The 56713-nt window shown below is 72.8% G+C and carries 56 protein-coding genes and 2 riboswitches (2 of these 58 only partly in view); of the genes, 28 read left to right on the forward strand and 28 right to left on the reverse strand.

Annotation, left to right across the window (positions count from 1 at the left end):
- Both FJQ56_RS08500 and FJQ56_RS08505 read left to right on the forward strand, forming a co-directional pair.
- Window positions 1-149: the 3' end of an ABC transporter ATP-binding protein gene (locus FJQ56_RS08500; protein ID WP_140008901.1), read on the forward strand. 730 nt of this gene lie to the left of the window's left edge; only the last 149 of its 879 coding nucleotides appear in the window; the start codon falls outside the window, past its left edge; it ends in the stop codon at window positions 147-149.
- Entirely contained in the window at window positions 146-1375 is a 1230-nt protein-coding gene (locus FJQ56_RS08505; protein WP_140008903.1) for an ABC transporter permease, read from the forward strand. The genes FJQ56_RS08500 and FJQ56_RS08505 overlap by 4 nt, the downstream gene beginning before the upstream one ends.
- 30 nt (window positions 1376-1405) lie before the next feature.
- Here FJQ56_RS08505 and FJQ56_RS08510 read toward each other — a convergent pair whose 3' ends face one another.
- The 8 genes from FJQ56_RS08510 to FJQ56_RS08545 all read right to left on the reverse strand — a co-directional run bounded on the left by FJQ56_RS08510 (window position 1406) and on the right by FJQ56_RS08545 (window position 8848).
- Complete coding sequence (locus FJQ56_RS08510; RefSeq protein WP_140008905.1) at window positions 1406-1837, reverse strand: organic hydroperoxide resistance protein; 432 nt, start codon at window positions 1835-1837, stop codon at window positions 1406-1408.
- 84 nt (window positions 1838-1921) lie between these two features.
- On the reverse strand, window positions 1922-3310 hold the full coding sequence (locus FJQ56_RS08515) for an NAD(P)(+) transhydrogenase (Re/Si-specific) subunit beta (protein WP_140008907.1): 1389 nt from the start codon (window positions 3308-3310) through the stop codon (window positions 1922-1924).
- Window positions 3310-3648, reverse strand: coding sequence for an NAD(P) transhydrogenase subunit alpha part 2 (locus tag FJQ56_RS08520; RefSeq protein ID WP_140008909.1), 339 nt, complete (start codon window positions 3646-3648; stop codon window positions 3310-3312). The genes FJQ56_RS08515 and FJQ56_RS08520 overlap by 1 nt, the downstream gene beginning before the upstream one ends.
- On the reverse strand, window positions 3638-4780 hold the full coding sequence (locus tag FJQ56_RS08525; protein ID WP_140008911.1) for an NAD(P) transhydrogenase subunit alpha: 1143 nt from the start codon (window positions 4778-4780) through the stop codon (window positions 3638-3640). The genes FJQ56_RS08520 and FJQ56_RS08525 overlap by 11 nt, the downstream gene beginning before the upstream one ends.
- A 9-nt stretch (window positions 4781-4789) precedes the next feature.
- Window positions 4790-5359, reverse strand: coding sequence for an RNA 2',3'-cyclic phosphodiesterase (gene thpR, locus FJQ56_RS08530; RefSeq protein WP_246084120.1), 570 nt, complete (start codon window positions 5357-5359; stop codon window positions 4790-4792).
- Window positions 5360-5450: 91 nt separating this feature from the next.
- Window positions 5451-6185 (reverse strand): VIT1/CCC1 transporter family protein, encoded by a 735-nt coding sequence (locus FJQ56_RS08535; RefSeq protein ID WP_140008915.1) that lies wholly within the window; start codon window positions 6183-6185, stop codon window positions 5451-5453.
- The gene (locus FJQ56_RS08540) at window positions 6182-6883 is read right to left on the reverse strand and encodes a hypothetical protein (protein WP_140008917.1); all 702 of its coding nucleotides are present in this window, start codon (window positions 6881-6883) and stop codon (window positions 6182-6184) included. The genes FJQ56_RS08535 and FJQ56_RS08540 overlap by 4 nt, the downstream gene beginning before the upstream one ends.
- Window positions 6884-7033: 150 nt before the next feature.
- On the reverse strand, window positions 7034-8848 hold the full coding sequence (locus FJQ56_RS08545) for a serine/threonine-protein kinase (protein WP_170215320.1): 1815 nt from the start codon (window positions 8846-8848) through the stop codon (window positions 7034-7036).
- 74 nt (window positions 8849-8922) lie between these two features.
- Between FJQ56_RS08545 and glgX the strand changes: the two genes are divergently transcribed.
- From glgX to treZ, 3 genes are read left to right on the forward strand one after another with little or no spacing between them, the layout of a single operon-like run.
- Window positions 8923-11163: a glycogen debranching protein GlgX gene (gene glgX / locus FJQ56_RS08550; protein WP_140008921.1), complete on the forward strand. Its 2241-nt coding sequence runs from the start codon at window positions 8923-8925 to the stop codon at window positions 11161-11163.
- 3 nt (window positions 11164-11166) lie between these two features.
- Entirely contained in the window at window positions 11167-13392 is a 2226-nt protein-coding gene (gene treY, locus FJQ56_RS08555) for a malto-oligosyltrehalose synthase (RefSeq protein ID WP_140008923.1), read from the forward strand.
- Between the two features lies 1 nt (window position 13393).
- Window positions 13394-15154 carry a malto-oligosyltrehalose trehalohydrolase gene (treZ, locus tag FJQ56_RS08560; RefSeq protein ID WP_140008925.1) on the forward strand — a complete coding sequence of 587 codons (1761 nt, stop codon included), beginning with the start codon at window positions 13394-13396 and terminating at the stop codon, window positions 15152-15154.
- A gap of 4 nt (window positions 15155-15158) precedes the next feature.
- On the opposite strand, the gene FJQ56_RS08565 is transcribed toward treZ, so the two are convergent.
- From FJQ56_RS08565 to FJQ56_RS08585, 5 genes are all read right to left on the reverse strand, one after another.
- Window positions 15159-15560 (reverse strand): PLD nuclease N-terminal domain-containing protein, encoded by a 402-nt coding sequence (locus FJQ56_RS08565; protein WP_140008927.1) that lies wholly within the window; start codon window positions 15558-15560, stop codon window positions 15159-15161.
- A 58-nt stretch (window positions 15561-15618) separates the two neighbouring features.
- On the reverse strand, window positions 15619-16149 hold the full coding sequence (locus FJQ56_RS08570) for a hypothetical protein (RefSeq protein WP_140008929.1): 531 nt from the start codon (window positions 16147-16149) through the stop codon (window positions 15619-15621).
- 68 nt (window positions 16150-16217) lie between these two features.
- Window positions 16218-16919: an NAD-dependent deacylase gene (locus FJQ56_RS08575; protein ID WP_140008931.1), complete on the reverse strand. Its 702-nt coding sequence runs from the start codon at window positions 16917-16919 to the stop codon at window positions 16218-16220.
- Between the two features lie 4 nt (window positions 16920-16923).
- On the reverse strand, window positions 16924-17559 hold the full coding sequence (locus FJQ56_RS08580) for a class I SAM-dependent methyltransferase (RefSeq protein ID WP_211350794.1): 636 nt from the start codon (window positions 17557-17559) through the stop codon (window positions 16924-16926).
- Window positions 17556-18134, reverse strand: coding sequence for a hypothetical protein (locus FJQ56_RS08585; RefSeq protein WP_140008933.1), 579 nt, complete (start codon window positions 18132-18134; stop codon window positions 17556-17558). Before FJQ56_RS08585 ends, FJQ56_RS08580 begins: the two co-directional genes overlap by 4 nt.
- A gap of 159 nt (window positions 18135-18293) precedes the next feature.
- Here FJQ56_RS08585 and FJQ56_RS08590 point away from each other — a divergent pair, with 159 nt between their 5' ends.
- Complete coding sequence (locus FJQ56_RS08590; RefSeq protein ID WP_170215321.1) at window positions 18294-18710, forward strand: BLUF domain-containing protein; 417 nt, start codon at window positions 18294-18296, stop codon at window positions 18708-18710.
- Between the two features lie 85 nt (window positions 18711-18795).
- Window positions 18796-19233 (forward strand): SRPBCC family protein, encoded by a 438-nt coding sequence (locus FJQ56_RS08595; protein WP_140008937.1) that lies wholly within the window; start codon window positions 18796-18798, stop codon window positions 19231-19233.
- 49 nt (window positions 19234-19282) lie between these two features.
- Here the strand turns inward: FJQ56_RS08595 and FJQ56_RS08600 are convergent, their stop codons facing one another.
- Window positions 19283-20119: a hypothetical protein gene (locus FJQ56_RS08600; protein ID WP_140008939.1), complete on the reverse strand. Its 837-nt coding sequence runs from the start codon at window positions 20117-20119 to the stop codon at window positions 19283-19285.
- Window positions 20119-21072, reverse strand: coding sequence for a hypothetical protein (locus FJQ56_RS08605; RefSeq protein ID WP_140008941.1), 954 nt, complete (start codon window positions 21070-21072; stop codon window positions 20119-20121). Before FJQ56_RS08605 ends, FJQ56_RS08600 begins: the two co-directional genes overlap by 1 nt.
- Window positions 21073-21551: 479 nt before the next feature.
- Between FJQ56_RS08605 and FJQ56_RS08610 the strand changes: the two genes are divergently transcribed.
- Window positions 21552-23018: an MFS transporter gene (locus tag FJQ56_RS08610; RefSeq protein ID WP_140008943.1), complete on the forward strand. Its 1467-nt coding sequence runs from the start codon at window positions 21552-21554 to the stop codon at window positions 23016-23018.
- Between the two features lie 184 nt (window positions 23019-23202).
- Here FJQ56_RS08610 and FJQ56_RS08615 read toward each other — a convergent pair whose 3' ends face one another.
- Window positions 23203-24066, reverse strand: coding sequence for a 3-hydroxybutyryl-CoA dehydrogenase (locus FJQ56_RS08615; protein ID WP_140008945.1), 864 nt, complete (start codon window positions 24064-24066; stop codon window positions 23203-23205).
- 42 nt (window positions 24067-24108) lie between these two features.
- Between FJQ56_RS08615 and FJQ56_RS08620 the strand changes: the two genes are divergently transcribed.
- From FJQ56_RS08620 to FJQ56_RS08635, 4 genes are all read left to right on the forward strand, one after another.
- A complete protein-coding gene (locus tag FJQ56_RS08620) occupies window positions 24109-24906 on the forward strand; it encodes a thioesterase family protein (protein ID WP_140008947.1) in 798 nt (265 codons plus the stop codon).
- A gap of 8 nt (window positions 24907-24914) precedes the next feature.
- A complete protein-coding gene (locus FJQ56_RS08625) occupies window positions 24915-25913 on the forward strand; it encodes an aldo/keto reductase (protein WP_140009775.1) in 999 nt (332 codons plus the stop codon).
- A 186-nt stretch (window positions 25914-26099) separates the two neighbouring features.
- The gene (locus tag FJQ56_RS08630) at window positions 26100-26792 is read left to right on the forward strand and encodes a PaaI family thioesterase (protein WP_140008949.1); all 693 of its coding nucleotides are present in this window, start codon (window positions 26100-26102) and stop codon (window positions 26790-26792) included.
- 125 nt (window positions 26793-26917) lie between these two features.
- On the forward strand, window positions 26918-30148 hold the full coding sequence (locus tag FJQ56_RS08635) for a PAS domain-containing hybrid sensor histidine kinase/response regulator (protein WP_170215322.1): 3231 nt from the start codon (window positions 26918-26920) through the stop codon (window positions 30146-30148).
- A 67-nt stretch (window positions 30149-30215) separates the two neighbouring features.
- Here FJQ56_RS08635 and FJQ56_RS08640 read toward each other — a convergent pair whose 3' ends face one another.
- Window positions 30216-30947, reverse strand: coding sequence for an SGNH/GDSL hydrolase family protein (locus tag FJQ56_RS08640; protein WP_246084043.1), 732 nt, complete (start codon window positions 30945-30947; stop codon window positions 30216-30218).
- A 195-nt stretch (window positions 30948-31142) separates the two neighbouring features.
- Window positions 31143-31349, forward strand: a riboswitch (cobalamin riboswitch).
- 52 nt (window positions 31350-31401) lie between these two features.
- Here FJQ56_RS08640 and FJQ56_RS08645 point away from each other — a divergent pair.
- From FJQ56_RS08645 to FJQ56_RS08660, 4 genes are all read left to right on the forward strand, one after another.
- On the forward strand, window positions 31402-32274 hold the full coding sequence (locus FJQ56_RS08645) for a nitrite reductase (protein ID WP_140008955.1): 873 nt from the start codon (window positions 31402-31404) through the stop codon (window positions 32272-32274).
- Window positions 32271-32936, forward strand: a complete 666-nt coding sequence (locus FJQ56_RS08650) for a precorrin-8X methylmutase (RefSeq protein ID WP_140008957.1) — start codon at window positions 32271-32273, stop codon at window positions 32934-32936. The genes FJQ56_RS08645 and FJQ56_RS08650 overlap by 4 nt, the downstream gene beginning before the upstream one ends.
- Window positions 32933-34447, forward strand: a complete 1515-nt coding sequence (locus FJQ56_RS08655) for a precorrin-2 C(20)-methyltransferase (RefSeq protein ID WP_140008959.1) — start codon at window positions 32933-32935, stop codon at window positions 34445-34447. The genes FJQ56_RS08650 and FJQ56_RS08655 overlap by 4 nt, the downstream gene beginning before the upstream one ends.
- 90 nt (window positions 34448-34537) lie before the next feature.
- Window positions 34538-34816: a hypothetical protein gene (locus FJQ56_RS08660; protein ID WP_140008961.1), complete on the forward strand. Its 279-nt coding sequence runs from the start codon at window positions 34538-34540 to the stop codon at window positions 34814-34816.
- Window positions 34817-34828: 12 nt separating this feature from the next.
- Here FJQ56_RS08660 and FJQ56_RS08665 read toward each other — a convergent pair whose 3' ends face one another.
- The 3 genes from FJQ56_RS08665 to FJQ56_RS08675 all read right to left on the reverse strand — a co-directional run bounded on the left by FJQ56_RS08665 (window position 34829) and on the right by FJQ56_RS08675 (window position 36383).
- Window positions 34829-35263, reverse strand: coding sequence for a hypothetical protein (locus FJQ56_RS08665; protein ID WP_140008963.1), 435 nt, complete (start codon window positions 35261-35263; stop codon window positions 34829-34831).
- A gap of 143 nt (window positions 35264-35406) precedes the next feature.
- Entirely contained in the window at window positions 35407-35898 is a 492-nt protein-coding gene (locus FJQ56_RS08670; protein ID WP_140008965.1) for an HAD domain-containing protein, read from the reverse strand.
- Window positions 35899-36002: 104 nt separating this feature from the next.
- Window positions 36003-36383, reverse strand: coding sequence for a hypothetical protein (locus tag FJQ56_RS08675; RefSeq protein ID WP_140008967.1), 381 nt, complete (start codon window positions 36381-36383; stop codon window positions 36003-36005).
- A gap of 157 nt (window positions 36384-36540) precedes the next feature.
- Here FJQ56_RS08675 and FJQ56_RS08680 point away from each other — a divergent pair, with 157 nt between their 5' ends.
- Window positions 36541-36939, forward strand: a complete 399-nt coding sequence (locus FJQ56_RS08680) for a hypothetical protein (protein ID WP_211350795.1) — start codon at window positions 36541-36543, stop codon at window positions 36937-36939.
- A gap of 219 nt (window positions 36940-37158) precedes the next feature.
- Window positions 37159-37359 carry a DUF2283 domain-containing protein gene (locus FJQ56_RS08685; RefSeq protein ID WP_211350796.1) on the forward strand — a complete coding sequence of 67 codons (201 nt, stop codon included), beginning with the start codon at window positions 37159-37161 and terminating at the stop codon, window positions 37357-37359.
- Window positions 37360-37466: 107 nt separating this feature from the next.
- On the opposite strand, the gene FJQ56_RS08690 is transcribed toward FJQ56_RS08685, so the two are convergent.
- From FJQ56_RS08690 to cbiE, 3 genes are all read right to left on the reverse strand, one after another.
- Entirely contained in the window at window positions 37467-38702 is a 1236-nt protein-coding gene (locus FJQ56_RS08690; RefSeq protein WP_140008973.1) for an HNH endonuclease signature motif containing protein, read from the reverse strand.
- A 330-nt stretch (window positions 38703-39032) separates the two neighbouring features.
- A complete protein-coding gene (cobM, locus tag FJQ56_RS08695; protein ID WP_211350797.1) occupies window positions 39033-39776 on the reverse strand; it encodes a precorrin-4 C(11)-methyltransferase in 744 nt (247 codons plus the stop codon).
- Complete coding sequence (cbiE, locus tag FJQ56_RS08700; RefSeq protein WP_246084044.1) at window positions 39773-40981, reverse strand: precorrin-6y C5,15-methyltransferase (decarboxylating) subunit CbiE; 1209 nt, start codon at window positions 40979-40981, stop codon at window positions 39773-39775. Before cbiE ends, cobM begins: the two co-directional genes overlap by 4 nt.
- A gap of 16 nt (window positions 40982-40997) precedes the next feature.
- A riboswitch (cobalamin riboswitch) is annotated at window positions 40998-41142 on the forward strand.
- A gap of 23 nt (window positions 41143-41165) precedes the next feature.
- On the opposite strand from cbiE, the gene FJQ56_RS08705 reads away from it, so the two are divergent.
- From FJQ56_RS08705 to FJQ56_RS08740, 9 genes are all read left to right on the forward strand, one after another.
- Complete coding sequence (locus tag FJQ56_RS08705) at window positions 41166-43208, forward strand: VWA domain-containing protein (RefSeq protein WP_140008977.1); 2043 nt, start codon at window positions 41166-41168, stop codon at window positions 43206-43208.
- On the forward strand, window positions 43205-43843 hold the full coding sequence (gene bluB, locus FJQ56_RS08710; RefSeq protein ID WP_140008979.1) for a 5,6-dimethylbenzimidazole synthase: 639 nt from the start codon (window positions 43205-43207) through the stop codon (window positions 43841-43843). The genes FJQ56_RS08705 and bluB overlap by 4 nt, the downstream gene beginning before the upstream one ends.
- On the forward strand, window positions 43843-44457 hold the full coding sequence (gene cobO, locus FJQ56_RS08715; RefSeq protein WP_140008981.1) for a cob(I)yrinic acid a,c-diamide adenosyltransferase: 615 nt from the start codon (window positions 43843-43845) through the stop codon (window positions 44455-44457). Before bluB ends, cobO begins: the two co-directional genes overlap by 1 nt.
- The gene (locus FJQ56_RS23100) at window positions 44451-45794 is read left to right on the forward strand and encodes a cobyrinic acid a,c-diamide synthase CobB (protein WP_246084045.1); all 1344 of its coding nucleotides are present in this window, start codon (window positions 44451-44453) and stop codon (window positions 45792-45794) included. Before cobO ends, FJQ56_RS23100 begins: the two co-directional genes overlap by 7 nt.
- A complete protein-coding gene (gene cobC, locus FJQ56_RS23105; RefSeq protein WP_246084046.1) occupies window positions 45787-46782 on the forward strand; it encodes an Rv2231c family histidinol phosphate aminotransferase CobC in 996 nt (331 codons plus the stop codon). Before FJQ56_RS23100 ends, cobC begins: the two co-directional genes overlap by 8 nt.
- 150 nt (window positions 46783-46932) lie before the next feature.
- Window positions 46933-47124 (forward strand): CbtB domain-containing protein, encoded by a 192-nt coding sequence (locus FJQ56_RS08725; RefSeq protein WP_140008983.1) that lies wholly within the window; start codon window positions 46933-46935, stop codon window positions 47122-47124.
- 1 nt (window position 47125) lies between these two features.
- Window positions 47126-47902, forward strand: a complete 777-nt coding sequence (locus FJQ56_RS08730; RefSeq protein WP_140008985.1) for a CbtA family protein — start codon at window positions 47126-47128, stop codon at window positions 47900-47902.
- Entirely contained in the window at window positions 47899-48918 is a 1020-nt protein-coding gene (cobT, locus tag FJQ56_RS08735) for a nicotinate-nucleotide--dimethylbenzimidazole phosphoribosyltransferase (protein ID WP_140008987.1), read from the forward strand. The genes FJQ56_RS08730 and cobT overlap by 4 nt, the downstream gene beginning before the upstream one ends.
- Window positions 48915-49613, forward strand: a complete 699-nt coding sequence (locus tag FJQ56_RS08740) for an adenosylcobinamide-GDP ribazoletransferase (protein ID WP_140008989.1) — start codon at window positions 48915-48917, stop codon at window positions 49611-49613. The genes cobT and FJQ56_RS08740 overlap by 4 nt, the downstream gene beginning before the upstream one ends.
- A 5-nt stretch (window positions 49614-49618) precedes the next feature.
- Here the strand turns inward: FJQ56_RS08740 and FJQ56_RS08745 are convergent, their stop codons facing one another.
- On the reverse strand, window positions 49619-50134 hold the full coding sequence (locus FJQ56_RS08745; RefSeq protein WP_140008991.1) for a bifunctional adenosylcobinamide kinase/adenosylcobinamide-phosphate guanylyltransferase: 516 nt from the start codon (window positions 50132-50134) through the stop codon (window positions 49619-49621).
- A gap of 2 nt (window positions 50135-50136) precedes the next feature.
- Between FJQ56_RS08745 and FJQ56_RS08750 the strand changes: the two genes are divergently transcribed.
- The gene (locus tag FJQ56_RS08750) at window positions 50137-51042 is read left to right on the forward strand and encodes a cobalamin biosynthesis protein (protein WP_140008993.1); all 906 of its coding nucleotides are present in this window, start codon (window positions 50137-50139) and stop codon (window positions 51040-51042) included.
- Here FJQ56_RS08750 and FJQ56_RS08755 read toward each other — a convergent pair.
- The 4 genes from FJQ56_RS08755 to cobN form a co-directional block, all read right to left on the reverse strand.
- The gene (locus FJQ56_RS08755) at window positions 50945-51718 is read right to left on the reverse strand and encodes a cobalt-precorrin-6A reductase (RefSeq protein WP_140008995.1); all 774 of its coding nucleotides are present in this window, start codon (window positions 51716-51718) and stop codon (window positions 50945-50947) included. The genes FJQ56_RS08750 and FJQ56_RS08755 overlap by 98 nt on opposite strands.
- On the reverse strand, window positions 51715-53109 hold the full coding sequence (locus FJQ56_RS08760; RefSeq protein WP_140008997.1) for a cobyric acid synthase: 1395 nt from the start codon (window positions 53107-53109) through the stop codon (window positions 51715-51717). The genes FJQ56_RS08755 and FJQ56_RS08760 overlap by 4 nt, the downstream gene beginning before the upstream one ends.
- A gap of 231 nt (window positions 53110-53340) precedes the next feature.
- Complete coding sequence (cobF, locus tag FJQ56_RS08765) at window positions 53341-54189, reverse strand: precorrin-6A synthase (deacetylating) (RefSeq protein WP_211350798.1); 849 nt, start codon at window positions 54187-54189, stop codon at window positions 53341-53343.
- A gap of 1 nt (window position 54190) precedes the next feature.
- Window positions 54191-56713, reverse strand: partial view of a cobaltochelatase subunit CobN gene (gene cobN, locus FJQ56_RS08770; protein ID WP_140008999.1) — the 3' portion only. The gene runs 1143 nt beyond the window's last position; the window shows 2523 of its 3666 coding nt (coding positions 1144-3666); its start codon lies off the right edge, out of view — the gene reads right to left on this strand; its stop codon occupies window positions 54191-54193.

Here is a 56713-nt window from a genome sequence, read left to right on the forward strand (position 1 = left end):
ACGACGTCGACGGACCGGTCGCCCTGGTCACCCTCGACACCATGCCGCCGTCCGAGCTCGTCGCGACGGCGGTGGCCCGCGGGCCGGTCGTCGAGGTCGCCAGGATCCGCCAACCCCTGTCCGAGATCTTCCGGGAGGTCAGCCGATGAGCACCACCGACGAGCGCACCGACAAGCGCGCCGACAGGGCCACCGACAGGGGCGGGCTCTGGAAGGTCGTCGCGCAGCGCGAGATCACCACCCAGCTGCGCAGCAAGTCGTTCCTGATCTCGGGCGCGGTGCTCGTGCTCGGCCTGGTCGTGATGGTCGTCGTGCTGACCCTCACGTCGGGCCGCGAGACGACGTACGACGTCGCGGTGGTCGACGCCACCGGCACCTCCGCCGCCGAGGCCGGCACCGCGATCGCCGACCGGATCGACGACGGCACCAAGCTCAAGGCGAAGCAGTACGACGACGCGGCCGCTGCCGAGAAGGCCGTGCGAGACGGCGACGTCGACGCGGCGCTGCTGCCGGCCGCGGACGGCGACGGCTACGAGGTCGTCGGCGACGACGACGTCGACCCGACCCTGTCGAGCGCGCTGAGCAGCGCCGTGTCGGCGGTCGTGACGGGCGCCAACGCCGACGCGCAGAACGTCGACCTCGAGGCACTGGCCCGGGGCTCGCAGGTGCAGGAGCGCCTGCTCGACGCCGACGCCGACGACCGGGGCCTGCGCCAGGTCGCGTCGTTCGTGTTCGTGCTGCTCTTCTACATCACCGCGCTCGGCTTCGGCATGCAGATCGCCGCGACCGTCACGCAGGAGAAGGAGAGCCGGGTCGTGGAGATCCTGGCCGCCGCGCTGCCGATCCGGATGCTGCTGTGGGGCAAGGTGATCGGCACCAGCGTGCTGGCCATCGGGCAGACGGTGGTGCTGGCCGCGGTGGGGGCGATCGCCCTCGTGCTCACCGGTAACGGCGACGCCCTCTCGATCCTCGGGCCGGCGATCCTCTGGTACGTGCTGTTCTTCGTGATCGGGTTCGTCGCACTGGCCAGCTTCTGGTCGGTGGCCGGGTCGCTGGCCGGACGCCAGCAGGACCTCCAGGCGACGACCGCGCCGCTCCAGCTGGTCCTGTTCGCGCCGTACATCGTCGCGGTGACGGCCGGCGAGGGCGTCAAGACGGTCGTCTCGATGCTGCCGATCGTGTCGACGATGATGATGCCGTCGCGCCTGGCCGAGGGCGACGTCCCGCTGTGGCAGCTGGCCGTCGCCATCACCACGACCCTGGTCGCCTCGATCCTGCTGGTGCGACTCGCCGCCCGGGTCTACGAGCGCACCCTGCTGCAGACCGGTCGCCGGATCACCTTCGGAGAGGCGTTCCGGGCCCGGTCCGCCGACTGAGGGCGGCCCGGGCCGGCGGTCCGGCGAGGCTCAGGCGCCCTTGCCGACCACGGACACCGGGACGTTGCCGCGGGTGGCCTTGGAGTAGGGGCAGACCTGGTGCGCGGCGTCGACGAGCTGCTGGGCCTGGACGTCGTCGACGCCCGGGATGGTCGCGGTGATGTCGGCGGTGATGGCGAACGAGTCACCCTCGGGGCCGAAGCCCACGGCCACGTCGACGACGGAGCGCGATGCGTCGACACCGGCCTGCTTGGCGACCATCGTCAGCGCACCCTGGAAGCAGGCGCCGTAGCCGACGGCGAACAGCTGCTCGGGGTTGGTGCCGGTGCCGGGCCCGCCGGTCTCCTTGGGCGCGGTGAGGTCGAGGTCGAGGACGCCGTCCTCCGACGTGGCGTGTCCGGCGCGACCGCCGGTGACGGAGGCGCGGGCGGTGTAGACGATCTTCGTGGGTGTGTTGGTCATACCGGTCTCAACCGGATGGGCCGAGCGGGTGTTCCGTGCAGGAGGGTGAACGATCTCGCACCCGGCCCGCCTGCCCCGCCCGCCCTAGAGCGACTTGACCGCCGTGAGCAGCTTGCCGAGCGTGTCCTTGGCGTCGCCGAAGAGCAGGGTGGTCTGCGGCTCGAAGAGCAGCTCGTTCTCGATGCCGGCGAAGCCGGGGCGCATCGAGCGCTTGAGGAAGACGACCTGGCGGGCCTGGTCGACGTCGAGGATCGGCATGCCGTAGATCGGGGCGCTGGGCGTGGTCCGGGCGGCCGGGTTGACCACGTCGTTGGCGCCGACGACGAGGACGACGTCGGTCTGGCGGAAGTCGCCGTTGATGTCGTCCATCTCCTTGAGCTGCTCGTAGGGCACCTGGGCCTCGGCGAGCAGGACGTTCATGTGTCCGGGCATCCGGCCGGCGACGGGGTGGATCGCGTAGTCGACCTCGGTGCCGCGGGCGCCGAGCACCTCGACCAGCTCGCGCAGGGTGTGCTGGGCCTGGGCGACGGCGAGGCCGTAGCCGGGGACGACGATGACCCTCTCGGCGTAGCCCAGCAGGATCGCGACGTCCTCGGGGGTCGCGCTGCGCACCGGACGGTCGGAGGCCTCGCCCGAGCCGAGGGTCGAGCCGCCCTTGAGCGCGCCGAACAGGATGTTGGCCACCGATCGGCCCATCGCGCCGGCCATGAGGAGCGTGAGGAACGTGCCGGAGGCGCCGACGAGGGTGCCGGCGACGAGGAGCACGGTGTTCTGCAGGACGTAGCCGCCGGCCGCGACCGTGAGGCCGGTGAAGGCGTTGAGCAGCGAGATGACGATCGGTACGTCGGCGCCGCCGACCGGCAGCACCAGCAGCACGCCCAGCAGCAGGCCCACCAGCGCGAGCGCCACCCCGACCCACACGACCGGCTCGTCGATGAGCACCCCGGCCAGCACCAGCGCCGCCAGGAGGCTGCCGGCGAAGGCGAACGCCAGTCCCGGCGGCACCACGGGCCGCGAGGTCATCAGCTCCTGCAGCTTGGCGAAGGTGACCACGGAGCCGGAGAACGAGACCGCGCCGACGAGGATGGTGAAGGCCGTCGCGACCAGGTAGGCCGCGGGTACGTCGACCCCGACGTCGGTCGCGTCGGCGAAGTGCTCGAGCTCGAGCAGCGCGACCAGCGCCGCGGCGCCGCCGCCGACGCCGTTGAACAGCGCGACCAGCTGGGGCATCTGGGTCATCTGCACGCGCTGCGCACCGACCGCGCCGATCGCCGTACCGATGACGATGGCCACGAGGATCAGCGCGACGTGGTCGAGGTCGGCGTAGAAGAACGGGACGACGCACGCGACGACGGCCGCGCCGGCGCCGACGAGGTTGCCGACGCGGGCGGTCCTGGGCCCCGAGAGCCCCTTGAGGGCCAGGATGAACCCGACCGCGCAGAGCAGGAAGACCAGCTCGGCCCAGGTCGGCATCAGACGTCGCCCGTCGGCGTTCGCGCGGAGCCCGACCTCGGTGGTCGAGCCTGTCGGGACCCCGGCTTGCGGGTGAACATCTGCAGCATCCGGTCGGTGACCACGAACCCGCCGACCATGTTGACCGCGGCCAGCACGACGGCGACCAGCGCGATGGCCAGCGCGATGCCGTCGGCGTCACCGGCCACGAGGATCGCGCCGAGCAGGATCACGCCGTGGATGGCGTTGGCGCCCGACATCAGCGGGGTGTGCAGCGTCGAGGAGACCTTGGCGATCACCTCGATGCCGACGAAGACGCTGAGGACGAAGTAGGTCAGCCAGGTGACGTCACTGCTCATGCGGGCCCTCCAGGGCGAGGCGGCTGGGCTCGTGGCGTACGACGCCCTCGTGGGTCACGCAGGCGCCGGCGACGATCTCGTCGTCGAAGTCGGGGTCGAGCGACCGCACGCCGTCGGTCTCGGGCGTGAGCAGGGTGACCAGGTTGAGGACGTTCTGGGCGTAGAGGCGCGAGGCCGGGCCCGGCATCTGGGCCGGCACGTTGCGCCCGCCCCACACCTGGGCGTGGCCGATGCGGACGACCTCGCCCGCCACGACGCCCTCGACGTTGCCGCCGCTGTCGGCGGCCAGGTCGACGACGACCGAGCCGGGCCCCATCTGCTCGACCATCGCGGCGGTCACCAGCACCGGGGCCCGACGCCCGGGGACCGCGGCGGTGGTGATGAGGGCGTCGGCCCGGGCGACGAAGGGCGTCAGCAGCTCGCGCTGGAGCGCCGCGCGGTCCTCGGTCATCTCGCGGGCGTAGCCACCGGCGCCGTCGAGCGTCGGCAGGTCGAGCTCGATGGCCTTGGCGCCCATCGACCGGATCTCCTCGGCGGCGGCCGCGCGCACGTCGTAGGCGCGCACGACGGCGCCCAGGCGCTTGGACGTCGCGATCGCCTGCAGACCGGCGACCCCGGCGCCGAGCACGACGACCTCGGCCGGCTGCACCGTGCCGGCCGCGGTCATGTTGAGCGGGAAGAACCGGCGCAGCAGCCCGGCCGCGACGATCGCGCAGCGGTAGCCGCTGACCAGGCTCTGCGAGCTGAGCGCGTCCATCGACTGCGCCCGCGAGATGCGCGGCACGAGCTCCATGGCCAGCGCGGTCACCCCGGCGTCGCGCAGGTCGGCGACCAGGCCGAGCTCCTGGGTGGCCGGGAGGAACGAGACGGTGAGCGCGCCGCGGCGCAACCGGCGTACGGCGTGGGCGTCGAGCGGCTGCACCGCCACCACGAGGTCGGCCGACTCGAGGGCCTGGTCGTGGACGATCGCTCCGGCCGCCGTGTAGTCGTCGTCGGTGATCAGGGCGCCTCGTCCGGCCCCGGGCTCGACCAGCACCTGGTAGCCGAGCGCGCTCAGCCTGGCGACGAGCTCGGGCACCATCGCCACCCGGGTCTCGCCCTCTCGGGTCTCCCTCGCCACCGCCAGTCTCACGCCGTGAACCTAGCCCGTGCCCCGGCCGAGGGTGACGACGGTCACGACCTCGTGTCGCGGGCGGCGCCGGGGACCCTCACCGAGGTGCGACTCGACGAGCGCGACCCGGTCGACGGTCCACGTTGGTCCGACGTAGCCGTCGAGGAGCCGGACCCAGCGGGTCACCTCCTGCGGACGGCCGGTGCGCGCCAGCGTGAGGTGCGGCCGGAAGCGCTGGCCGTCGACGGCGACCCCGGCGCGGCCGGCAGCCGCCCGCGCGCCGGTCGCGAGCCGGTCGAGCTCGCTGCGCGCGTCGAGGGTGAGGTCCAGGCCGGCGTAGACGACCTTGGCGTGGGACGGGTCGGGGAACGCGCCGCCGCCGGCGACCCGGGCCGCGAACGGCTCGCGCCGCCCGGCCGCCCGCTCGAGGCCCTCGACCAGCGCGTCGAGCGAGCGGTCGGGCACGTCGTCCATGAAGGCGAGAGTGACGTGGAGCTGGTCGGCCGGGGCCCAGCGGAAGGCACCGTGCTCGCGGCGGGGCTCGAGGAACTCGTCGAGGTGGTCGACGACCTCCGGGGGCGGGATGACGGCTACGAACATGCGCACGGGGCGCGACGCTAGCCGAGCGGACGCCTCGACCGCGGCGGGTTTGTCGCCGTCAGCGCCCCTCGAGGCCCGCCCGCTCGCGTGGTCACACCAGGCGCGCACCCAGGGCCGCACCGACGGCGTACGTCACCAGCATCGCGAACAGCCCGCCACCGACGTTGCGTACGACGGCCCGCCCGGGAGGCGCGAACCCCAGCCGGGCGCTGGCGAACCCGGTCAGCGCGAGCGCCACGGCGACCGCGGCCACGGTGACCGCGACCCGGGCGGACGCGGTCGCGAGCAGGATCGTGAGCAGCGGCAGCGCGGCCCCCACCGTGAACGACAGCATCGAGGCGAAGGCCGCCCGCCACGGGCTGGTCAGGTCGTCGGGGTCGATGCCGAGCTCGACCTCGGCGTGCGCGGCGAGCGCGTCCTTGGCGCTCAGCTGCCGGGCGACCTCGAGCGCGAGGTCGTCGTCGAGCCCGCGCTCGACGTAGAGGCCGGCCAGCTCGGCGAGCTCGTCCTCGGGGTCGTCGCGCAGCTCGCGCTCCTCCTTGCGCAGCAGGGCGAGCTCGGAGTCACGCTGGGTGGAGACGGAGACGTACTCGCCGGTGGCCATGCTCAGCGCGCCCGCGACGAGGCCCGCCATCCCGGCCACGGCGATGGCGCTGCGCTCGGACGTCGCGCCCGCGACGCCGACGACGATGCCGGCGGTCGAGACGATGCCGTCGTTGGCGCCCAGCACCGCGGCCCGCAGCCAGCTCAGCCGCTGGGCGAACCCGCGGTGGTGCTCCCGAGGCTCGCCGTCGTGCGCTCCGGCGTGGGGGCCGGTCGTCGTCATGTCCTGGCGCCCTCGAGGAAGTCCGTCGTCCGCAGATAGCCGGCCTCGACCAGGAGCAGCTCGCGCATCAGGTCGTCGGTCCGCTGCGGCACGACCGCGACGGTCGCCCCGCGCTCGGCGGCCTCGGCCTCGATCGCGGCCAGGGCCGCGGCCGTCTCGACGTCGGCCACCAGCAGCACCGGACCGCCCGGGGAGTAGATCGGCGGCGCCGGCACCAGCCGGCCGCGCGCGCCCACCGTGCTGAGCTCGACGCGCTCACCCTCGCCGCGGACCTGGACGAGCGGGAGGTCGTGGTGCCACCACGTCTCGACCGGCCGGAGCCCGAGCGCCTCGGCCGTCGTACGGCGCTCCGGCTCGGCGACCGGGGCGACGAACCGGACCGTCGTGGTCGTGGCCAGGACGGCCCGCAGCAGGGCGGCCCCCTCGTCGGCCCACGCGGGCGCCGCGACGGCCATGTCGTCGACGACGCGACGGGAGTCGTCACCCAGCGCCATCACGTAGCCGTGGTCGGTGCGCAGGGTCAGGGTCGCCGGGTCGGCGATCAACCGGTCCAGGAAGTCGCGGTGGCGCGCGGTCGCGTCGGAGGCCGGTCGCCAGAACCGCGGGGCGTGCGGGGCGAGCTCCTCACGGCGCGCGGCCGCGGTCTCGACGACCCAGTCGAGGTCGTCGGCCGTCAACGGGCGGGGTGCGTGGCTCACGCCTCCGATCGTCGCAGGCCACGGTCGGCCGAGGTGGGAGGAGCCCCCGGCGACGGCCCTCGAGAACACCGCGGGGTCGGGTCGGGTACGCCGGCTGCGGGGGTCTCGAGGCTCAGGCCTGGCGGCCTTCGCACCTCGACCGACGTGTCGTCAGGGGGTGTAGACGTCGCTCGCGGGCGGCGCCGCGACGGTGAACTCCTCGTCGAACTTCGAGAACACGAAGACCCCGTCGTCCTCGGCCTGCTCGACCTTGAGCAGGTAGTGCGGGTCGTCCACCGCGACGTACGCCGTGACGTCGCCGCCGGTCTGGTCGATGGCGATGGCCGGGCGACCGTCGACGTCGGTGACCTCGCCCTTGGTGTAGACCGGGTCGCCGCCGGTGGACCCGCTCCCGACGAGCTCGTCGATGTCGCAGAGCTGGTCGAAACCCTCGGCGTCGCCCTCGTCGCCCTTGATCCAGCGGTCGCCGATCTGGCCCAGCACGAGGTCGAGCTGGGTGCCGCTCAGCCCGGCGCTCGCCTCGAAGAACGCCCGGTCGGGCTTGAGGTAGGCGATGCCGTCGACGCGCCGCATCTCGGCGGTGCCGCCAGCGAGGCCGACCTTGCCGGCGCAGTCGCCGGACGAGGTGATGGTGAAGTCGAAGGTGCCGGGCTTGCCGTCGCTCTCGATGGTGCCGGAGAGGGTGACCGAGTCCAGCACGCTCATCTCCTTCTCGGCCGCGGCGACGATGTCGGCGGCCTCGCCGTCGGCGAACGACGTGGTGCCCGTGGGGTCGCCGGTGGGGTCGGCGGTCGAGCCGGTCCGGCCGTCGGTGGGGCCGGCGGTCGGGTCGCCGTCCGGGTCGTCGCCGCCGGCGTTGAGGGCGAGCGCGGTCCCGCCACCGATCGCCAGCAGGGCCAGTCCGGCCGCGACGCCGATGAGCAGGCCCTTGCGGGAGCGCGGCGGGACGGGCTGGGGGAAGGGCGGATACGCCGGCTGGTGGGTCGGCTGGTGGGTCGGCTGGTAGCTCGGCGGCGGGCCGGTCGGCCCCGCGGGCGTCGGGGTCGGCGTGTGCGCGCCCGGCAGCCGGGTGGGCTCCAGCGCCGCGGAGGCCGTGACGGCGGGCTGCAGGTAGTCGGGGGCGTCGGTCATCCGGCCGATCTCGCGCAGGTCGTCGCGCAGGTCGAGCGCGGCGCGGTAGCGGTGACCGGGCTCCTTGGCCATCGAGATGCGCAGGACCCGGTTGACCGCCTCGACGAGCGGGGTGCTCCCGGCGAGCTGCGGGACCGGGCGGGAGACGTGGCCGGTGATGATCTCGAACTCGGTGCTGCCGGCGTACGGCGCCTGCCCGGTGAGCACCACCCAGAGCAGGCAGCCCACGGCGTAGATGTCGGTGGTGACGTTGGCCGTGACCCCCTGGTGGAGCTCGGGGGCCATGGAGGACGGCGTGCCGATGGCGGTCCCGACGCGGGTGGCCTCGGCGTCGACGCGACGGGCGATCCCGAAGTCGCCGAGGTAGGCGTGCACGGTCGCGCTGCCGCGCCGGCGGACGAGCACGTTGGCCGGCTTGATGTCGCGGTGGACCAGGCCGGCGGCGTGGGCGTCGGCCAGGCCGCTGGCGACCTGCTCGATGAGCTCGGCGGCCTTGCCCAGCGGCGGCGGCCCCCACCGGGTGATCATCCGGCCCAGGTCGCCGTCGGGCACGAGCTGGGTGGCGATGTAGAGGTAGCCGTCCTCCTCGCCGTGGGCGTAGACCTGGACGACGTGGGGTGAGTCGAGGGAGGCCAGCGCGCGGGCCTCGCTGATGAACCGGCCGCGGAAGTCGGGGTCACCGGCGTACATCGGCGAGATGACCTTGAGCGCGACGCGTCGCTCGAGGTTGACCTCGAGGGCGTCGTAGACGACGCCCATGCCACCCGCCCCCAGCTGGGCGAGCACACGGAAGCGCCCGATCATCTCGCCGGGGGACGGAAACGGTGCGCTCACGTGCATGTTCTACCCGACGTGCTCCCCCCTACGTAGGATCCGCGGGTGCCGTTCCGTGTGCTTGGATCGATCCAATGAGCAGCGAACAGATCGATCCGCGTCCGCCGGCCGTCGAGGCACCGTCCGTCTGGCCCGGCCACGCCTACCCGTTGGGCGCCACGTTCGACGGCACCGGCACCAACTTCGCGCTGTTCAGCGAGGTGGCCGAGCGCGTCGAGCTGTGCCTGTTCACCCCCGACGACGACGGCGGCTTCGTCGAGACGCGCGTCGAGGTGACCGAGGTCGACGCCTACATCTGGCACTGCTACCTCCCCCTCGTGCAGCCCGGCCAGCGCTACGGCTACCGCGTCCACGGCCCCTGGGACCCCGCGCAGGGGCTGCGCTGCAACCCCACCAAGCTGCTGCTCGACCCCTACGCCAAGGCGACCGCCGGTGAGATCGACTGGGACCAGAGCCTGTTCAGCTACAACTTCGGCGACGAGGACTCGCGCAACGACGACGACTCCGCCGCCCACATGACCCACGGCGTGGTGATCAACCCCTTCTTCGACTGGGAGGGCGACCGTCGGCTCAACTACCCCTACAACGAGACGGTCATCTACGAGGCCCACGTCAAGGGCATGACCCAGCTGCACCCCGAGGTGCCCGAGGAGCTGCGCGGCACGTACGCCGGCCTGGCCCACCCGGCCGTGACCGAGCACCTGACCCGGCTCGGCATCACCGCGATCGAGCTGATGCCGGTGCACCAGTTCATCCAGGACTCCACGCTGCTCGACAAGGGGCTGCGCAACTACTGGGGCTACAACACCCTCGGCTTCTTCGCCCCGCACGCCGACTACGCCGCCACCGGCGGCCCGGGCCAGCGTGAGCAGATCGGCCAGCAGGTCCAGGAGTTCAAGGCGATGGTCAAGGCCATGCACGCCGCCGGCATCGAGGTCATCCTCGACGTGGTCTACAACCACACCTCCGAGGGCAACCACATGGGCCCCACGCTCAGCATGCGTGGCATCGACAACCACGCCTACTACCGGACGGTCGAGGACGACCAGAAGTTCTACATGGACTACACCGGCACCGGGAACTCCCTCAACGTCGGCAACCCCCACGCCCTGCAGCTGATCATGGACTCGCTGCGCTACTGGGTCACCGAGATGCACGTCGACGGCTTCCGCTTCGACCTCGCCTCGACGCTGGCGCGCGAGTTCTACGAGGTCGACCGGCTCGCGGCGTTCTTCGAGCTCGTGCAGCAGGACCCGGTCGTCTCGCAGGTCAAGCTCATCGCCGAGCCCTGGGACATCGGTCCGGGTGGCTACCAGGTCGGCGGCTTCCCGCCGCAGTGGACCGAGTGGAACGGCGCCTACCGCGACGTCGTACGCGACTTCTGGCGCGGCGAGCCCGCGCTCGGCGAGTTCGCCTCCCGCGTGGCGGGGTCCTCCGACCTCTACGAGCACTCCGGTCGTCGTCCGGTCGCCAGCATCAACTTCATCACCGCCCACGACGGCTTCACCATGCGCGACCTGGTCTCCTACAACGAGAAGCACAACGAGGCCAACGGCGAGGACAGCAACGACGGCGAGAGCCACAACCGGTCCAACAACCACGGGGCCGAGGGGCCGACCGACGACCCCGAGATCCTGGCGGCGCGCTCGCGGGCGCAGCGCAACATGCTGGCCACCCTGCTGCTGAGCCAGGGCGTCCCGATGATCCTGCACGGCGACGAGTGGGGTCGCACCCAGCACGGCAACAACAACACCTACGCCCAGGACTCCGAGATCGCCTGGATGGACTGGGTCGACGTCGACCAGCCGCTGATGGACTTCACCTCGGCCCTGGTGCGGCTGCGGCGCGACCACCCGACGTTCCGCCGCAAGCGCTTCTTCACCGGCGGCGAGGTCCGCATCGGCGAGACCGGCGAGGACCGGCTCAACGACATCGTCTGGCTCCACCTCGACGGCCGGCCGATGGAGGACGGCGACTGGAACGGCGGTTCGCAGGCGATCGGGATGTACCTCAACGGCAACGGCATCGCCGGCAAGGACGAGCGCGGCGCCACCATCACCGACGAGCACTTCCTGCTCTACTTCAACGCCGACGGGCCGGCCGACCTGACCCTGCCGCCCGAGGAGTACTCCGAGGCCTGGGACGTCATCGTCAACACCGGTGGCTCGGCCGACGCGTCCGAGACCTGCCCGGCGGGATCGACCTTCCACCTCGAGAGCACCAGCGTGCTCGTGCTGCGCCAGCACCGTGAGCCCGAGGCCGAGCCCGACCACTCGGTCGCGGCATCGGTGGCGGCGCAGACCCGGGTCGGCTGACCCGTGGCCGTCGTCCCGTCCAAGGTCCCCACCAACACCTACCGGCTGCAGATCCGGGAGTCCTTCGACCTCCACGAGGCCGCCGGACGGCTGGCCTACCTGCACGACCTCGGGGTCGACTGGGTCTACCTGTCGCCGCTGCTCGAGGCCGAGCCCGGCTCCGACCACGGCTACGACGTCGTGCGGCACGACCGGATCGACCCCGCTCGTGGCGGCCGCGAGGGCTTCGACGTCTTCGTCGCCGAGGCGCGTCGGCTCGGGCTCGGTGTGCTCGTCGACATCGTGCCCAACCACGTCGGCGTCGCCACTCCCCGCCTCAACGCCTGGTGGTGGGACCTGCTCGACCAGGGCCGTGGGTCGCGCTACGCCGAGGCGTTCGACGTCGACTGGGAGTTCGGCGACGGGCGGGTGCGGGTGCCCGTGGTCGGCGACGGCGACGAGGGTTCGGTGCAGCGCACCGACGAGGGCGTCAGCTACCACGACCACCGCTTCCCGGCGGGCGACGGCTACGAGCTCGTCTCGTGGCGTGCGGCCGACGACCGGCTCAACTGGCGGCGCTTCTTCGCCGTCAACACCCTGGCCGGCATCCGCGTCGAGGAGCCCTGGGTCTTCGACGAGAGCCACGTCGAGATCGCGCGCTGGTTCGCCGAGGGACTCGTCGACGGCCTGCGCGTCGACCACCCCGACGGGCTGCGCCACCCCGAGGCCTACCTGCGCGACCTCGCGACCCTCACCGGTGGCGCCTACGTGCTCGTCGAGAAGATCCTCGAGCCCGGCGAGGAGCTGCCGTCGTCGTGGGCGACCGCCGGCACCACCGGCTACGACGTCCTGGGCCTGGTCGACCGCGTGCTGACCGACCCCGCCGCGGCGCACGCGCTGCCCGGCAGCGACCTCGACTACGTCGAGATGATCCACGACACCAAGCGCGCGACGGCCGACGGCATCCTCGGCTCGGAGGTACGCCGGGTCGTGCGCGAGCTGCCGCCGCTCGACATCGCCGACGACGTGCTCGTCGACGCGGTCGCCGAGCTCGTCGCGTGCTTCCCGGTCTACCGGTCCTACGCACCCGAGGGCCTCGAGCACCTCGACACCGCGGTGGCCGACGCCCGGGCGCGGCGGCCCGACCTGGCCGAGGCGATCGCGACCGTCTCAGCGGTGCTGCGCGACGCCACCCAGCCGGCCGCGCCGCGCTTCGAGCAGACCAGCGGTGCCGTGATGGCCAAGGGCGTCGAGGACTGCGCGTTCTACCGCTACAACCGACTCACGTCACTCAACGAGGTGGGCGGTGACCCCGGGCACTTCTCGGTGGGCGTCGACGGGTTCCACGATGCCATGGCCCGGCGACAGTCCTCGTGGCCGCACGCGATGACCACGCTGTCGACCCACGACACCAAGCGCGGCGAGGACGTGCGCGCCCGGATCACCGCGCTCGCCGAGGTGCCGCAGCAGTGGACCGAGGCCCTCGGGCGGCTCCAGGCCGCCGCGCCGCTGTCCTCCGAGGCGTTCGCGTCGCTGCTGTGGCAGGCCGTGCTCGGCGCGTGGGACGGCGACGACCCCGACCTGCGCCCACGGCTGCACGCCTACGCCGAGAAGGCGATGCGCGAGGCCGGCGACCACACCACGTGGACCGCGCCCGACGCCGCCTTCGAGGACTCCGTCCACGTCGCGGTCGACGCGGCCTTCGACGACCCCGCCGTGCGCGAGGTGCTCGACGAGCTGCTCGCCAAGACCGTCGGGCCCGGCTTCTCCAACGCGCTCGCCGCCAAGCTCGTCGCCCTGACCGCACCGGGAGTGCCCGACGTCTACCAGGGCTCCGAGCTCTGGGAGCAGTCGCTGGTCGACCCCGACAACCGGCGCCCGGTCGACTTCGACCTGCGTGCGGCCCTGCTCGCCGACGTCTCGCTCGAGCACCCCGCCAAGGCCAAGCTGCTGGCGACCACGACCGCGTTGCGCCTGCGTCGCGACCGGCCCGAGCTGTTCACGACGTACACCGGCGTCGAGGCCGACGGCGACTCCGCCGACCACGTCCTCGCCTTCGACCGGGGCGGGGTCATCACGGTGGTCACGCGCCTGCCGCTGGGTCTCGCGGCCCGGGGCGGCTGGGGCGACACGACCCTCCGGCTGCCACCGGGCGAGTGGCGCGACCTGCTGACCGACTGGCCGACCGACGGGGCGCTGTCACAGCTGCTCACGACCTACCCGGTGGCCCTGCTCGTCAAGGAGGACTGACATGACGCTCCCTCGCCGCGGACCGTTCGACGTGTGGGCTCCCCGCGCGACCCGCCTGCGACTGTCGGTGGCCGATGCCATCGTCGACATGCACCAGACGGACGGCGGGTGGTGGACCCCGTCCGGGACCACTCCCGACCCGACGACGGGAGACGTCGACTACGGCTACCTGATCGACGACGCGGACGCGCCCCGACCCGACCCCCGGTCGCGGCGCCAGCCCGAGGGCGTCCACCAACGCTCTCGAACCCACCGCCCCGAGTCCTTCTCGTGGAGCGACGACACGTGGACGGGCCGGCAGCTGGCCGGCGCGGTCGTCTACGAGCTGCACCTCGGTACCTTCACCCCCGAGGGCACCCTCGACGCCGCACTGGGCAGGCTCGACCACCTCCGCTCGATCGGCGTCGACCTCGTCGAGCTGATGCCGGTCAACTCCTTCAACGGCACCCACAACTGGGGCTACGACGGCGTCGCCTGGTACGCCGTCGACGAGACCTACGGCGGGCCCGAGGCCTACCAGCGGTTCGTCGACGGGTGCCACGCCGCCGGGCTCGGCGTCGTGCAGGACGTCGTCTACAACCACCTCGGACCCTCGGGCAACTACCTGCCCCTGTTCGGGCCCTACCTCAAGGACGGGCGCAACACCTGGGGCGACCTGGTGAACCTCGACGGCGAGGGCTCGGCCGAGGTGCGTCGCTACGTCATCGACAACGCGCTGATGTGGTTCGCCGACTTCCACGTCGACGCGCTGCGGCTCGACGCCGTGCACGCGCTGCACGACGAGTCGCCGACCCACCTGCTGGAGGAGCTGGCGATCGAGGTCGCCGCGCTCTCGGCCCACCTGGGCCGGCCGCTGACCCTGATCGCCGAGTCCGACCTCAACGACCCGCGACTGATCACCCCCCGCGAGGCGCACGGCTACGGCCTCGACGCCCAGTGGAGCGACGACTTCCACCACGCGGTCCACGTGGCCCTGACCCGCGAGACCACCGGCTACTACGCCGACTTCGAGCCGCTGGCCGCCCTGGCCAAGGTGGTCGAGAAGGGCTTCTTCCACGACGGCACGTTCAGCTCGTTCCGCGGGAGCAACCACGGTGCCGCCGTCGACACCGCGGCCATGCCGACCTGGCGCCTGGTCGTCTGCAGCCAGAACCACGACCAGATCGGCAACCGCGCCGTCGGCGACCGGATCACCGACGTGCTCGACGACGACCAGCTGGCCTGCGCCGCGCTGCTCACCCTGGCCGGCCCGTTCACGCCCATGCTGTTCCAGGGCGAGGAGTGGGCCGCCCGGACTCCGTTCCAGTTCTTCACCTCCCACACCGAGCCCGAGCTGGGCAAGGCGACGGCCGAGGGTCGGATCGCGGAGTTCGCGCAGATGGGCTGGGACCCCGCGGTCGTGCCCGACCCGCAGGACCCCGCGACCTTCGAGCGCTCCAAGCTCGACTGGTCCGAGCTCGACGAGCCGCGCGGGGCGCGGATGCTGCAGGTCTACCGCGACCTGGCCCGGCTACGACGCGAGCTGCCCGAGCTCACCGACCCGTCCTTCGCGCGCACGTCGTGCGAGGTCGACGAGGAGACCCGGTTCTTCACGATGCGTCGCGGCGGGCTCGACGTGCTGGTCAACTTCGGCGACACCGAGGTCACGGCCCCGATCGGGCCCGCCACGCTGCTCTTCGAGACCGAGTCGGGGGTCGGGCTCACCGAGGGCGGGATCCGGCTCCCGGCTCACGCCGGGGCCCTGGTCCGCCTCACCCCCTAGTGGCTCAGGCTTCCTCGGAGCCCTCGGCGGCCGGCGGGGCCTCCTGCCCTCGGGCCCGACGCTCCTGGTCGTAGCGCCGGCGCTGCTGCTCGGCGCGCTCCCGCACCTGGCGCAGGAAGTCGTCGTCCCGTTCGGGGTCGACGGCGGCGGCGCGACCCGGGCGGTCGTACTCCGGGAAGTGCGGCGCGTGCCGCTCGTACGCCGCAGCCCTCCGCGGCCCGCTCTCCGGACGTCCGGCGACCAGCCACGCGACGGACCCGACGAACGGGAAGAACAGCACCAGCAGCAGCCAGACGACCTTGGGCAGGTTGCGCATGGCGATCTCCGGGGTCTGGATGACCTCGACCAGGCAGTAGACGAACAGGCAGAACGTCACCACACCGAAGAGCAGCTCGACTTTGATCACGCGCACAGTCTGGAGGGCCCGACCTCCGCTGTCTCCCTCTTGCGCGAACTCGCGGGTCTCAGGGGACGATCACGTAGAACGGCTGGTCGGAGCGCTCGAGACTGGTGCTCGACCCGTAGGTGCGCAGCATCGTGTTGACGCCGACCTGGTTGTACGTGCAGGCCTGCTGGTAGAAGCCGGTCTCGACGAAGGCCTGCGGCTGGTCGGGAGCCAGCACGGTGCCGCTGCTGCGGAAGTTCAGCGAGGCGACCGGGGCCGACGTACGGCCGTCGACGCCCGGCACCGTGAGGCAGTAGGTGCCGAGGAGGTCGGTGGACTTGGTGACCTTGACGCCGGGCGAGGACGCCTGGATGGTCCCGTCGGCGTCGACCGCGGCCCAGCCGTGCACCGTGCGCAGCGACCGGACCGCACCGGAGGACAGGTCGCCCTGGCCGAGCGAGCCGTTCTTGACGTCGACACCGGTGACCGTGCCGTCCTTGATCTGGGCTCCGGTGATCACCGTGGCGGCGACCGAGCCACCGGCTACGGCGAGCACGACGGCGGCGGACACGAGCGCGACGCTCGGCAGGGACGGGCGGGGGATGCTCACGGGGGTTCCTCTCGACGGGGTGTGAGCACCAGCCTGCGCCGAGGGGTTCGGGATCGGTTCGAGAATCCTTAGCCCGGTCCGACCGAGCCGAGCACCTCGTCGACCCAGGTCGGCACGAGGAGGCCGGCCGGACCCTGGCGCGACTCGTGGAAGAACGACGTGCCCTCGCTCGGCTGCAGGTTGAGCTCGAGCGTGCGGGCGCCGTGCCGGGCGGCGTACTGGACGAACCCGGCCGCCGGGTAGACCGCCCCGGAGGTGCCGATCGACACGAACAGCTCGGCGCGGCGCAGCACGCCGAGGATGGTGTCCATCTCGTAGGGGATCTCGCCGAACCACACCACGTCGGGGCGCAGCTCGGTCACCCCGCAGCCCGGGCAGGGCGGGAAGTCGACCAGGTCGCCGGTCCACTCGGTGCGCATGCCGCAGGCACGGCACAGCGCCGAGCGCAGCTCGCCGTGCATGTGGTGCACCCGCGACGAGCCGCCGCGCTCGTGGAGGTCGTCGATGTTCTGGGTGACGAGGTAGAAGTCGTCGCCGAGCACCTCCTCGAGCCGACCCAGCGCGACGTGGGCGGGGTTGGGCTCGACGGCCGTCAGCGCCGCACGGCGGGCGTCGTAGAACTGCTGGACGACCGTGGGCTGGGCGTCGAAGGCCTCCGGTGTCGCGACGTCCTCGACCCGGTGGCCCTCCCACAGGCCGTCGGCGTCGCGGAACGTCGGCACCCCGCTCTCGGCGGAGATCCCGGCACCGGTGAGGACGACGACACGCACCCCGTCACCCTGCCAGACCGAGGAGGACGACGACGTAGCCGCCCGTGTCGCTCCAGGGGTCGCCCGCCCACGTCCCCCACCGGGCGACCTCCTCGAGCCCGGCCGCCCCGGCAGCGGCGACGACGGTGTCGAGGTCGGTGACCGGGCACCCGTCGGGCAGGTGGTCGGCGTCGGTCCCGAAGCCGCAGACGAGAAGGCCGTCGGGTGCGAGGTGCTCGGCCACGCGGTGGCAGGTCTGGTCGAGGGTGCCGTCCTCGAGCAACGGGACCACGTTGCCCGCGAGCAGCACCACGTCGAACGTCTCGCCCAGGTCGAGCGTCGTCAGGTCGGCGACCCGCCAGTCCAGGCCGGGCGCCTCGGCCCGCGCCACCTCGACCATCGAGGCGTCGACGTCGCAGCCCACGACGTCGTACCCCAGCTCGTGCAGACGTACGGCGACCCGGCCGGTCCCGCACCCGGCGTCGAGCACCTGCGCCGGTGGGGCCTGGTGGGTCGGGTCGAGCGGCCGCAGCCTCGCCACCATGCCCGCCTCGCCGTGCACGTCGGCGCCCTCGGCGGCGAGCCGACGGAACCGCTCGGCGTACGCCGCGGCGTAGTCGTCGCCGTCGTGGGCGCTGGCGACCTCGGTCCACCGGGTCACGGGCTGGTGCCCCGCGTCGGGGTCGGGCTCCGGGGCGGTCCGGGGGTGGGGGTCGGCGACACCACGCCCGAGTAGCCGTCGTCGGCGAACCGGATGCTGGCGCGGTCGGCCTTACGGCCCCCGATGCCCGCGACGCACGACCGGCCGTCGCGGCTCTCCACGAAGACCCGGAAGGTGCGCTGCTCGTCCTTCAGGGCGCGGTCGTCGGGGCTGACGCGGAGCAGGAACGACCCGGTCGGTCCGTCGTCGACCTCGCTCACCCGCGCGGTCACCGTGGGCGCCGGTGAGCCGGACATCGTCTGCCACCGGATGATCGTCGACTCGACGGCCATCTTGTAGAGCTCGATGGGCTCGTCGCACAGCAGGTCGAGCCCACTGTCGACGTCGAGCTCCTCGGCGATGACCTGCGCCATGTCGGCCACGTCGCGCACCGAGTCGGCCTCGGTCGGCTCGTCGGCCCCGACTGCGAGCCGGACGACGGCCACCCCGGCCAGGGCCACCATGACGACGCCGACGACGAGCCACGGCAGCACCGTGACCAGCTGCCGTCGGCGTCCGTCCGGGCCGTGCGTCATACGACCAGTGAAGCAGCCGCGCCGGGACGGCTCCCGCGGAGGGCGAGAGGGCGCCCAGTTCGCCGCCGATGCCGCCCTCGGCGACGATCGGCGACGTGGCGGCGAGTGGCGACCTAGGCTTGGCGTGCCCGCACTCCCCAGAGCCCAAGGCGGCCCCTGTTGTTGTCCCTGACCTACGTCAGCTCCGCCACCGACCTCCTGGAGGTCCCGACCCTGATGAGGCTCCTGGTCGACTGGCGAGTCACCAACCACGCTCGCGAGCTGAGCGGGATGCTCCTCTACAGCGGCGGCAACATCATCCAGGCCCTCGAGGGTCCCGATCAGGCCGTCGTGACGATGTTCGACACGATCGGTGCCGATGCCCGCCACCACGACGTGATCGAGATCCTGCGGGACCCGATCGACGAGCGAGCCTTCCCCGACTGGTCGATGGGCTTCCGCCACGTCAGCCCGGACCAGATCGAGGCGACCGAGGGCTTCAACCCGTTCCTGCAGCAGGCGACCGGCGCCGAGGCCGGCGCGTCCGACAGCTCGGCCTACCGGCTGATGTCGATGTTCAAGAAGAACATCCGCTGACCCCGACGACGTCCGACCGCCAGCGGTCCGGCGACACCCGCTCGCTACCGTCGATCACGACAACCGAGCCCGAGGAGCACAGCTGATGGCCCAGGTCACCGCCACCACCGAGACCACCCTGTCGGTCGCCCCGACCGTCGCGCTCGCCGCGCTCGCCGACTACGCCGACACCCGGCCCGCGATCCTCACCGAGGCCTACACCGACTACGCCGTCGAGTCCGGCGGGGTCGGCAGCGGCACCGTCGCGACCTGGCGGCTGCACGCCACCAAGAAGCGCGTGCGCCACGTCGTCGCCGACGTGGTCGTCGACGCCTCCCGCGTGATCGAGACCGACCGCAACTCCTCCATGGTCACGACGTACGCCGTGGTGCCCGACGGCGCCACCGGGACCCGGGTCGTGGTGACGACGACCTGGGACGGCGCCGGCGGCGTCGGGGGGTTCTTCGAGCGCACCTTCGCACCGAAGGGCCTGGCCCGTATCCACGACGGCGTGCTCGCCAACCTCGCCCAGCGCCTGGGCTGACCCGCGCAGCCGCGTCCCTGGTGGGCGTTCGAACGCGCGCTTCACGTGGTCAGGAGATCGTCCCGCTGGCCCAGGCCTGAAGTAGCTCAGCCACCAGTGCGGCGAGACTTGCCGATATCGTCGGGTCGTCTCCCGCCGCTTGTGCGGCGAGCCGAGGGATGTCCGCTTCAGCGCTGGCGGCCCGCTCTGTGAGGATGCCCATCGCTCGTTCGACCTCGGCAGACGCGGCAGACCCGCCGGGGTGCACAGACAGGCCCTCGACCAGCACCTGAGTCTCGATGCTCTGCAGGAGTCGAAGGAGGTCCAGCGCATCCTTGTCGACGATGCGCCCCGTCTTCCCGGCGGCAGCGTCCGCGAGGCGGTCGTCGATCTTGATCGCCTTGGCGACCACGAGCGCCGCCGGCCCGGCGACCCTGATCACATGGACGCGGTCATCTCCAGCAACCAGGGCCCCCACGTCCCGAGGTTCGTTGTCCGTGAGGGCGGCCGCCAGTCCGGGGGCGACCCTAGCCACCTTCTTGTCGTGCGGTGCGAGATCAGCAGCTCGCTTCCCTTCAGGACGATTGGCCTGGTGCGGTGCGACCATGAGGTCGACTGCGATCCCCTGAACGTTCTCCCAGTGGCCAGGCTGGCCGACAGTGAAGCCAGCCGCGGACAGCGCGGTCGCTATCTCGGGGTCGTCCGCGAGGAGGTCGGCATCCAACGCAAGGTCCGCGTCGGTCGTCATGGGCGGCACCATCGAGGTGGTGGGAACGGCATGCATGTAGACGGCTTGAGCGCCGATCAGGATCATGCTCGATCGGTGGTCCTCCAAGGCGTCCAAGACGTCCAACAGCGTTCGTCGCGCAGCCACGTACTCGGCTGGATGGTCGTCGTGAGTGCTCATCAAGTCCTCCATAGCGGGTCTTCCAGCTCGAGTTGGTCCATCAGTTGATCCGCCAAGGACGTCTCCCGCCCGGGAAGCGTCAACAGGTCGGCGAGGACCTGTCCTCTCGGGGCGAGCGGAAGGCTGCTGCGCCCCTTCCTCGGAGCCAGGAGAATGCGAAGGTCCTTCGGTCGCGCGACGATCACGTTGCTCACGGCACGGTCGACACGAACCAGTCCGACACCTCTCGCCCACGCCCCTCCATCCTCCGCGTAGACCGTGAGACGGGTTGTCGGCACGACTGGCACGAGACCATCGCGGAGATAGTCGCGAGCAGCTATCCCCCCCGTGACGCAGATCGACGGGGTCGATCTGATCTGGTCGAGCACGCCGTCGAGTCCCCGCGGAGCCAGGAAGTCCAGCACGACCCCGTTGCCGCTGAGGAAGGAGTAGTCCTGGACCCATCTCTCGAGAAGCAGCCGGCGCCTGATGTCGACCACCCGGCCGGCCGAATCGCGAGAGATCGCATTGGCCGCAGCCAACGTCGGTAGCAACTTGGAGACAGACCCGGGGCTGGACACACCGGCTCGAGTTGCCAACTCGCGGACGCCAAGCGGTGGGTCGACCTCGAGAAGAGTCTCGATCGTTCGCGAGACGGCGACGCCGTTCAGCCTGACGACCTCACTGCTGACACGCGGCGCGCGCCCGGCGGTCCCCTCGGTGCGGATGAAGACGACGGGATCCTCCAGGTTGAGGAAGGACCATCCGCCCTCGTCCAGATAGCCCATGCCCAGCTTCTCGCAGACATCGCGTAGGGGCTTGCTCGTGTAGTCCGTGAGCAGCAACACGGGTCGGGATGTCCGGTCCTGCAGACGGCTCAACACTCCGACGACCGCTCCCGTGGGGGCTGTCGACCACAGCTTGACGGCGACTGCCAACTCGACGTTTGACCCGTCGGGCGCTGTCAGGATCAACGTTGCATCGAAGGGCGCAGACGCAGGTGCGACATGGACACGCCAGGCTGAGGGCAGTGCGTGACGCAGCATCGCCGCGGCCGACTCGATGCGCGTTTCCTTGATCGGCTCGTTTCCCATACCGAGAAACAGGTTAGATCGAGAAACGGGGGATGGGAAGCGCCGGACACCCCCAACTCGTCGCACCCATGCAGTGTTTCCCAAACTTGAGTGTTTCTCAGTCCGAGAAACTAGCAGGTTGAGGAAACGAAGCCTCTTCAGAACCGGCCGTCGCGTGGGACTCGGTGGCTCGCGTCACCCATGGAGACAGGTCCACAACCTGCTGGACACCCGCGAAAGTAGTTGTCCGAGTCAACCGATGTGACGTACCTCTCGGAATAGCCAACCGGGCATGGGCGCTTCTCTCGTGCCGAGCTCGTCATCGTCGACTGCTGGCACCACGCGACACAGCGCACCCGACGTACCCGAGGAGCACCGCCATGGCAGGCACCGACCAGCGCACCGACTACCGCGTGACCTTCCTGGTCCTCTGTGCGGGGGTGGCGTCCTTCTCGCTGCTGCAGTCGATGGTCAACCCGGTGCTGCCGACCATCGAGGCCGCCCTCGACACCGACCAGGCCACGGTGACGTGGGTGCTGACCGCCTACCTGCTGTCGGCCTCGGTCTTCACCCCGATCATCGGACGGATCGGCGACAAGGTCGGCAAGGAGCGGATGCTCGTCGTCGCCCTCGTCGCCCTCGCGGTCGGCTCCCTGCTCGCCGCGCTCGCCCCGTCGATCGGTGTGCTCATCGCCGCCCGCGCGATCCAGGGCATCGGCGGCGGCGTCCTGCCGCTGACGTTCGGCATCATCCGCGACGAGTTCCCGCGCGACAAGGTCGCCGGCGCCGTCGGTACGTCGGCCGCCCTCCTCGCCGTGGGCGGCGGCATCGGCCTCGTCCTGGCCGGGCCCATCGTCGACGTCCTGAGCTACCACTGGCTGTTCTGGATCCCGATGGTGATGACGGTCCTCGCAGCCCTGGCCGCCTACTTCTTCGTGCCCGAGTCGCCCGAGCGCACCGCCGGCCGGATCAACGTGTCCTCCGCGCTGCTGATGTCGTCGTGGCTGGTGACGCTGCTGCTCGCGGTGAGCCAGGGCCACAGCTGGGGCTGGGGCTCCCCGATCACGGTCGGCCTGTTCGTGGCCACCGCCGTCCTGCTCCCGGTGTGGGTGCGGGCCGAGGCGCGCAGCGACAGCCCGCTGATTGACATGCGGATGATGCGGATCCCGACCGTGTGGACCGTCAACCTCGTCTCCCTGCTCTTCGGCATGGGGATGTACTCGATGTTCGCCTTCCTCCCCCAGTTCCTGCAGACCCCCGACGACGTGACCGGCTACGGCTTCGGTGCCTCGGTCACGCAGTCGGGTCTCATGCTCCTGGGACAGACGGTCGCCACCTTCCTGGCGGGCATCTACTCCGGTCGCCTCGCGGCCCGCTTCGGCTCCAAGGCCGTCCTGGTCGTCGGCGCCACGCTCACCGCGTTCGGCACCCTCGGGCTCGTCGTGGCCCACGACCAGCTGTGGATGGTGCTCGCGGAGACCACCGTCCTCGGCCTGGGCTTCGGCCTCTCCTTCGCCGCGATGTCCAACCTGATCGTCGACGCCGTCCCGCAGTCCCAGACCGGCGTCGCCAGCGGCATGAACGCCAACATCCGCACCGTCGGCGGTGCCCTCGGCAGCGCCGTGCTCGCCAGCGTGGTGACCGCCAACGCACGTCCCGACGGCCTGCCCGTCGAGGCCGGCTACACCCACGGGTTCGGCGTGCTCGTCGTGACCTCGACCCTCGCCGCCCTGGTCGCCGTCTTCGTGCCGGTGATCAAGGCCCGCACCCACGTCGTACCCGGCCCGCAGACCGAGGCCGAGGCTGCTGAGCACGCCGCGGCTGCCGAGGTCACCGCGGTTCGCTGACCGCACGTCGGTCGAGGTGCGAAGGCCGCCAGGCCTGAGCCTCGAGACCCCCGCAGCCGAGGCACCCGACCCGACCGGAGTCCGATCCGCGAGAAGACGTCGCTGCCGACCACAGGACGCTGCGGGGGTCTCGAGGCTCGGCGCTAGCGCGCCTCACGCCTCGACCGACGCGGTCTGCCGCGGGTCAGCGGTCGTAGGTGTAGAAGCCACGACCGGTCTTGCGGCCCAGCAGCCCGGCGTCGACCATCCGCGCCAGCAGCGGCGGGGCGGCGTACAGCGGCTCCTTGAACTCCTCGTACAACGACTCCGCCACCGCCTTGGTGGTGTCCAGGCCGATCAGGTCGGCCAACGCCAGCGGACCCTGGGGGTGTGCCGCGCCCAGCACCAGACCACGGTCGATGTCCTCGGCCGTGGCGAAGCCCGACTCGAGCATCCGGATCGCCGACAGGATGAACGGGATCAGCAGGGCGTTGACGACGAACCCCGCGCGGTCCTGGCAGTCGATCGCCTTCTTGGCCAGCGACCCCTCCACCCATTCCCGCGAACGGGCCGTGGTCTCGGTCGAGGTCAGCAGCGACGGCACCAGCTCGACCAGCTGCAGCACCGGCACCGGGTTGAAGAAGTGGATGCCGATGACCTGCTGCGGGCGGCTCGTCACCACGCCCAGCTTCATGATCGGGATCGAGGAGGTGTTGGAGGCCAGGATCGCGTCCGGCGAGGTCACGATGTCGTCCAGCGCCTTGAACAGCGCCACCTTCGCGGCCTCGTTCTCCACGATCGCCTCGACCACCACGTCGCGGTCGGCCACCGCGCCCAGGTCGGTCTCGACCCGGATCCGGCCGAGCACCTGCTCGGCGGTCGTCCCGCCGGCACCGTCGAGCTTGCCCTTGCTCTCGGCACGGCTCAGCGACTTCTCCAACCGACCCAGTGCAGCCTTGGCCGCCTCCTCGGAGGACTCCACGACCACCACGTCGAGACCGGCCCGCGCCGACACCTCCGCGATGCCCGCACCCATCAGTCCGCCGCCGATCACACCCACGTTGTCCATGCCGCCACGATGTCACGGCGCCTGCCGTGTGACGATCGCGCGGTGCCGTACTTCGACCGGATCGCCGACGACGTCTTCACCCCGACCGCGCACGTCGGCGGCGCCTGGAACCTCGAGGAGCAGCACGTCGGCCCGTCGTTCGGACTGCTGTGCCACCTGGTGGAGCGCGACCACGCCGACCGCCGCGGGCCGCAGGACCGGCTCGACGTCACCCGGCTCTCCTACGACATCCTCGGCACGCTGGCGATGGACCGGTTCGAGGTCGCCGTCCGCGTGCTCCGCGCGGGTCGCACCATCGAGCTCGTCGAGGCGACCCTCACCCAGGGCGGCCGGGCCGCCGTCGTGCTGCGGGCCTGGCTCGTCGTGCCCGGCGACACGGCGTCGTACGCCGGCACCGGCCTGGCCGACCTCGCCGCCCCCGACACGATGCCGGCCTGGGACCCGACCACGGTGTGGGCCGGCGGGTTCATCGCCTCGGTCCGGGTACGCCGACAGCAGCAGGCACCGGGGCGGGCGGCGTACTGGGTGCGGACCGACGTCCCCCTGCTCGACGAGCCGGTCGGGCCGACCGCCGCGGCGGCCGGGCTCGTCGACATCGCCAACGGGATGACGGTGCGCGCCGACCCGGGCGCGGTCACCTTCCCCAACCTCGACCTCACCGCCCACCTGGTCCGGCCGCCCCGGCCGGGGTGGCTGGGCTTCGACACGAGCGTGACGTTCGGGGCCACGGGGCACGGCCTGACCAGCACCACGCTGCACGACGAGGCCGGACCGATCGGGACCCTGGCCCAGGTGCTCACCGTGCGCCCGCGCACCCCCGTCGTACCGTCGAGTCCATGAGCCGCACCATGAGGAAGCGCACCCTGGGCCACCCCGAGACCGGCCTCGAGGTCTCCGCGATCGGCCTCGGCTGCATGGGCATGAGCCACGGCTTCGGCCCGGCGAGCGACGTCGGCGAGATGACGACGGTGATCCGCGACGCCGTCGAGCTGGGCGTCACGCTGTTCGACACCGCCGAGGTCTACGGCCCGTTCACCAACGAGGAGCTGGTCGGCAAGGCGCTCGCGCCGGTCCGCGACCAGGTCGTCATCGCCACCAAGTTCGGCTTCGCCTTCGCCGACGACGGCACGCAGCGCGAGGGGGTCGACAGCCGCCGCGACCACATCCGCACCGCCGTCGACGGGTCGCTGCGCCGGCTGGGCGTCGACCACATCGACCTGCTCTACCAGCACCGCGTCGACCCGGCCGTGCCCATCGAGGAGGTCGCCGGCACCGTCAAGGAGCTGATCGAGGCCGGCAAGGTCACCCACTTCGGGCTGTCCGAGGCCGGCGCCGGCACGATCCGCCGGGCGCACGCCGTGCAGCCGGTCACCGCGCTGCAGAGCGAGTACTCCCTGTGGTGGCGCGACCTCGAGAGCGAGATCATCCCGACGCTCGACGAGCTCGGCATCGGGCTGGTGCCGTTCAGCCCGCTGGGCCGCGGCTTCCTCACCGGCGCGATCACCAGCAGCACCGCCTTCGACAGCACCGACATCCGCACCTCGATGCCCCGGTTCACCCCCGAGGCGCTGGCCGCCAACCAGGCCGTCGTCGACCTGTTGCAGCGCATCGCCGCCGCCAAGGACGGCACCCCGGGCCAGGTGGCCCTCGCCTGGCTGCTCGCCCAGCAGCCGTGGATCGTCCCGATCCCCGGCACCCGGCGTACGTCGCGGGTCCGGGAGAACCTCGGCGGCGCCGACCTCGAGCTCACCGCCGACGACCTCGCCGAGATCGAGACGGCCATCGCCGCCGTCGAGGTGCAGGGCCACCGCTACCCGGACGCGATGGAGCGGATGATCGATCGCTGAGGCGCCCACTAGGGCGTGTCTCTCAATCAGGGGTGGATGCCAGCGACGTCCAGGTCGTGCGATGACGGTGTCCGCAGGTGCGACGGCATACTCGTCGTATTTCGAGCAGCTGCGGTGCCGTCAGCGTGCGGCCTGGGCGGCGTGTGGCGCCGCCCAGGATTGAGAGACACGCCCTAGGGTCGACACGTGTCCGACCTGACGATGTCCTCGTTCGTCTTCGAGGACCTGCCCACCGACGACGTCGAGGCCGCGGAGCGGCTGTGGGGCGGCCTGACCGACGACGTACGCCGCCTGCTCGACCTGGGCATCCGCAGCCGGGTCGACGCGGAGCGGGTGGCCAGGGCCCGGGCGCTGCTGCAGGAGGCGGCCGGCCTGCTCGCGCAGGACGCTCCCGCCGGGCCGGCCGGTGTCCACTACAACGCCCACGGCCGGTCGTGGAACTGGGGCAACACCGTGGTCGGGGTCCGCAACGCGTTCGCGCCGCCGGTGCGGCTCGAGTGGGGCGACGACGACGTCGTGCGCTCGGCGGTCGACCTCGGGGCGCCGTACGAGGGTCCGCCCGGCAGCGTCCACGGCGGCGTCTCGGCACTGCTGCTCGACCACCTGATGGGCGAGACGGCCAGCGCCGCCCACACGCGGCTCACGGTGACCGGCACTCTCACGCTGCGCTACGTACGGCCGCTGCCGCTGGGCCGGGTGCGGATGGAGGCGCGGGTCAGCGCGGAGGTCGAGCGCAAGATCACCGTCACCGCCACGATCCGGCCCGACGAGCCCGGCGCGGAGCCCGCGGTCGAGGCACAGGGCCTGTTCATCATCCCGCGCTGGGCCTACCAGCCCGCGGCGGACGACGGCCCGACCGGCATCGGCTCGCTCGACTAGCGGACGTGGCTGCGCGCGACGCGACCGCGTGCCAGCCCTTAGGATGTAAACCGCGAGGGTGGGCCCGCTTCGGACGGCTCATCGTGACGTGCGGTCACGCGGTTCGTTCGGACGGGAGGCCCCACGTGGAGGACACCCACCTCTACCGAGAGATCGTCTCCTCACTGACCGACGGGATCGTGGTCCTCGACCTCGATGGCACGATCCGCTTCGCCAACGCGAGCGCCGAGGAGCTGCTGGGCGCCAGCCCGCTCCGGGGGCGCCACTTCGACGAGTTCCTCGACCTGGCCGGGCGCCGCCACTCCCACCAGCACCTGACGCGCGCCGCCCGGGGCGAGCTCCTCGACGACGAGGTCGACACCATGCTGATCCGCCTCGACGGGTCGTCGCTGTGGGTGCGGCTGCGCCAGGCCGGACTGCGCGACGACGCCGGGGTGTCGGGGGTGATCCTGCGCCTGACCGACAACCACGAGACCCGGCGCCTGCTGGAGGAGGCGTTCGAGAGCCGGCGCGGCCTGATGCGCGCCGAGCGGATCGCCCGCAGCGGCAGCTGGACCTGGCACGTCGCCACACAGACCACGAGCCACTCCGAGGGCCTCGAGCAGCTCTACGGCGAGCACGTCACCGACCTGCTCTCCGCCGACCGCGAGCGGCTGCAGGCCCTGACCCACCCCGAGGACCACCTGCGCCTGTTCGAGGCGCTGGAGCAGCTCGGCAACGGGCGGCGCCCCCGGGTCGACCTCGAGCTGCGCCAGCGCGGACGGCACGGCTGGATGTGGGTGCGCCTGCGCGCCTGGGGCTCCTACGACCCGACCGGGGCGCTGGTCGAGGTGTCCGGCACCTACCAGGACATCACCCGGGCCCGCGACACCGAGGACCAGCTGCAGGACCTCGTCACCCAGAACTCCCTCATGAACGCCGTCGCCACCGCCGCCAACGAGGCCACCTCGCTCGACGACGTGCTCTCGCAGGCCGCGTCGATGGTCGTCCTGCACGACGACTGGGACCGGGCCCGCGCCTTCGTCCCGTCCCCCGACGGCAGCGGGCTGGTCGAGCACCCCGACTCCGGCGTGGTCGGGACCGACGGCGAGGACGCCGCCATCGACACGATCGAGCGGGCGACCGCCGACGAGTGCTACCGACTTGGCCACTCCGTATGGGACCCCGAGCGACGCCTGACGCTCGCCTCCCCGGTCCGGCTCGACGGCGAGATCCTCGCGGTGGTCGTGATCACCTCGCTCCCGCCGCTCTACCGCCACGACATGATCCAGCAGATGGTCGAGCAGTCGGCGGTGCTGATCTCGCGGGTCGCCGAGCGTGAAGGGTCCCGTCGCGAGCTGGCCGCGGCCCGGGACCGCGCCGTGGAGACCTCGCAGCACAAGTCCGACTTCCTGACGACGATGAGCCACGAGATCCGCACCCCGCTCAACGGCATCATCGGCCTCAACGAGCTCCTCGGCTCCACGAGCCTGTCCGAGCGCCAGCGCCACTTCGTCTCGGGCATCGCGCTCTCGAGCCGGGCCCTGCTCGACCTCCTCAACGACATCCTCGACTTCTCCAAGATCGAGGCCGGACGGCTCGAGGTCGAGGCGGTCGACTTCGAGGTCCGCGAGCTGCTCGCCGAGGTCGGCGACATGCTCGTCGACTCCACCCGGGGCCGCGACATCGTGCTGCGCGTCTCCAGCAGCGACGACGTGCCCGACCTGCTGTGCGGCGACCCGACCCGACTGCGGCAGGTGCTGCTCAACTTCGGCTCCAACGCCTTGAAGTTCACCACCGCCGGCTCGGTCAGCATCCGCGCGACCGCAGTACCCCGGCCCGACGACGCCGGCGTCGTGCTGCGCTTCGACGTGTCCGACACGGGCATGGGCATCACGGCCGAGCAGCGCGAGCACATCTTCGCCCCCTTCGCGCAGGCCGACGCCTCGACGACGCGACGCTTCGGCGGCACCGGCCTGGGCCTGGCGATCTGTGCCGAGATCGTGGCCGCGTTCGGTGGCGAGATCGGCGTCGACAGCGAGCCGGGTGCGGGCAGCACCTTCTGGTTCACCGCCCCCCTCGGCCCTGCGACCGGACGACCGGCGCAGGACGCCCTGGCCGAGGCCCGCCTCGCGCTGGGAGGCCTGCGGGTGCTCGTCGTCGACGACGACGACGACAACCGCACCCTCCTGCTCGAGCAGCTCGCGTGGTGGGACGTCGACGCGCAGGCGGTGCCGGCCGACGTGGGGTCCGACGTGGGGTCCGAGGTGGGGTCCGACGCGTCCTACGACGCGGTGCTGCTGGGGTCCGACCTGGCCGAGCCGACCGGGCACGCGCTCGCCGAGGCGGTCCGCCGCGGACACCATCCCGCCGGCCTTCCGGTCGTCCTCGTCACGTCGTCGTACGTCGCCGTCGACGACGAGCTGCGCCGCGCCGGCGTGGTGGCCTGCCTGGCCAGGCCGGTCTCCTCCGCGACCTTGCGCGACGCCCTGCTGCTCGTGCTCTCCGGCGAGCAGATCGTCGAGCTCGGAGCCGGTCTGTCGTCCACCGAGGTCGCGGGGGCCGGCGACCGCGGGCACGTCCTGGTCGTCGAGGACAACCACATCAACCAGCTCGTCGCCCGGGGCTTCCTCGAGGCGCAGGGGTTCGCCGTGATCACCGCCGACGACGGCCGCGCGGCGCTCGCGCTGCTCGAGCACCAGGAGGTCGACGTCGTCCTGATGGACGTGCAGATGCCGGGACTCGACGGCTACGAGACCACCCAGGCGCTGCGCCGCTGGGAGGCCGCCACCCACCGCGAGCGGCTGCCGGTGATCGCCCTCACCGCCGCGGCCGTCAGCGGCGAGCGTGAGCGCTGCCTGGCCGCCGGCATGGACGACTTCCTCACCAAGCCGGTGTCGTCGGCGGCGCTGCGCTCGGCGCTCACGCGCTGGGTCGGTCCCGACCTCGTACGACGGCCCGGCGGCCGCCCCGGAGGCCGCCCCCGGGCGCGGGGGCCGCTCAGTCCCCACCTCGACCTGGACCGGCTGGCCGAGCTCCTCGAGATGGGACCCGGCGCCGACGCCTACCTCGACCGCGCCATCGACAACTTCCTACGACGCCGACCCGACGTCATCGCGGGGCTCACGCGCGCTGTGGAGCAGGACGACGCGACGGCACTGCGCGCGGCCGCCCACTCCCTCAAGGGCAGCGCCAGCAACCTGGGCCTGCCGACGGTCGCCGCGATCGCCGGGCGGCTCGAGGGCCTCGGTGACCAGGGCACCACCCAGGGCGCGATGACCGCGGTCGCCGAGCTGGCCGCCGCACTGGCCGAGGCCGCGACGGTGCTGGTCGACTACCGGGCGTGGCGCGAGCAGACCGCCGACACGGCGCTCTGACCGCGACGTCGGCGTGCTGTCGTCGACTCGGCGGGTCGGCGCAGTTCGGCAGGCGGGCCTGCCCCTCTCAGATCGTGGCCAGGCTCGGTCGCTTGGGCGTGACACCGTCGCCGGTCGAGCGACCGGTGACCCGGCGCAGCAGCCACGGGCCGACGAAGGTCCTGGTCCACTCGAGCTGCGCCCGCAGACCGTCACCGCCCGCCGTCGTCTCGGGCAGGTCCCACGCCTCGACGTCGTGGACCACGTCCAGGGTGTCCAGCACGTGCATCGCGGCCCGGTGGTGCCCGAGGGGTGAGAGGTGGACCCGGTCGGCATCCCAGTAGCGCGGGTCCCGGGCCTCCCGGAGCCGCCAGTTGTCGACCAGCACCGCGTCGTGGGTGTCGACGACCTCGCGCAGGAGCTCGTTGAAGATCGCGATCCGTCCCCGCAGCGCACGGAACGGGCCGGAGGCCGCGGCACCGTGGGTGAAGAGCACCACCCGCGCCCCGCCCGCCGTCGCCCGAGCGACGGCCGCGTCGATCGCCTCGACGAGGGCATCGATGTCGACGGTCGCCCGGAGCAGGTCGTTGCCGGCGCCCTGGATCGTGAGCAGGTCCGGGTCGAGGGCCAGTGCCGGGTCGAGCTGCTCGTCGAGGATCTCGCCGACCCGACGCCCCCGGATCGCGAAGTTGGCGTAGCCGAAGTCCGCGCTCCGGGTCGCCAGCACCTCGGCGACCCGGTCCGCCCACCCCCTCAGCCCGTTGGGCCGGGTCGGGTCGGGGTCGCCGACACCCTCGGTCCACGAGTCTCCGATCGCCACGAATCGGCGGTAGGTCGGGCTCAGCGCCACCTCCGTCGGATCCGTCGGATCCGTCACCTGGGGTGCCGTGGCATCGACTCGGGTCACGCGCCGATCCTGCCACGCGGCCCGGCGCTCGGAGCAGGTCGGTGATGGTCCTGAGGCCTGCGTCATACCGGACGCCCGGGAGCATGCCGCCGTCGATCTCGATCGTGTTGGTAGCCTGCGCGAGCCAGTCGACCTCTCACCACGAGGGGTCAGGGAACCCGGTGGGAGTCCGGGACTGACGCGCAGCGGTATGGGTGACGGGCGGAGCACGTCGGGCGGGAGACCGCCGGACAGTCACTGGGTCGACAGACCCGGGAAGGCGCTCCGTGCCGGTCGATCCCGAGTCCGAAGACCTGCTGGCCCTCGCGACGTACGCCGTGAGGTCACGAAGGACGACGCGGACAGTCCCTGACCCACCGAGGACCTCGTGCCACCCGCCACCCCCTCCGGGCCCGCCTCCCCCCGTACCCGACGCGACCTGTGCCCCGGCGTGCTGCGCCCGTGGCCGGCCGACGACGGCGCCCTCGTCCGGCTCCGCCTGGTGGGCGGGCGCCTCCCCGGCGCCCGGCTGGCCGCGATCGGCGAGGTCGCCCGCCGCCACGGCGACGGCGACGTCCACCTGACCGGGCGGGCCAACCTGCAGCTGCGGGCGCTGCCCCTGGACGCCGACGGCGCCGCGCTGCGCCCCGACGTGGTCGAGGCCATCGCCGACACCGGGCTGCTGCCGACCCGCTCCCACGACATGGTGCGCAACGTGATGGTGTCCCCCTCGTCCGGTCTGGCCGGCGGTCGCGCCGACCTGCGGCGCGTCGCGGCGCACCTGGAGTCCCTGCTCGTCACCGACGAGACGCTCGCCGACCTGCCCGGGCGCTTCCTGTTCGTCCTCGACGACGGGCGCGGCGACCTGCTCCGCGACTGCGATCTCGGCCTGGTCGTCCTCGACGACGAGACCGCTCAGCTGCGGGTCGGTACGGCGTGGGGGCCCGTGGTCCCCCTCGCCGAGGCCGCCGGGGCCCTGCACGCCCTGGCCCGCGCCTTCGCCGCCGCCCGTGGCGAGGGCCCGACCGCGGCCTGGCACGTCGACGAGCTCGGCGTACCCCTGGTGGCGGCGCAGCCACCGGACCCGCGGCTGCCCGACCCGGCCCCGCCGCTGCCCTACGGACCGGTCCCCGGCGGCACCCACGTGGCCGCCCCGGACGGCGTCCTGTCCCCCGCCCTGGTCGCCGACCTCGCGGCCCGCGCGGCCCGAGGACCTGCCGACCTCGTCGTGACGCCGTGGCGCGGGGTGCTCGTCCCGTGAGCGCGCTGCAGCCGCCGCCGCGGCGCTACCCCTACGTCGCCGACGGCCCCGCCATCTACGTCGACTCCTTCGCCACGATCCGTGCCGAGGCCGACCTGTCGGGCCTGCCCGCGGGCGCCGAGAAGGTCGCCGTCCGGATGATCCACGGCAGCGGCCAGGTCGACCTGGTGCGCGACCTCGTCGTGCACCCCGACCTCGTCGACTCGGCGCGGACCGCGCTGGCCCTCGGCGCCCCGATCATCACCGACGCCCGGATGGTCGCCATGGGCGTCACCGCCGGGCGACTCCCGGCCGGCAACGAGGTCCACTGCTTCCTCACCGACGAGCGGGTGCCCGGGCTCGCGGCGGCGTGGAGCACGACCCGGACCGCGGCGGCCGTCTCGCTCTGGGAGCCCCTCCTCGAGGGTGCCGTCGTCGCCATCGGCAACGCTCCGACCGCCCTCTTCCACCTCCTCGAGATGCTCCTCGCCGGCGCACCCCGTCCGGCCGCGATCATCGGGTGCCCGGTCGGCTTCATCGGTGCCGCGGAGTCCAAGGACGCACTCGCGTCGTTCGCCGACGACCACGGCATCGACGTCCCGTTCGTCACCGTGCGCGGGCGACGCGGCGGGTCGGCGATGGCCTCGTCGGCCGTCAACGCCCTGGCCCAGGAGGCCGAGTGAGCAGCGGCGCGACCGGACGCTTCGCCTGCGTGGGCCTCGGCCCGGGCGACCCGGAGCTGATCACCCTCAAGGCGGCGCGGCTGATCGGGGCCGCCGACGTGGTCGCCTTCCACGCCGGCGTGCGCAAGCAGTCGCACGCCCGACGCATCGCCGCCGGCCTGTTCCCCGACCCGGTGATCGAGGAGGAGCTGCGCTACCCGGTGACCACCGGCAGCACCGACCACCCCGGCGGCTACGCCGGCGCCATGGCCGACTTCTACGAGCGGTCGGCGGAGCGGTTGGCCGCCCACCTCGAGGCCGGGCGCCACGTCGTGCTGCTCGCCGAGGGCGACCCGCTCTTCTACGGCTCGTCGATGTACATGCACGACCGCCTCGCCGAGCGGTTCGAGACCGAGGTCGTGCCGGGGGTCCCGGCCTTCGCCGCGGCCACCGCGGCCGCCGCGCTGCCGCTGGTGCGTCGTACCGACGTGCTCACGGTGCTGCCCGGCACGCTCCCCGAGGCCGAGCTCGCGCGGCGCCTGGCCGACACCGACGGGGCGGTCATCATGAAGCTGGGCCGCACCTTCCCCGCCGTACGACGTGCCCTGGCCGCGGCCGGACGACTCGATGACGCGGTCTACGTCGAGCGCGCGTCGCAGGAGGGCGAGCGCCGGCTCCCGGCGGCCGACGTCGATGCCGACTCGGTGCCCTACTTCTCGCTGATCGTGGTGCCCGGCGACTCCCGGCGCGCTCCTGCGGCCGAGGCGGACCCGCCCGCGGTCGAGGCGGTCGAGGCGGTCGCGGTAGGCGAGGTGCTGGTCGTCGGTCTCGGCCCCGGCCCGGACCGCTGGCTGACCCCCGAGGTCGACGAGGTGCTCGCCGAGGTCGACCACGTCGTCGGCTACGCGCCGTACGTCAACCGGGTGCCGCAGCGCGCCGGGCTGACCCGGCACGCCTCCGGCAACTCGGTCGAGGTCGACCGGGCCCGGCACGCCCTCGCGTTGGCCGCCGCCGGTGGTCGCGTGGCCGTCGTCTCCGGCGGCGACGCCGGGGTGTTCGGGATGGCGTCGGCCGTGCACGAGGTGGCCGACGAGTTCCCCGGGGTCCCGGTGCGGGTGCTGCCGGGCGTGAGCGCGGTGCAGGCCGTCGCCGCACGCGCAGGCGCCCCGATCGGCGGCGACTTCGCGGTCGTGAGCCTGTCCGACCGCCTCAAGCCCTGGACCGTGATCGAGCAGCGGCTGCGCGCGATCGCCGAGGCCGACCTGGTGCTCGCGATCTACAACCCGGCGTCGCGCTCGCGCACCGAGCAGGTCGTGCTGGCCCAGAAGCTGCTGCTCGAGGTGCTGCCCGCCGACCGCCCGGTCGTCGTCGGACGCGACGTGGGCCGGGCCGAGGAGTCCCTGACCGTGACCACGCTCGCCGACCTCGACGCCGCGTCGATCGACATGAAGTGCCTGCTGATCGTGGGGTCCTCGGGCACCACGGTCAGCGCGAGCGGCGCGGTGTGGACGAGCCGGTCCGTGCCGGGCTGAGGTCGCGTCGTCCCGCCGGCGAGCCAACCTCGTGGCCCCTATGCTGCCCCTTCCCGACCTTCGGGGGCACGACCGACGACGGGTGGCCGCATGGGTCTCTTCAAGGTGAGCAGGACTCCGCAGGCGCAGGCCGAGCGAGACGTGAGGATCGGGGCGCGGACCGGCCACCAGAGCCTGCCGGAGCTCACGGACCAGCTGCACGCAGCCGGGGATCTCGGCCTCGACCTGGACGAGGCCATGCGCAGCCCCGCCCAACGCCAGAAGGTCGACATCACCGCGTTGCTCAAGGCGCTGAACGTCGCCAACGAGACCGCCGAGCGTGCGCTGGCGGAGGTCATCACGCTGCGCAAGGAGCTCGAGGGCAGCTGACGTCCCTCCGCCTCAGCCCAGGTCGGCGATGAACGTCCCGTCGTAGTCGACCTCGACGGTGGCTTCGTGGCCTCCGACGTCGGCGCAGTCCCACGGCGGGGCGACGACGCCGTTGTCCAACCGAGGGTCGATGACCGGCGCATAGGTGCACCCCCAGCGGGCCCTGAGTCTCCGGGCGACCGTGGCGCGGTCGGCACTCGTGGTCGTCGTGACGGAGGGCCAGGGCTGCTTGTCGCAGTAGCCCGTGAGCTCGACCGCAGACGTGCGACCCGGCAGGTCCTTGCGCACGGCATCAGCCAGCTCGTTGGCCGCGTCGGTCGCCTCGTCGGTGCACTCGTTCAACATCGCGTCGACGGCGCCGGTCTTGACCAAGGCGTAGGCACCGCCTCCGAACACCAACGAGACAGCGATGACACAACCGAGGACGACACGGGTGGACCTGCGCACGACGACTCCTTCACCGGGCCCGACCGTCGGGTATGGCGACGGGCCGGGCGATCCTCGCACCGTGCGGCCCGACCCTCCCTGAGTATCCGGGCTCACTACCGCGACCACCTCACGCTGCTGGTCGGGCGATGGGTCAGTTGCGTTCAACAGCTCACTCGCAGCAACCACGCCTCGAGCGCCGTGAGGTCCGTCCGAGTCAGGCCGACACGATGATCGACACGGAGCAGATAGGACGGCTCAGTTCGGTTTTCCTCTATCCACGATCGGTCCGCATCCGAGATCTCGTCGTCGATCCAGACCAGGGCTCGGCCCTTGCTCCAGGACAGCAGGGCCTCTGTCTTCCAATGCCCCCCCGGCGGGACCCACGCGACATCCCCATCGGGCCACACCACGACTGGCAGAGGCGCTAGCCCGAGGAGGGGTCCCAGGACCTCGTTGGCTTCCTCCTCCCATGTCGTCGCCCACACCAGCTCCCCGGGTAGGTCGCTCAGTTGGCGGCCCCACGAGGGGTCGACCCGTTCCAGGAGTGGATTGTCAAAACCACTGCCGAAGGTCGGATAACCAGAGGCCCCGAACGGGATCAGAGGGCCATCGACGTCGAGGAAGATGACCGGCTGATCTGCTGAGGTCGGCATCGGCTGAGAGTAGACGTTGGGACATGCGACTCTCGGCTACTCGTTTCGTTGACCTGAGGACCGGGCGTTGTGCCGAGCGCCCGTGTCTAGTCGTTCCGGTCGGTTCAGCCCAGGTCGATGCGAGCAGGGTCCACCTGCTCGACCAACCAGGCGACCCCGTCGTTTCCGATGAACCACGCTGGCTCGCGCAGCTCCGCAGCCAGCAAGAGGCCAGTCTCAGCAATCCATGAGGCGGAACCGCACGTCATCATCATGGCGCTGCCGACCCTTGACGGAATGGAGCCTGATGGGCTGGAAGGCTTCAAGTCCGTCAGCCAGTCGTCGCCCTCCACCGACCAGTCGAAGGGCTCCACAGTCGTCAGCGGATGACGGGAATGAGCTGACCCGTTGTCATCAATCTCGAAACGAGGGTGAGCCGCAAGCGCACGAAGAACATCCCTGGGCATGACCGCTGACTCGCTGACAAGGACGACGTACCGCACCACGAGGTGTGACCCTACGACGACGAGCAGCGCGCGGGACCGGTCAGCGTGCAACGACGGGCGGCAGCCGCGACACGGTCAGCGCGGCATGGTCGGGCGGAGCCGTTGGGCGTGGCAACCTGGCCACATGGGGTACCCGGCAGCGGTCGACCCTGAACGGGTGGGCGAGTACCCGACGAGCGCCAAAGCGGGTGGCGGCTACGTCTGGGACGAGGTCCTGGAGTACCGCGTGTGGTGCTACCCCCATCTCGGGGCAGAAGACTTCGGAGACGGCGTCTACTTCTATGCGTTCGCGACCTACGAGGAGGCAGAGGCTGCGTCTGCCAGCGTCGTTGGAGTCGGCGCACTGCTCGCTCTGGTGCTCCAACGCGAGTACATCGACGAGTCCGAGGCAGGCACGTACAGCCACGTCCGCCAAGAGCGCGTGACGGAATGGCCTGTCGAGTTGCTGTCCAGACCTCGCCGCGACGAGCGCACGATCCCAGACTTCCTCTCACCTGATGCGCCGGAGAACCGCCTGGCCATCCTGCGCGGCGAATTTCCGCGACCGACGAGGTAGGAGCACTCGACCTTCGGCACGTGCGCTCAGCTCGCGGCATGGTCGGGGTCGGGCGATGGAATGCGGGCATCACCGCGCCCCGTCACCGACGTACCTAGCTCGAGCGCGAGCTCGGTCAGCGGCGAGCGCCTCCTCGGAGCGTGCTCTGATCGCAGCAGACCCGGCGGTTCGTCACGCTGGGATGGTTGAGGTATGACGGATTCAGTCAAGCCGCTCCGAGTGACCTACGACCCCGACGCGAACGCCGCCTACATCTACCTAGTTCCAGACAATCAGTCAGGCGACGTGGTTCGCACGGTTCCGGTCGACGGGGGCGACCACCCGTGGATGGTCAACCTTGATGTCGGCAGCGATGGGCGCCTTGTCGGTATAGAAGTACTCGACGCGCGCAGCCTATTGCCGGAGGCCCTCGTGGAGTAGGTGGTCGGTGATCCCCGACTCTCGGCAGCTGCGGGCGGATCGCCTTCACCCGGTCGGCCAGATGTGACCTTCCTGGGCCTGAGCAGGAGGGCCTCGTCGTCCGACCGTCAGGTGCGCGTGGGGTCGTGGCCGGGTTGGTGGACGCGGGTGTGGTGGTAGGGGCAGTAGAGCGTGGTGGTCCTCAGGTCGGTGGTGCCGCCCTGGGCCCAGGGGATGGTGTGGTGGGCGTGGCACAGGTAGCCGGGGACGTCGCAGCCACTGTGGTGTTGGCAGTGGCGTTGCTCGACGATCGCGGCGAGGCGTTGGGCGGGGGTGTGGAACCTGTGCTTCCTACCCAGGGCGAGGACTTCGCCGGATGCGTTCATCCAGGCGGGGATGATCCCGGCGCCGCAGGCCAGGCGGAGGTATTCGGTGGGGCTGATCTTGGTGCCGGTCTCCAGCTGGGCAGCCTTGAGCTTGCCTTGGAGGAGGTCGTAGTCGCCGATGGCGATCACGGTGGCGGACAGGCCGCCGATCTTGGGTAGCTGGGTGGGGTCGTAGGTCTCGATCCATTCGGTGAACGCCTGGCCGAGGCGTTCGGCTGAGGGCTTCTGCCAGTCGTAGGACCCGGCCCCGTGCTCGGCGCGGATGTGTTTGGGGGCGGCGAGGGCGTGGAGCTGTTTGCGGAACGCGTCAGCGGTGGCGGTGGGGATGGAGAACCGGCCGTGGGTCAGTCCGTCACCGTCGTCGCCCATGGTGAGTCGGGTGCGTCTGCGGGCGCGTTCTTCCTGGGCTTCCAACGCTTTGGCCTCGCGTTCGTCGGCGCCCTCGGGGTCCAGGCGTTCCCAGATCGCGTGGCCCATCGCCGCCAGGGTGTCGGCGTCGTGACCGCCGGTGGCTTCGCCGAGGAGGAAGGCCTCAGCGCGGGCCTGGTCGTGGGCCGAGACCTTCTCGTCGTCCAACACCGCGACATGGTTGGCGATGGCCTGGGCCTGCTCGGCGTGGATGTCGCCGCGGGCCGTCGCGGCCCTGGTGGGTTCGAGGTCGCCCAGGCCTGCGGCGAGCTTGGCCTTTGCTCGAGCAGACCGTCGGGTCACCCCGGTGGTGCGTTGGACCCACCGGGCGAGGTTGCGGCACCCGGCGGTGCCGGGGAGGTCGAGGGTCTCGGCCTGTCTGATCGACCTGGCTTCGAGCTCGGCGACACCGGCGGCGACCCGGGCACCCAGACCCACCACACGGGTGGTGGTCTCTGCGTCCATCGACCAGGTCGGGACGTCCGCCAGACCCTTGAGGTCGTCGAGGAACCGGCACAGCACTGCCTCGATCGGGTGTCCCGATCCGGGGGTGTCGGTGTGCTGGGCCATGGGACTATTCCAGCACCGGCCACCGACAGTCCTGGACGACTTTCCGGCTCAACCACGGGGGTTGTGGACAACCCCTATCCACTCGCGCCCTGTGGACGGTTCGTGGTTGTTTCCACAGACCCTGGGGTCGGGTTGGGAGGGTCGGTGGCGGTGGCTTCGAGGCTCGTCGCTGGGGCTCCTCGCACCTCAGCCGGCGTCGGGGCGGCCTGGTCGACGTACCCGGTCGGGTCGTCGCTGGGCTCCTCGCACCTCAGCCGGGGTGGGGGTGGCCTGGTCGGCGTACCGGGTCGGGTCGTCGCTGGGGCTCCTCGCACCTCAGCCGACGTGGGCTCAGACCGGACGGGTGCGATCGGCGGAGTACAGGAACGACTCGCCGCCGTCGCGGGCCAGCGCGCGGCCGACCAGGATCACCGCGGCCTGGCGCAGGCCGGCTGCCTCGACCTGGTCGGCGATGTCGGCCACGGTGCCGTGCAGGACGACCTGGTCGGGCTGGCTGGCGCGGTAGACCACGACGACGGGGCAGTCGGCGCCGTAGTGCGGGCCCACCTCGGCCATCACCTCGCGGATGCGGGTGATGGCGAGGTGCACGGCCAGGGTCGCGCGGGTGGCCGCGAACGCGGCGAGCGACTCGGTCTCGGGCATCGCGGTCGACCGGGCCTGGACGCGGGTCAGCACGACCGACTGCGCCACCAGGGGGACGGTGAGCTCGCGGCCGACGATCGCCGCCGCGGCGGCGTACGACGCCACGCCGGGGGTCACGTCCCACGGCACGCCGGCCAGGTCGAGCCGGCGGGTCTGCTCTGCGACAGCGCTGTAGACCGACGGGTCACCCGAGGTCAGCCGGACGACGTCGAGGCCCTCGCCGTGCGCCGCCACCATCGTGGCCACCATCGTGTCGAGGTCGAGGCCCTGGGTGTCGACGAGACGGGCGTCGGGTCGGCAGTGCGAGAGGACCTCGGCGTCGAGGTAGGTGCCGGGGTAGAGCACGACGTCGGCCGCGGCCAGCAGCGCCGCGGCGCGCAGGGTGAGCAGGTCGGCGGCCCCGGGCCCCGCCCCGACGACGTGGACGGTCACCGGTCGTCCTGCTTGGTCCACGCCCACTGCGTCACGGCCCGGGCCGGCGTCCAGCCGGTGAACGACCCGATCGGCGCCGCGGTCTCGACCGCCACGCGGACCAGCTCGCCGCCGTGCTCGGCGTACGCCGCCGCGAGGACCTGCTCGGTCTCCAGCGTCACGCCGTGGACGACGAGACGGCCGCCGGGGGCCAGGTGCTCGCGGCACGCGTCGAGGAGCCCGGGGGCGGTCGCTCCACCACCGACGAAGATCGCGTGCGGGCGCGGCAGGCCGGGTACGACGTCGAGCGCGTCGCCCACCACGACCTCGAGCCCCGGGACCCCGAGCCGGGCCGCGTTGCGCCCGATGCGCTCGGCCCGGGCGGGGTCGCGCTCGACGGCGTGGGCCCGGCAGGTGGGGTGGGCGCGCAGCCACTCGATGCCGACCGACCCGGCACCGGCGCCGAGGTCCCACAGCAGCTGGCCCGGCTGGGGGGCCAGGCGAGCCAGGGCCGAGGCGCGCAGGTCGCGCTTGGTGAGCTGGCCGTCGTGCTCGTAGGCGTCGTCGGGCAGCCCGGCGACCCACGAGCCGACCACCGGACCGACGCACTCGACCGCGACGACGTGGAGCGCGGGCGAGGCGGCCGACCAGTCGGCGGCAGGGCCCTCGACCCGCGACTCGTGCGCGGCGCCCAGGTCGCCGAGCACGGTCAGCCGGCTAGCGCCGTAGCCCGCGTCGGTGAGGAGCGTGGCGAGGTCGGCGGGGGTGCCGGCGCCGCTGGTCAGCACCAGGATCCGACGCCCGGGAGCGAGCTCGCGGACCACCAGCTCCAGGCGCCGGCCGACCGTGGTCACCACGGCCGTCTCCTCGGCCGACCAGCGCATCCGGGCGCGGGCGAGCGCTACCGACGACACCGCCGGCAGTACCTCGAGCCGGTCGCCGACGAGCGGGCGCAGCGCGGTGGCGATGCCCGACAGCAGCGGGTCACCGGAGGCCAGCACGACGACGTCGCGGTCGGCGTGGTCGGCCAGGAGGTCGTAGGACAGCGGGCTCGGCCAGACCTGTCGCTGCTGTGCGTCGTCGCCGGGCAGGAGGGCCACCTGGCGCGTCGAGCCGATCACGACGTCGGCGCCCGCGACGCGCACCCGGGCGACCTCGCCGAGGCCGGCCCAGCCGTCGGCGCCGAGGCCGACGACGCTGACGCGGGAGGGCAGGGAGGCGGGCACGAGGCGTGACGCTATCGTGACCGCACAGCCCCGAGGTGCCCCGTCCTGGGGAGAATCTGGGAAGCCGGTGAGAGTCCGGCACAGGCCCGCTGCGGTGACCCGGACGTGCACGACACGACGATCCGGGAAGTCCGAAGACCGGCCTCGAGGCTTCCTTTCCATGGCGAGCGAGCGGGAGCCTCCGATGCCACAGCACTACCCCTTCTCCGCCGTCGTCGACGCCGGTGACATGTCCCTGGCCCTGGTGCTGACGACCATCTCGCCCGAGATCGGCGGCGTCCTGGTGCGCGGCGAGAAGGGCACCGCGAAGTCGACGATCGTGCGCGCCCTGGCCGCGGTCCTCCCGCCGATCGACGTGGTGGCGGGCGACCGGTTCTCCGCGGCGCCGGGCTCGTCGTCGCCGGACTCCGGCGGGGCGCCGTACGCCGCCGACGCCGCCGTCGAGACCCGCCCGGTCCGCCTCGTCGAGCTGCCCGTCGGGGCCACCGAGGACCGCGTGCTCGGCTCGCTGCACCTCGAGCGCGCCCTCTCCGAGGGCAAGGCCGAGTACGAGCCGGGCCTGCTCGCCAAGGCCCACCGTGGCCTCCTCTACGTCGACGAGGTCAACCTGCTGCACGACCACCTCGTCGACCTGCTGCTCGACGCGGCCGCGATGGGGCGCTCGACCGTCGAGCGCGACGGCGTCTCGGTCTCCCACGACGCACGGTTCGTCCTGGTCGGCACCATGAACCCCGAGGAGGGCGAGCTGCGCCCGCAGCTGCTCGACCGGTTCGGGCTCACCGTCGAGGTCAGGGCACCGCGCGACCCGGCGCTGCGCGTCGAGGTCGTCCGGCGCCGGATGGCCTTCGACGCCGACCCCGTCACCTTCGCGGCGTCGTACGACGAGGGCGAGCGCGTCGTCACCGCGCGCATCCTCGCCGCACAGGCCCGGGTCGGGTCGGTCGCGCTGGGCGACGACATGCTGCTGCGGATCGCCGAGCTGTGCGCGGCCTTCGACGTCGACGGCATGCGCGCCGACATCGTCACCGCCCGCACCGCCGTCGCGCACGCCGCCTGGCACGACCGCGACGCGGTCACGCTCGAGGACGTGCGCGTCGCCGCCCGTCTCTCGCTGCCCCACCGACGCCGGCGCAACCCGTTCGACGCCCCCGGTCTCGACGAGGACCTGCTCGACGAGGTCCTCGGCGACGACGAGCCGGAGCCGGAGCCGCCGGGGCCCGGTGGTGATGGTGGCGGTGATAGCGGCGACGGTGATGGTGATGGTGGTGGGCCTGACGACGGCGGTGAGGGTGGTCTCGAGACAGGCGCTAGCGCGCCTTCCTCGACCGACGTGGGGGCGCCTTCCTCGACCGACGTGGAGACGCCTTCCTCGACCGACGCGGGGGCGCCCTCCTCCGAGGGGTCACCGTCCGAGACCAACGCAACCGCCGGGACGCCCTACCGCGCCCGGCTCTTCACCGTGCACGGCACCGGGGCCGGCGAGGCAGGTCGACGCAGCCGGGCGATCACGTCGTCGGGTCGGCGGGTCGGCGCGACCTCAGCGACCGGCGGCGGCCAGGGGCCGATCCACCTGCTCGAGACGCTGCGTGCGGCGGCGCCCCACCAGGCGGTCCGCGGCCGCACCACCGGGCCGCTCCGATTCCACGGCAGCGACCTGCGCGTCGCGACCCGGGAGGGCCAGGAGGCCAACCTGGTGCTGTTCTGCGTCGACGCGTCGGGGTCGATGGCCGCGCGCAAGCGCATGGAGCAGGTCAAGACCGCCATCCTCAGCCTGCTGCTCGACGCCTACCGGCGCCGCGACAAGGTCGGCCTGGTGACGTTCCGTGGGGCTGCCGCCGAGCTGGCCCTGCCTCCGACGCGGTCGGTCGACGTCGCCGCGCGTCGTCTCGACGGCCTGCCCGCCGGCGGCCGTACCCCGCTGGCCGAGGGCCTCCTCGAGGCACACCGCGTCCTCGCGCTCGAGCGGGTGCGCGACCCACGCCGCCGCCCGCTGCTCGTCGTGGTCACCGACGGTCGCGCGACCAGCGGGGCCGACGCGGTCGCCCGGTCCCAGCGCGCCGCGGGGCTCCTGGCCGCCGAGGGGGTCGCCTCGCTCGTCATCGACTGCGAGGCCGGCGCGATGCGGCTCGGGCTGGCCGCGGTGCTCGCCGAGCACCTGCAAGCCCAGCACGTGCCCGTCGGCGAGGTCACCGCCGAGGCCCTCGCCGGTGCGGTGCGCGCCGCATGAGCGTCGCCCCCGGCCTCTACGACGTCATCGAGCGCCGTCGCGACGTCCGCGCGGAGTTCACCGGTGCCGAGGTGCCCGACGAGGTCCTCGCCCGCGTGCTCGGAGCCGCGCACGCCGCACCCAGCGTCGGACACAGCCAGCCCTGGGACTTCGTCCTCGTGCAGGACCGACGCACCCGCGCACGCTTCCACGAGCACGTCACCGCCGAGCGCGCGACGTACGCCGCCTCGCTGCCGCCCGACCGCGCCGCGACCTTCGACCGGATCCGGGTCGAGGGGGTCCTGGACGCCACCCTGGGGATCGTCGTCACCCACGACCCCGACCGGGGCGGGCCGCAGGTCCTCGGCCGGCACGCGATCGACGACGCCGGCCTCTACTCGACCTGCCTGGCGATCCAGAACCTCTGGCTCGCGGCCACCGCCGAGGACCTCGGTGTCGGCTGGGTGTCGTTCTACCGCGAGCCCTTCCTGCGCGAGCTGCTCGCCGTTCCCGAGCGCGTCCGGCCGATCGCGTGGCTCTGCGTCGGTCCGGTCTCGCACCACCACGACGTACCCGACCTCGAGCGGCACGGCTGGCGTCAGCGCCGACCGCTGGCCGACGCGGTCCACCACGAGGCCTACGGGCGGAGGCGCTGATGCCGCAGGGGAAGCCGGTCGTCGTGCCGGACGACGGACTGACCACCGCGCAGCGGCGCAACCAGCCGCTGCTGATGGTCAACACCGGCGACGGCAAGGGCAAGTCGACCGCCGCGTTCGGGCTCGCGATCCGGGCCTGGAACCAGGGCTGGGACGTCGGGGTCTTCCAGTTCGTCAAGTCCGCCAAGTGGCGCATCGGCGAGCAGACCGTGCTCGAACGGCTCGGCGAGCTGCACGCCGAGACTGGCGAGGGCGGCCCCGTCGAGTGGCACAAGATGGGCTCGGGCTGGTCGTGGTCGCGCAAAGCCGGCGAGGCCGAGGACCACGCCCGTGACGCCGCGGAGGGGTGGGCCGAGGTCAAGCGCCGGATTGCCGAGGAGCGCCACGACCTCTACGTGCTCGACGAGTTCACCTATCCGATGCAGTGGGGCTGGGTCGACGTCGACGACGTGGTCTCCACGCTCACCCACCGGCCCGGACGCCAGTACGTCGTCGTCACCGGGCGCCGCGCCCACCCCGCGCTCGTCGAGGCCGCCGACCTGGTCACCGAGATGACCAAGGTCAAGCACCAGATGGACCGCGGCCAGAAGGGCCAGAAGGGCATCGAGTGGTAGCGCTCCCCCGCCTCGTCGTCGCCGCACCCGGCACCGGCCAGGGCAAGACCACCGTCGCCACCGGCCTGATGGCGGCGCTGCGCGCCCGCGGGCTGGAGGTCAGCGGCCACAAGGTCGGGCCCGACTACATCGACCCCGGCTACCACGCGCTCGCGTGCGGGCGACCGGGACGCAACCTCGACCCGCACCTGGTCGGCGAGGACCGGGTGATCCCGCTGCTGCTGCACGGCGCCCGGACGCCCGCCCCCGCCGACGTCGCGGTCGTCGAGGGCGTGATGGGCCTGTACGACGGCCGCATCGGCACCGACGGCTTCTCCTCCACCGCCCACGTCGCGGCCCTGACCCGCTCGCCGATCGTCCTGGTCGTCGACATCTCGCGGTCCTCGCGCACCGTCGGCGCCGTGGTGCACGGGCTGGCGACCTACGACCCGACCGTGCGCGTCGCGGGCGTGATCCTCAACCAGGCCGGCTCCCCGCGGCACGCGGCCGAGGTCGCGTCGTCGGTGCGGGTCCCCGTCCTCGGCACGATCCCGCGCGACGCATCCCTCGCCACGCCCTCGCGTCACCTCGGCCTGGTCACCGCCGCCGAGCGCGACGAGAGCACTGCTCTCGTCGATGCCCTCGCCGAGCGGGTCACCGAGAGCGTCGACCTCGACGCGGTGCTGGCCGTGGCCGGGTCGGCGCCCGACCTGGACACGTCGGCGTGGGACCCGTCGAGCGCCGTCACCGCACCGTCGGGGCGACGGCCGGTCGTCGCGGTGGCCACCGGCCGGGCGTTCACGTTCCGCTACGCCGAGACCACCGAGCTCCTCGCGGCCGCCGGCTGCGAGGTCGTGCCCTTCGACCCGCTCGTCGACCACGCCCTGCCGGCCGGTACCGCCGGCCTGGTGCTGGGTGGCGGGTTCCCCGAGGAGCACGCCGCCGCCCTGTCGGCCAACACCCCGCTGCTCGCGGCGGTGCGGGATGCCGTGGCTGACGGCGTACCGACCGTGGCGGAGTGTGGCGGCCTGCTCTACCTGTGCCGCACGCTCGACCAGACCCCGATGGTCGGCGCGATCGACGCCGAGGCCCGGATGGTCGGGCTGACCCTGCGCTACCCGACCGTCACCGCACCCGCCGACGGGCTGCTGAGCCGCGCCGGGGAGCATGTCACCGGCCACGAGTTCCACCACACGACCGTCGAGCCGGTGACCGGGCTCGACCCCACGTGGGTCGTCGACGGCGAGGCGGTCGGCTTCGGCAGCGCGACGCTGCACGCGTCCTACGTCCACACGCACTGGGCCGGCCACCCCCACCTCGCCCAGCGCTTCGCCGACGCCGTCCACGCCCGTGGATGACCCGCTCCGCCACCACGGTGACGTCGAGGCGGGCAACGGCCTGGTGGACTTCGCGGTCAACGTGTTCCCCGGACCGCGACCGGCGTGGCTCGACGACGCACTGCGGGCCAGCCTTGACGACGTCGGCAGCTATCCCGCCCCCCGGGCCGCCGAGGCCGCCGTCGCGGCCCACCACGGGGTCGAGGTCGACCGGGTCCTGCTGACCGCCGGGGCGGCCGAGGCCTTCTCGCTCGTCGCGCGACGGCCGTGGCGGCGCCCGGTCGTGGTGCACCCGCAGTTCACCGAGCCGCACGCCGCCCTCGAGCAGGCCGGCCACCGGGTCACCCAGGCGCGACTCCCCCACCCCTTCACCCTCGACCCGGCACTCGTGCCCGGCGACGCCGACCTGGTCGTGCTCGGCAACCCGACCAACCCCACCGGCGTCCTCCACGCCCGTGACGCCGTCCTGGCCCTGCGGGCCCCTGGCCGACTGCTCGTCGTCGACGAGGCCTTCATGGACACCGTGCCCGGCCAGGCCGAGTCCGTGCTCGGTGAGAGCGGTGCTCTCGTCATCCGGAGCCTGACGAAGCACTGGACGATCCCCGGTGTCCGCGCGGGCTACGTCGTCGGCGACCCGGTCCTGATCGTCGAGCTGCGACGCGCGCAGGTGCCCTGGTCGGTCTCCACGACGGCCATCGCTGCGAGCACTGCTCTTGCTTCGCCCGTCGCCGACGAGGAGTCCCGCCGGCGCGCCGGGCTGATCGCGGACTGGCGGAGCCATCTCGAGCACGGGCTGACCGGCCTCCGCGTCGACCACGTGCCGAGCGCATCGAGCTTCGTGCTCGCCCGGGTCGGGGTGGGCGTCCACGAGCGGCTGCGGCGTGCCGGCATCGCCGTACGACGGGCCGACACGTTCCCCGGGCTCGACGCGACCTGGGTGCGGATCGCGGTGCGTCCCGAGCCGGTCGTGGATGTCTTGCTCACTGCCCTGCGCGATGCCCTAGGGTGAGCCTGCGGGCACGAGGAAGCCGGTGAGAATCCGGCACAGTCGCGCTACTGTGACCGCCCTTCCGAGCAGTCGGAACGGGCGGAAGTCAGACCCGAAGGTCCGTATCCACCCATTCGACAGGGACGCACTCATCCCTTCAGGAGGACCCTCATGGCCCAGACCGCTGCCACTCCCGAGATCGCCGAGATCCCGACCGTCCCGCTGACCGACCTCGGCCCGTGGGCCGTCTTCTTCGCGCTGCTCGCGGTCGTCGTGCTCTTCTTCGTCGGCGCCGACCAGAACGCCGCGACCCACGAGTGGGTCCACGACGCGCGCCACCTCCTCGGCTACCCCTGCCACTGAGGTGACCGCCCGCAACTTCCTGGTCAGGGGGCTGCTGGTCGGCCTACTGTCCGGCTTCGCTGCCTTCCTCGTCGCCCACCAGGTCGGTGAGCCCCACGTCGACACGGCCATCGCGCTCGAGGAGGCCAATGCCGCCGCGGACGCCGCTCCCGCCGACCACTCCGGCTCCTCCGAGGAGGACGCCGGTCCGGTCGTCAGCCGGGCCAACCAGAGCACCTGGGGCCTGCTGACCGGCACCCTCCCCCTCGGCACCGTGCTCGGCGGCTTCGTCGCCCTGCTGGCCGCCATGGCGGCCGGGCGCCTGGGCCGGCTCAGCCCGGTGCAGTCGACCGCCGTCGTCGCGGCCATCGGGTTCGTCAGCTACAGCCTCGTGCCGTTCCTGAAGTACCCCGCCAACCCACCCGCGGTCGGCAACCCCGACACGATCGGGACGCGCTCCAGCTCCTACTTCGCCCTGGTCCTGATCTCGGTGGTCGTCGCGGTCGCCGCGGTGCTCGCCGCCCGGGCCGCCGCACCCCGGCTCGGTGGGCTGCGCGCCTGCGTCCTGGCCCTGGTGGGCTACGTCGCCCTGGTCTCGCTCGCGGTCGTGCTGCTGCCGACGGTCGACGAGGTCGGCGACTTCCCGGGTGACACGCTGTGGGCGTTCCGCGTCTCGTCGCTGCTGACCCTGGCCGCCATGTGGTCCGTGATCGGCATCGGCCTCGCCCTCGCCGTCGACCGGCTCGCGGCGCAGGACCGGGCCGTGGCTGACCGGCGCGCGTTCGCCGCCAGCCTGTGAGGCCCCCCGCCCCCGACGTACGCCGCGCCGCGGCCGCCCGACTCGCCGGGCTGGCCACCCCGCCCGGCGCCCTGGGGCGTCTCGGCGACCTCGCGGTCTGGTGGTCGGCGACGCAGGGCGCGGTGCCGCCGCCGCCCGTCGACCACGTGCGGCTGGTGATCTTCGCCGGTGACCACGGCGTCGCCGCCCACGGCGTGAGTGCATTCCCGGCCGAGATCACCACCGCGATGGTGCGCACGTTCGTCGCCGGCCGCGCCGGGGTCTCGGCCCTCGCGGCGGCGCACGGCGTGACCGTGCGGGTGCTCGACCTGGGCGTCGACGACGACCTGATCGGGGTGCCCGACGAGGTGCGCGCCCGCAAGGTCCGCCGTGGCTCCGGCGCGATCCATCTCCAGGACGCCCTCACCCCCGACGAGACCCGTACGGCGCTCGAGGCGGGGCGCGCGGTCGCCGCCGAGGAGATCGCGGCCGGTGCACGCCTGCTGCTGACCGGCGACATGGGCATCGGCAACACCACGCCCGCCGCCGCCCTGGTGGCCGCCGGGCTCGGCGTACCGGCCGAGGACGTGGTCGGCCGCGGCACCGGCGTCGACGACGCCGGTCTGGAGCGCAAGCGGACCGTCGTCGCGGCGGCCCTCGCCCGGGCCGGTGACCGGGTGCTCGACCCGGTCGACACGCTCACCGCCCTCGGCAGCGCCGACCTGGCCGCCACCACCGGCTACCTGGTCGCGGCCGCCGAGGCCGGGGTGCCCGTGCTGCTCGACGGGCTGATGTCCGTGGCCTGCGCGCTCACCGCCGACCGCATCTCCCCCGGCGCCGCCGCCTGGTACGCCGCCGGACACCGCTCCACCGAGCCGGCCCAGTCGCTCGCGCTCGACAAGCTCGGCCTCGAGCCCCTGCTCGACCTGGGCCTGCGGCTCGGCGAGGGCAGCGGCGCGGTCGCGGCGGTCCCGCTCGTGCGCAGTGCCGCCGCGCTGCTGCGCGACGTGGCACTGCTGTCGGAGCTCATGGCTTGATCGACGGGTGGCGGCTGTCGGTCGGCACGCTGACCGCGGTGCCGGTCGGCGCGCCCCGACGTGTCGACCGGTCGACCACGCGTGCGGCGATGCTGCTGGCGCCACTCGCCGTCCTCCCACTGGGGGGCGGCGTCGGCCTGGTCATGTGGGTCGGCGGGCTGACCGACCTGCCGCCCCTCGCCGTCGCCGTGCTCGCGATCGGACTCCTGGCCACCGGCAGCCGGGCGCTGCACTGGGACGGGCTCTCCGACGTCGCCGACGGGCTGACGGCCTCCTACGACCGCGAGCGCTCGTTGGCGGTGATGAAGTCCGGCACCGCCGGGCCCGCCGGGGTCGTCGCGGTCGTGGTGGTGCTCGGCCTGCAGGCGGCGGCGCTGTCGGCGTACGTCGACGGGTGGGGCGGGGCGGTGCTGGCCGGCGGGCTCGTCTGCCTGTCGCGCTGCGCCCTGTGGCTCGTGTGCGCGGCGCCGGTGCCGGCAGCGCGACCGGACGGTCTCGGCGTGGCGTTCACCTCGACGGTGCCGACCCCGGTGGCCGTCGTCGGGGGCGTGCTCCTCGGGGTCGTGCCCGCGCTGCTCGTGGTGGCGCTGGTCAGACGGTGCACGACGCGCTTCGGCGGGGTGACCGGCGACGTGATGGGTGCGTCGATCGAGGTCGCGCTCGCCGCGCTGCTGCTGGGGCTGTCGTGGCTCTAGAGCCCTTAGAGCCTGAGCACCCGGCCGGCGACGACGAGGTGCACCTCGTCGCAGGCCGCGCCGAACCGCTGGTTGACCGAGCCGAGCAGGTCGCGGAAGAGCCGGCCCGAGCGGTGCTCGGGCACCACCCCGAGCCCGACCTCGTTGGTCACCAGCACGACGTCGCCCCGCATCGCCGCGACGGCGTGGTCGACCAGGCCGTCCACCCACGGCGCCAGCACGTCCTGGGGGTCGTCCCACCGGCCGGCCTCGTCGATGACGCCGGTCAACCAGGTGCCGAGGCAGTCGACCAGCACCGGACGGTCCGTCGCGAGGGCCGCGGCCAGGTCCCGGGTCTCGACGGTCTCCCACTCCGGCGGTCGCCGCGCACGGTGGGCCGCGATGCGCGCTGCCCAGTCGGCGTCGTCACGCTGCGGACCCGGCGCGACGTAGCGCACCAGGCCGGACACCAGGCCCGACACCAGGCCCTCGGCGTGGCGGGACTTGCCGGAGCGCACGCCCCCGGTCACCAGGACCCTCATCGATGAACCGTCCTCTCGCTCTCGTGCTGGGGTACGCCGCCGACCGGCTCCTCGGCGACCCGCGCCGCTTCCACCCCGTGGCCGGGTTCGGCCGGCTCGCCACCCGCCTCGAGCAGGCCGGCTGGGCCGATCGTCGCAGCCCTGGGGTGCGTCACGTGGTGGTGCTCGTCGGTGGTGCGGCGCTGGTGGGCCGCGCGCTCGACCGCAGCACCGTCACCACCGCGGTGGCCGCCTGGGCCGTGCTGGGGGGCCGCTCCCTCGACCGCGAGGCGGCTGCCGTCGAGGGCCTGCTGCTGGCCGACCGGCTCGACGACGCGCGCCTGCGCCTGACGCACCTGGTCGGCCGCGACACCAGCGTGCTCGACGAGGCGGGCGTCGCCCGGGCCGTCATCGAGTCGGTCGCCGAGAACACCTCCGACGCCGTCGTCGCCGCGCTCGTGTGGGGCGCGCTCGCCGGGGCCCCGGGGCTGCTGGCCTACCGCGCTGCCAACACCCTCGACGCGATGGTCGGCCACCACACCGAGCGCTACGAGCAGTTCGGCTGGGCCGCCGCCCGGCTCGACGACGTGCTCAACGTGCCGGGCGCCCGACTGGCGGCGGCCCTCGCGGTGGTGCTCGGCGGCGATCCCCGCGGCGCCCTGCGCGCCTGGCGCCGCGACGCCGGCGCACACCCCAGCCCCAACGCCGGCCCGGTCGAGGCGGCGTTCGCCGGCGCGCTCGGCGTACGGCTGGGTGGGGAGACGGTCTACGCCACGCGCACCGAGCAGCGACCGGTGCTGGGCGACGGACGGGCGCCGACGGCTCACGACATCACCCGGGCCCGGGCGCTGGCACGACGGGTCGACCTGGCTGCGCTGGTGGTGTGCGCCGGGGCCGCAGCCAGGTCAGCACGGCGTCGACGTCGCTGACGGTCTCGACCCCCGCCGGCGCCGCCGGGCGGCGTACGACGACGACCGGCACCCCCAACCGCTCGGCGGCGCGCATCTTGGGAAAGGTGTGGTCGCCGCCGGAGTCCTTGGTGACCAGCACGTCGGCGCGGTGCTCGCGCATCACCGCCAGCTCACCGTCGAGGTCGTAGGGCCCGCGGTCGAGCCGGATCGTCCACGCCGCGGGTACGTCGATCTCGGGCGGGTCGACGACGCGGGCCAGCACGGCGAGGGAGCCCAGCGCGGGCACGAAGCGGTGCAGCTCCTGGCGACCCACGGTGACGAACGGTCGGCGTCCCAGGGCCGACGCGCAGGCGGCCGCGTCGTCGTGGTCGTCGACCCAGTGCCATCGGCCCGACGGATCGGCCCAGCCGGGCCGTTGCAGCCGGAGCAGCGGTACGTCGGTGCAGGCGGCCGCGGCGTTGGCCGAGATGCCCGCCGCGAACGGGTGGGTGGCGTCGAGCACGGCGTCGAAGTCGGCGGCGGCGGCACGCAGCCCCTCCACGCCACCGAAGCCGCCACTGCGCACCTCGCCGACGGGCAGCCGCGGCCGGGCGACCCGGCCGGCGAGCGAGGTCACCACCTCGTCCCCGGCCTCGACCAGGCGGGCGGCCAGGTCCCGGGCCTCGGCGGTGCCGCCGAGCACCAGGACCCTCATCGGCCCTCCAGGGCGAGCGTCAGCAGCGCGTCGACGTCGAGGTGCTCCTCGACGAGCGCCCCGAGCAGCGCGAGCCGACGCTCGCGCGCGGCGGGGAACGACGTACGGGAGCGGATCCCCAGTGCCTGCTGGAGGAACGCGTCGCGGTGGGCGTCGTCCTCGAGACGTCCGTGCACCATCGTGGCGGTGACGTGGCCGCGCTCGTGCTCGCCGCGCACCCGCCCGTGGTGGATCTCGTAGCCAGCGGGCTCGTGGACCCGCAGCACCTTGTCGGGGCCGAACTCGGTGGTCTGGTCGAGCAGGCCCAGGCCCTCGACCGTCGTGGGCGGGCCCTCGACCCCGAGCGGGTCCGCGATGGTGCGCCCGAGCATCTGGGCGCCGCCGCAGATGCCGAGCACCGGGCGACCGTCGGCCGCGTGGCGTCGTACGGCGTCGGCGAGGCCTCGCTCGCGCAGCCACGCCAGGTCGCTGATCGTGGAGCGGGTGCCCGGCAGCACGATCAGGTCGGCGCCGGCCAGCGCCCGGGTCGTCGAGGCGAGCACCACGTCGAGGTCGGGCTCGAGGCCCAGCGCGTCGACGTCGGTGAAGTTGCTGATCCGTGGCAGCCGGACGACCGCGACCCGCCGGGTGTCGGGGGCGCCGTCACGCGACTGCCTCGCCTCGAGGTCGAGCGCGTCCTCGCTGTCGAGCCACAGGTCGGGGTTCCACGGCAGCACGCCGTGCACCGGGCGGCCGGTGCGGCGTACGAGCTCGTCGAGGCCGGGCTGCAGCAGGCCGAGGTCGCCGCGGAACTTGTTGACGACCCACCCCGCCAGCAGGGCGGCGTCGCTGTCGTCGAGCAGTGCGAGGGTGCCGACGAACGCGGCGAACACGCCCCCGCGGTCGATGTCGCCGACCACGACCGTGGGCAGGCGTGCGTGCTGGGCCAGACCCATGTTGACGTAGTCGCTGGCGCGCAGGTTGACCTCCGCCGGACTCCCCGCGCCCTCCGCGACCACGACGTCGTAGCGTGCCGCGAGGTCGTCGTACGCCGCGTGGGCGGCGGCCGCGAGGTGCCGCCGGCCGTGCACGAAGTCGGTGGCCTCGACGTGTCCCGCGGGCTGTCCGAGGAGCACGACGTGGCTGCGCCGCTCGCCGCCGGGCTTGAGCAGCACCGGGTTCATCGCGACCTCGGGGGTGGCGCGGGCCGCCACCGCCTGGATCCACTGGGCGCGCCCCATCTCGCCGGTGCTGCCGTCGGCGGCAGCGACGACCATCGAGTTGTTGGACATGTTCTGCGCCTTGTAGGGCGCGACGCGGACGCCGCGGTCGGACAGGGCCCGGCACAGGCCGGTGGTGACGATCGACTTGCCGGCGTCCGACGTGGTGCCGGCGATGAGGAGGCCGCTCATGTCGGTCCTCCGGCTGCGGTGGTCTCGAGGCTCGTCGCCAGGGCTCCTCGCACCTCGACCGGCGTGGACGTCACCACTCGGTGGTCGAGGAGGCCGCTCATGTCGGTCCCCCGGCTGCAGTGGTCTCGAGGCTCGTCGCCAGGGCTCCTCGCACCTCGACCGGCGTGGACGTCACCACTCGGTGGTCGAGGAGGCCGCCCGCGGCCGTCTCGAGACCACCTGACCGCAGCATCACGCCCGCCGCAGCAGGTAGACGTCCATCACCCAGCCGGCGGCGTCGCGGGCCCGCTCGCGCGCCGCGTCGATCGCGCCGAGCACGTCACCCACCCGCCCCGCCACGAGCTCCTCCGAGGCCGTGCCGAGGTTGGCGCCCCACCAGATCTGCCAGTCCTCGAGGCCGTCGAGCTCGATCAGCCGGTTGAGCATCACCACGACGTTGTCCTGGCCCGACTCGACGGCCTCGCGCAGCCGGCGCCCGGTGGTGACGTGGAGCGGCTCGCCGACCTCGTGCAGCACGATGCGGTGGCGAGCGGCCAGCAGCTGGAGGCTGGAGACACCCGGGATCACGTCGAGGTCGAGGTCGAGCCGCCCGCGCCTGGCCACCCGCTCGAGGATGCGGATCGTGGAGTCGTAGAACGCCGGGTCGCCCCACACCAGGAAGCCCGCGTCGCCCTCGTGCGCCAGCAGCGCCTCCTCGTACGCCGCGGACCGCGCGTCGTGCCAGGCCTCGACGGCGGCGGCGTACTCCTGTTGGGTGCCGGTGCGCTCCGGACGCCGCTCGCGCGCCGGGTCCTCGATCCGTACGACGACCGGCTCGTGGTCCAGGTGGCGCTCGAGGAGCCGGCCGCGCGCCGCGACGAGCGGGTCGGGCATGCCGCCGCGCGGCGACTTGTCGGAGACCACGAAGAAGGCGACGCCGCGCATCGCGTGCAGCGCCTCGACGGTCACCTGGTCGGGGTCGCCGGGGCCGACCCCGATGACCCGGACCCGCTTGCGGATCTCGACAGGCTCGATCACCGAGCCCTCGGTGGTCGAGCCCTCGGTGGTCGAGCTTGTCGAGACCCAGGCACTCTCGGCCATGTCAGTCGCGGTCCTCCAGGTCGCCCTCGAGCTCGAGGTAGACCTGCTGCATCGCGGCCATCACGTCGGCGTCGGGCTCGGTCCACAGCCCGCGGTCGGCGGCCTCGTGCAGCTTCTCCACGATGCCGCGCAGCGCCCAGGGGTTCGACTTCCTCATGAACTCCTGGTTGGTCTCGTCGAGCACGTACTCCTTGGCCAGCGACTCGTACATCCAGTCGTGCACCACGCCCGCCGTCGCGTCGAAGCCGAAGAGGTAGTCGACCGTCGCGGCGAGCTCGAAGGCGCCCTTGTAGCCGTGGCGCTGCATCGCGCCGATCCAGCGCGGGTTGATCACGCGGGCCCGGAAGACGCGGTTGGTCTCCTCCTGCAGCGTGCGGGTGCGGACGGCGTCGGGGGTGGTCGAGTCGCCGACGTAGGCCTTGGGGTCGGCGCCGGTCAGCGCGCGGACGGTCGCGATCATCCCGCCGTGGTACTGGAAGTAGTCGTCGCTGTCGGCGATGTCGTGCTCGCGGGTGTCGATGTTCTTGGCCGCGACCTTGATCCGCTTGTAGTTGGCGGTCATGTCCTCCGAGGCCGGCGCGCCGTCGAGGCCGCGGCCGTAGGCGAACCCGCCCCAGGCCGTGTACACCTCGGCCAGGTCCTTGTCGTCGCGCCACGACCCGGACTCGACGACCTGCAGGATGCCGGCACCGTACGAGCCCGGCTTGGACCCGAAGATCCGCGTGGTCGCCCGGCGCTCGTCGCCGTGCTCGGCCAGGTCGCGCAGCATGTGGGCACGCACGAAGTTGTGCTCGAGCGGCTCCTCGAGCGCGGCAACCAGCTGGACGGCGTCGTCGAGCATGGCGACGACGTGCGGGAAGGCGTCGCGGAAGAAGCCGGAGATCCGCACCGTCACGTCGATGCGCGGGCGCCCCAGCTCCTCGAGCGGGACGACCCGCAGGTCGCTGACCCGGCGCGACGCCTCGTCCCACTCCGGCCGTACGCCGAGCAGGGCGAGCACCTCGGCCACGTCGTCGCCGGAGGTGCGCATCGCCGAGGTGCCCCAGACCGAGAGGCCCACGGAGGCGGGGTACTCGCCGGCGTCGTCGAGGTAGCGCTGCACCAGGGACTCCGCCATCGCGGCGCCGGTCTGCCAGGCCAGCCGCGAGGGGATCGCGCGGGGGTCGACGGTGTAGAAGTTGCGCCCCGTCGGCAGCACGTTGACCAGCCCGCGCAGCGGCGAGCCCGAGGGCCCGGCCGGGACGAACCCGCCGTCGAGCGCGTGCAGCACCGCGTCGAGCTCGTCGGTCGTGCGGGCCAGGCGCGGCACGACCTGGGTGGCGGCGAAGGCCAGCACCCGCTGGACCTCGGGGTCGTCGTGCGCGGTGACGGCGGCCTCCACGGACCAGTCCGCCTCGTCCATGTGCTGCACGAGCGCCTTGGCCCGCTCCTCGATCTCGTCGACGGCCGCCAAGGCCGGCCCGTCGGTGGTCGAGCCTGTCGAGACCTTGAGGCCCAGCGCCGCCCGCAGCCCGGGCACCGCCGCCTGCTGGCCGCCGAAGACCTGCGAGGCACGCAGGATCGCCAGCACCAGGTTGACCCGCTGCTCGCCCGCGGGGGCCTGGCCGAGCACGTGGAGGCCGTCGCGGATCTGGGCGTCCTTGATCTCGCAGAGCCAGCCGTCGACGTGCATGATGAAGTCGTCGAACGACTCGTCGTCGGGCTGCTCCTCGAGGCCGAGGTCGCGGTGCATCTCGGCGGCGTGCATCAGCTGCCAGATCTCCCCACGGATGGCGGGCAGCTTGGCCGGGTCCATCGCGGCGATGTTGGCGTGCTCGTCGAGCAGCTGCTCGAGCCGGGCAATGTCGCCGTACGACTCGGCGCGGGCCATCGGCGGGATCAGGTGGTCGACGATGGTGGCGTGCGCGCGGCGCTTGGCCTGTGCGCCCTCGCCCGGGTCGTTGACCAGGAACGGGTAGACCAGCGGCAGGTCGGCGATCGCCGCGTCGGTCGCGCAGGAGGCCGACAGGGCGGCGTTCTTGCCGGGCAGCCACTCCATCGACCCGTGCTTGCCGAGGTGGACCACGGCGTGGGCGCCGAAGCCTCCATCGTCGGGCTGGGCGCGTAGCCAGCGGTAGGCGGCGAGGTAGTGGTGGGTGACCGCGAGGTCGGGGTCGTGGTAGATCGCGATCGGGTTCTCGCCGAAGCCGCGCGGCGGCTGGATCAGCAGCACCACGTTGCCGGCCTGGATGGTGGCGAGCACGATCTCGCCGGCGTCGTTGACAAAGAGCTCGCCGGGCGACTCGCCCCACGCCTCGACGATGTGGGCCTTGAGGTCGGCCGGCAGGTCGGCCGTCCAGGCGTCGTACTGCGCCTTGGTGACGCGCACGTGGGCGTCGGTGAGCTGGGCGCTGGTCAGCCACTCCTCGTCCTGGCCGCCCGCGGCGATGAGGGCGTGGATGAGCGCGTCGCCGGCCTCGGTGTCGTCCGGCAGGTCCAGGCCGGGGATCTCGCCCGGCGCGCCCAGGTCGTAGCCCGCGTCGCG

The sequence above is a fragment of the Nocardioides plantarum genome (assembly GCF_006346395.1).
Lineage (GTDB): Bacteria > Actinomycetota > Actinomycetes > Propionibacteriales > Nocardioidaceae > Nocardioides > Nocardioides plantarum.

Excerpts from the sequence above, each read along its gene's own strand:
- cobO (WP_140008981.1), top strand. The coding sequence starts at position 43,843 with ATGCCGCAGGGGAAGCCGGTCGTCGTGCCGGACGACGGACTGACCACC.
- FJQ56_RS08610 (WP_140008943.1), top strand. The coding sequence starts at position 21,552 with ATGGCAGGCACCGACCAGCGCACCGACTACCGCGTGACCTTCCTGGTC.
- FJQ56_RS08600 (WP_140008939.1), bottom strand. The coding sequence starts at position 20,119 with ATGAGCACTCACGACGACCATCCAGCCGAGTACGTGGCTGCGCGACGA.
- treZ (WP_140008925.1), top strand. The coding sequence starts at position 13,394 with ATGACGCTCCCTCGCCGCGGACCGTTCGACGTGTGGGCTCCCCGCGCG.
- cobF (WP_211350798.1), bottom strand. The coding sequence starts at position 54,189 with ATGGCCGAGAGTGCCTGGGTCTCGACAAGCTCGACCACCGAGGGCTCG.
- FJQ56_RS08535 (WP_140008915.1), bottom strand. The coding sequence starts at position 6,185 with ATGACGACGACCGGCCCCCACGCCGGAGCGCACGACGGCGAGCCTCGG.
- FJQ56_RS08585 (WP_140008933.1), bottom strand. The coding sequence starts at position 18,134 with ATGACGCACGGCCCGGACGGACGCCGACGGCAGCTGGTCACGGTGCTG.
- FJQ56_RS08725 (WP_140008983.1), top strand. The coding sequence starts at position 46,933 with ATGGCCCAGACCGCTGCCACTCCCGAGATCGCCGAGATCCCGACCGTC.
- FJQ56_RS08705 (WP_140008977.1), top strand. The coding sequence starts at position 41,166 with ATGCCACAGCACTACCCCTTCTCCGCCGTCGTCGACGCCGGTGACATG.
- bluB (WP_140008979.1), top strand. The coding sequence starts at position 43,205 with ATGAGCGTCGCCCCCGGCCTCTACGACGTCATCGAGCGCCGTCGCGAC.
- FJQ56_RS08515 (WP_140008907.1), bottom strand. The coding sequence starts at position 3,310 with ATGCCGACCTGGGCCGAGCTGGTCTTCCTGCTCTGCGCGGTCGGGTTC.
- FJQ56_RS08745 (WP_140008991.1), bottom strand. The coding sequence starts at position 50,134 with ATGAGGGTCCTGGTGACCGGGGGCGTGCGCTCCGGCAAGTCCCGCCAC.
- FJQ56_RS08750 (WP_140008993.1), top strand. The coding sequence starts at position 50,137 with ATGAACCGTCCTCTCGCTCTCGTGCTGGGGTACGCCGCCGACCGGCTC.
- FJQ56_RS08690 (WP_140008973.1), bottom strand. The coding sequence starts at position 38,702 with ATGGCCCAGCACACCGACACCCCCGGATCGGGACACCCGATCGAGGCA.
- FJQ56_RS08505 (WP_140008903.1), top strand. The coding sequence starts at position 146 with ATGAGCACCACCGACGAGCGCACCGACAAGCGCGCCGACAGGGCCACC.
- FJQ56_RS08595 (WP_140008937.1), top strand. The coding sequence starts at position 18,796 with ATGGCCCAGGTCACCGCCACCACCGAGACCACCCTGTCGGTCGCCCCG.
- FJQ56_RS08670 (WP_140008965.1), bottom strand. The coding sequence starts at position 35,898 with ATGCCGACCTCAGCAGATCAGCCGGTCATCTTCCTCGACGTCGATGGC.
- FJQ56_RS08755 (WP_140008995.1), bottom strand. The coding sequence starts at position 51,718 with ATGAGGGTCCTGGTGCTCGGCGGCACCGCCGAGGCCCGGGACCTGGCC.
- FJQ56_RS08660 (WP_140008961.1), top strand. The coding sequence starts at position 34,538 with ATGGGTCTCTTCAAGGTGAGCAGGACTCCGCAGGCGCAGGCCGAGCGA.
- FJQ56_RS08615 (WP_140008945.1), bottom strand. The coding sequence starts at position 24,066 with ATGGACAACGTGGGTGTGATCGGCGGCGGACTGATGGGTGCGGGCATC.
- thpR (WP_246084120.1), bottom strand. The coding sequence starts at position 5,359 with ATGTTCGTAGCCGTCATCCCGCCCCCGGAGGTCGTCGACCACCTCGAC.
- FJQ56_RS08520 (WP_140008909.1), bottom strand. The coding sequence starts at position 3,648 with ATGAGCAGTGACGTCACCTGGCTGACCTACTTCGTCCTCAGCGTCTTC.
- FJQ56_RS08760 (WP_140008997.1), bottom strand. The coding sequence starts at position 53,109 with ATGAGCGGCCTCCTCATCGCCGGCACCACGTCGGACGCCGGCAAGTCG.
- FJQ56_RS08625 (WP_140009775.1), top strand. The coding sequence starts at position 24,915 with ATGAGGAAGCGCACCCTGGGCCACCCCGAGACCGGCCTCGAGGTCTCC.
- FJQ56_RS08510 (WP_140008905.1), bottom strand. The coding sequence starts at position 1,837 with ATGACCAACACACCCACGAAGATCGTCTACACCGCCCGCGCCTCCGTC.
- glgX (WP_140008921.1), top strand. The coding sequence starts at position 8,923 with ATGAGCAGCGAACAGATCGATCCGCGTCCGCCGGCCGTCGAGGCACCG.